We start from the raw sequence: 56295 nt of genomic DNA, 5'->3' as shown, positions 1-56295 counted from the left end.
TTCCTCGAAGCGGATGCGGAGGAACTCCTGCCCGGACCACTCGCCGAGCCCCTCCGGCAACCGGGAGAGCCGCTGGGCGGAGCGCAGGGTGGCGAGGGCGGATTCGACGAGGCCGCGCAGCCGGTCCACGATCGAGTCGCGGTTGCGTTCCAACTGGGCGAGTTCGTCGGTGAGGACGCGCAGCCGGGGCGCGAAGGCGTCCGCCCACTTCTGCGCGTGCTCGGGCAGCGCGGAGGCGGGCAGTTCGCGGATCTGCTGCCGCGCGGGGGTGCGGACCTGTTCGTAGCGCGTGGAGTTGGCGTGCCGGACCAGGATGTCGCTGGCCTCGCGGACGGCGGCGTCGGCGGCGGACAGGTCGGCGGCGCAACTGCGCAGCGAGCGGCGGGTCTCGGCGGCGGACTGCCGGGCCTCCTCCAGGGTGCCGGGGTAGGGCTCGGGGTCCTCCTGGTCCTCCTCGGCGTGCTCGCGCAGCAGGTCGCGGAGCATGGCGGCGATCTCGTCGAAGCCGCCGGCCGCGTCCTCGGCGGCGCGGTGCGCGTCGAGCAGCTCGGCGTGCGCCTCGCGGGCCTGGGCCAACTCCTCGGTGCGGGAGGCGAGTTCGGCGGTGGCGGTGCGCAGCAGCGTCTGCGCGTGCTCGGCGTCGCGCGGGAGGAGGTCCTCGGGCAGCTCGGTGTGGGCCTCGCCGTCCTCGGGGGCGAGCCGCTCGGCCTCGCCGCGCAGCCGGCCGAGTTGCTCGCTGGCGCCGGTCATCCGGGTCTCCAGCACCTGCACCAGTTCCTCGGCGCGGGCGGCGGCGGCCTGCCGGGACGGCCCGTCGGAGCCGTCGGGCGACTGCAGGAGCTGCTCGGCGCGGGTGCGGACCTTGTTGCTGAGCCGGTCCAGCTCGGCGCGGGCGGCGCTCTCGTCGCTCTCCGCGCGGGCCTGCTCGGCCCTCAGGTCGGCGCCGACGCCGACCTTCTCGTACACCTGCGAGGCGGCCCGGTACGCCTCCCGCAGCGCGGGCAGCGACGCGGCGGGCGCCGGTGCGCCGTCCTCCGGTACGTCGTCGGGGGCGCCGGCGATCTCGGAGCGCTCGGCGCGCAGCGCGCGGGCGGTGCGGCGGGCGTCGTCGGCGGCGCGCTGGGCGGCGCGGCGGTCCTCGTCGGCGGATCGGGCCCGCTCCAGGCAGCTCTGGGCGCGGGCCTCGGCCTCGGCGGCCTCGTCGGCCAGCTCCCGCAGTCTGGCCTGCCAGCCGGCCCGTTCGCGCAGCCGGAAGGCGAGTCCGGCGAGGGCGTCGGCGGCGCGGCGGGCCTTCTGCGCGGCCTCCTGGCGTTCGTCGCGGACCCGGACGGCCTCGGCGGCGGCCTCGTCGGCCTCCGCGCGGGCGGTGCGGGCCTCGGTCAGCTCGGCCTCGGACTCCTCGGCGAAGGCGCCCGCCTCCTCGGCGGCGCGGGCCAGTTCGGCGAGCCGGCCGGGCGGGCAGCCGGTGCGCCAGGAGGCGAGGCGGGCGGCCAGCTCGCGGTCCTTGCCGAGCCGGGCGGCGAGGGCGCGGATCTCCTCGTCGCGGGCGGTCGCCCGGGCGCGCAGCGCGTGCCGTTCCTCGTCGGCGGCCCGTTCGTCGTGCATGGCCGGGTTCGGCGGGACGAGGAACACCTCGCCGTCGCCGGTCCCGGCGGCGGGGGCGGGGGCGAGCAGGGCGGCGGCCGTGCCGACGGCGACGGCGGAGCGGGGCAGCAGGGCCGCGTCACCGAGGGCCTCGCGGGCGCGGGCGTGCGAGCCGGGGTCGGTGATGATCACGCCGTCGACCAGTTCGGGCCGGGCGGCCAGCACGCGTGCGTGGTCGGCGGGGTCGACGGCCTGGGCGAGGTAGCGCCAGCCGGGCAGGGCGGGGATGCCGTGCTCGCCGAGGTACTCCACGGTGGCCAGGACGTCGGGGCCGGGCGGCAGCAGCCCGCCGTCGCCGAGGGCGCCGAGGATGCGGGCGTCGTCGGCGGCGGCGGTGCGCAGCTCGAACAACTGGCGTTCGGCGGCGGAGACGGCGTCGTCGAGCAGCTCGCGCAGCTCCTCGGCGAACCGGTCGAGTTCCTCGGCGGTCAGGGCGGCGGGGGCGGTGCCGTCGGTGGCGGGCGCGCCGGTGACGGGGGCGTCGGGCCGGGGGGTGCGGCCGGGGTTCTGCCGGGGGCCGGGGATGCCGGGGCGGCCGTCCGGGGCGGCCAGGCCGAGCAGCTCCGCCAGCCGTTCCTCGGCGGCCAGGGCCTCGGCGGTGCGGCGCTCGGCCTCGTGGGCGCGGGCGGCGGCGGTGGCCGCGTCCGCCGCGCGGGCCGCGGTCAGTTCGGCGCGGCTCTCGGCGGCGGCGGCCTCGCGCGCGTGCTCGGTGGCCCGGCGGGCCGCCTCCCGCGCGGTGTCCCAGGCGGCGACGGCGGTCTTCTCGGCGTCGCTGGCGGCGAGGGCGGCGCGGGCCGGGTCGGCGTCGGGGGCGCTGTCGTCGAGCCAGCCGGCGCGGACGGCCTCGGCGGTCTCCTGCTCGACCTCGGTGAGCCGCTGGCGCAGGTGTCCGGCCTCGCTGCGGGCGCGCTGCGCCTCGGTGGCGGCGGCGGTGGCGTCCCGGTGGGCGGTGTCGCCGGTCTCCTGGAGGACGGCGGACCGCTCCTCCTCCTCGTTGGCCTGGGCCTCGGCCTTCCCGGCCGCCGCGTGCAGGGCGCGGACCAGGTCGACGGCGGCCCTGGCGCGGGCGGCGAGGGCGGGGGCGGCGTCCCGCTCGGCCTCCTGGATCGCGGCGGACACCCGGGCGACCCGGTCGGCGGCGGCGCGGTGGCGCAGTACCGCCTCGGCGGCCTGCCAGGCGGCGTGCAGGGTGCGGGCGTCGGCCAGCTCGCGCTTCTGCGCGGCGGCGGACTTCTCGGCGGCGGCGAGGGCCAGCGAGGCGTGCCGGTAGGCGAGTTCGGCGGCGACCAGCGCGGCGCGCTCCCGGGCCGACCCGGCGTGGGTGACGGCGGACGCGGCGGCGGTGACGCGCTGGGCGAGGTCGGCGGCGCGGACCCGCTCCTGGGCGCCGCGCGCCGAGAGGCGGCGGGCGAGGGTCCTGGTGCGGCGCTCGGCGGCGGTGTGGATCTCCCGCGCGCGGGTGCGGGCGTCGGCGGCCTCCACGATCCGGCCGAGCAGGTCGACGCTGCCCGCGGTGAAGTCCCGTTCGGCGATCAGCTCGGCGCGCCGGCCCAGCTTGTTGCCGAAGCCGCTGACCAGGTCGGCGAGTCCGTCGGTGTCGCGGGTGTCGGTGACGGCGCGCAGCAGCAGATCGGTGAAGTCGGCGTCCTTCTTGACGGCGAAAAGGCCGGCGGCCTCGCCCTCGTCGGCGTTCATCTCCCGCTGGTAGCGGAAGAGTTCGGGATCCAGACCGAGGTCGCCGAGGTGCTCGGTCCAGCGCTCGTGGATCTCCTCCCAGTGCACCTCCAGGTGCGGGGACGCCTTGCCCGCCTCGGTGAGCGCGTCCCGGAAGCCCTTCATGGTGCGCCGCCGGCCCCGCGCCCCGGAGACGCCCTCGACGGGCGGGCGTACGGCGGTGGACTCGGCGACGGGGAGGTTGTCCAGGGAGAGTCCGGGGCCGGGCCGGAAGGAGTACCACGCCTCGGCGAACTTCCGCGGGTCGTTGGAGACCTGGCGGCCGCGCCACTCGCTGACCTTGCCGACGACGACGCACTCGCCGGTCAGCACGTGCTGCCACTCCAGGGCCACGTGCCCGCAGTCGTCGGCGAGCAGGAACTTGCGCAGCACGCCGGAGCTGGCGCCGCCCAGGGTGTTGCGGTGGCCGGGCAGCATCACCGAGAAGATCAGCTTCAGCAGGACGGACTTGCCGCCGCCGTTCTCCAGGAAGAGCACGCCGGCGGGCGCGGGGCGGCGCGGCGGGCCGACCGGCTCCTTCTCGAAGAACTCCGCCTGCGCGGGCGCGGGGTCGGGCACGGGCTCGCCGACGCCCCGCAGGTCAAGCACGGTGTCGGCGTAGCGCGCACCGGCGGGCCCGATGGAGTAGAGGCGGACCCGGGACAGCTCGTACATGGCGGACTCTCGTCAGTCTTTGCGTCGTCGTGGGGGGATGGGGTCAGGCGGAGTGGAACGGCAGGCCGGCGTCGGCCACCAGATCCAGGTCGTCGGTGTCCTCGGGGGGCAGCAGGGTCGGCGTGCCGTCGGTGACCGGGACGACGCCCAGCTCCAGCAGCTCGGCCAGCGCGGCGCTGCCGGCCAGGTCGCGCACCTGGAGCTGGTAGCGGGCCGTCGTGCGGTACGTACCGCCGTGCTCGTCGCCGGTGCGCTGGAGGAAGCCCGAGTCGGTGAGGAAGGCGACGGCCTTGCCGACGATGCCGGTGGTGGAGCCGGGGAGTCTGCGGGCGTCCTTGGTGGCGCCGGCGGCACTGCGCCGGGCCCAGATCCGCCAGGCGGCCTCCAGGCCGGGGGCGTCGCTGACCGGGTCGGTGTTCTCGCCCTGTTCGGCGGCGCGCTCCTCCAGGCGGTGGCATGCCTGGCGGACGAAGGAGTCGACGCCGTTGACGGTGACGCGGCCGATGTAGCCGTCGTCGGCGAGGTCCTCGGGGCGGGGGAACGCCATGGCGGCGACGGCGAGATGGGCCAGTCCGTGCAGGAAGCGGTCGCCGGAGTCGGCGGCGGCGCGGCGCGCGTAGTCGCCCATGCGGACGGCGAACACCGAGTCCTCGGCGGCGGTCACGGCCATGCCCGCGCGGGGGGACACCTCCAGCACGACCAGCCCGAGGCCGGCCGCGACGGCGTCGGCGAGCCGGGCGAACGGGGGGTCCTCGCGGTAGCGGCGGAGCAGGTCGGCGTACTCCTGGTCGCGGGCGGGCAGCAGCTTGGGCTGGAGGCCGAAGGCGACCAGCCGGGCCGCGTCGGCGGCATCGGCGGGCGTGACCGCCGCGGCGGCCGGCGCGGCGCCCGAAGGCTCCGGTTCGCTCCAGTCGGCGGGCTCGGTCACGGTCGGTACTCCTTGCTGCGGGGGTGCTTGTGGGTGTGCGCGGCGCTCACGCCGCCTCCGTCCGGTCGGCGGCCATGCCGGCCGCGTCCAGCAGGGCCGTGCCCACGATGAGGTCGGCGCCGCCGAACTCGGGGTCGTCCAGCTCGGTGCCGTCGTCGACGGCGAAGAGCAGCTTGCGCTCGCCCTGCCGGTAGGCGGTGCCGACCGGCGGGCTGGCCGCGTGGACCGCCAGCAGGGCCACGAGGTAGGCCAGGTCCGGGTCGCCCGTCGCGCGGGCCTCGGCGAGCAGCCCGGAGAGCCGGCGCGGCGCGTCGTGCGGCAGGTCGAGCAGCTCCATGGCGGCGGCGAGCTGCTCCTCGCTGAACCGGCTGTCGTCGGGGGTGGCGATCAGGTCGGGCTCGGGCATCTCGGCGCCCAGGTGCTCCCGCTCGACGGGCGGTGTCAGCAGGATGTCGACGAGGTCGCCGACCCGGACGGAGACCGGCGTACGCAGCCCGGTGCCGTGGGCGAAGAACGCGTCGGTGACCCGCAGCGCGCCCTCCAGGGGCAGCGGCAGCACGGGCGCGAGCAGGTGGCCGTAGAGGTCGATCCCCGAGGCGGCCAGGGGTGTGGCGAACGCCTGCCGGTCCTGCTCGGCGCGGAACAGGGGCCCGGCCTCCAGCAGCCGGGACTGGAGCTGGGTGTGCCGACGGATGCAGTCCTTGACGATGTCGACCAGTTCGGCCGCGCGGCGCTTGTGCTCGGGGTCCTCGGACTCGTCGCGGGCCTTGCGGATGTTGGTGAGGATCGCGTTCTCGTGGCGGTACCGGTCGGCGACGTGGTCGAGGGCCTCGGCGATCATGTCGGGGACGGCGTGGAGCCAGTCCACCGCGCGGACGTTGCGCCGGGTGGCGTCGAGGGCCTTGCGGAGGGTCTCGGAGTACTGCACGGTCCGGTACCGGGCCTGCTCGGCGGCCAACTGGGCGTCGGCGAGCCGGCCCCGGCTGATCAGCACCTCCAGCTTGACCTCGGCGGCGATCTGCGCGCTGGTGACGTCGGTGTCCAGGGCGCCCACCAGGACGTTGACCGCCTCGTCGGTGGTGCGCAGGTAGACGGTGCCGCCGGGGCCGGGGACCTCCTCCAGCAGCTTGAAGTCGTAGTCGCGGCGCACATAGGTGCCGTCGGGGTCGAACGTGCCGTACACCGCGCGGAAGCCGCGGTCGACGCTGCCGACGTTGATCAGGTTCTCCAGGACCCAGCGGGCCACCCGCTCGTGCTCGGCGGCGGGGCGGCGCGGGGCCTGGGCGGCGACGCGCGGGACCAGCCGGGCCACGATCTGGTCGTGGTCGGCGCCGGTGTCGAAGTCCATGTTGAGCGTGACCAGATCGATGGCGGCGAGGGCGATCTCCGCCATGCCGTACACCGAGTACTCACCGGCGAGATTGGCCTTGCGGGCGTCGAGGTCGTGCAGGGGGGCGGTGCAGGCGAGCGCGCGCAGGCGCCGCGCCAGTCCCTCGTCGGCGGCCGGGCCCGTCGCGGGGCGCGGCCCCGCGCTGAGCTGGGGCGGAACGCTGTCCGTCGGTGCAGGCGAAGTCACGGTGCACAGACTAGGTGCTAGGTCTGACAACGACCCAAACGGTACGCACGCCCCCGGCCGCACGGGCGTCCGGGCACCGCGACGACCGCCTCACGGGAGCCCGGCCAGCGCCCCAGCGCCCCCGGGGCCCGCGGCGGACACCCCGTGAGCCCCGAGCCCTCCCGTCCCCCGGCCGGAAGCTCCGCCCCAGCCCCAGCCTTCGCCCCCGCCCCCGCCCTCGCCCCCGCCGGCGTCAGCCGTCCTCGCCCACCCGCCGCCGGTACACCTCCACGAGCCTCTCCTGCGAGTTCGCGAGGTACACCGCGAGCAACCGCTCGGCGCCGTCGCGGTCGCCCGCCCGGAGCGCCTGGAGGATCTCGTGGTTGCGGGCGAGGTACGGCTCGTGCAGGGCCCGCCAGTCGTCCACCACGTGGAAGGCGAGGCGGAGTTCGGCGAAGACGCTGCGCATCACCTCGTCGGTGCGCTCGCTGCCGGCCAGGGCGACCAGTTCCCGGTGGAAGTGGATGTTGGCCGTACCCACCCGTTTCCAGTCACCCTCGCGGGCCCCCCGCCGGCCCTCCTCGACCGACCCGGCCAGCGCGTCCAGCGCGTACGGCGGCTCGCCGAGGCCGCGGACGACGGCGCACTCCACGAGGGTGCGGGTGCGGTAGATGTCCTCGACGTCGTCGACGGTCAGGACCCGGACGAAGACCCCCCGGTTCAGTTCGTGCACCAGCAGCCGCTCGTGGGTGAGCAGCCGGAACGCCTCGCGCAGCGTGTTGCGGGAGACGCCGAGGGCGCCGCCGATGCTGTCCTCCGACAGCCGGGTCCCGGGCGGGAAGAAGCCTTCGGAGATCCGGCTCCTGAGGATGTCCGAGACCCGCTCGGCGGTGCTGGTGCGCCCCAGGAGCGCCCGGTCGTCCGCGAGTTGCGCGAGCTGCTCTGCCATGCCCGGAATTCAACCGCAGACACAGGAACGAAACAACATGGGTATTGAGGGATCGTTGAACGATCCTCTACGGTGCTGGGCACGGCTCATTCCGTACGCACCCTCCGTCCTCCGTTGCGAGGTGCCCATGAGCACGACTCCTCCCCCTCCGACCCTGGTCACGCCCCCCGGTTCCGGTGAACGCGCCGACGACGCGGGCGCGCTGGGCTGGCTGCGCGCCCTCGGCCCGCGCGGGCGCCGCGCCTTCGCGGGCGCGTTCGGCGGCTACGCCCTCGATTCCTACGACTACTTCACGCTGCCGCTGAGCATGGTCGCGCTGGCCGCGTACTTCGGCCTGGACAGCGGCCAGACCGGGCTGTTCACGACCGTCACCCTGGTCACCTCGGCGGTCGGCGGCGCCCTCGCGGGCGTGCTGGCCGACCGGTTCGGCCGGGTCAGGGCGCTGATGCTCACCGTGATCACGTACGCCGCGTTCACGGTGGCCTGCGGTTTCGCGCCCACCTACGAGACGCTGCTGGTCTTCCGGGCGCTGCAGGGCCTCGGGTTCGGCGGCGAGTGGGCGGTCGGCGCGGTCCTGGTCGCCGAGTACGCGAGCGCCCGGCACCGGGGCCGCACCCTGGGCGCGGTCCAGAGTTCCTGGGCGGTCGGCTGGGCGCTGGCCGCGCTCGTCTACACGCTGGTGTTCTCGGTGGCCGGCGACGACCTGGCCTGGCGGATCATGTTCTGGACCGGTGCGCTGCCCGCGCTGCTGGTGGTCTGGGTGCGGCGCAGCGTCACGGACGCGCCCGAGGCGAGCGCCGCGCGGGTGAGCGGTACGGCGAAGGGCTCGTTCCGGGCGGTCTTCGCGCCGGGCTCGGCCGACTCGCCCGGTCTGCTGCGCGTGACGCTCTTCGCCGCCCTGCTGTCTACCGGCGTCCAGGGCGGCTACTACACGCTGGCCACCTGGGTGCCGACGTACCTCAAGGACGAGCGGGGGCTGTCGGTGGTCGGCACCGGCGGCTATCTGACGTTCCTGATCTCGGGCGCCTTCATCGGCTATCTGACCGGCGGCCACCTCACCGACCGGCTGGGCCGCCGGCGCAACATCTGGCTGTTCGCGCTGCTGTCGGCGGTGTGCGTCCTGGCGTACGCGAACATCCCGGCGGGCGCGGACACCCTCCTGTTGGTGCTCGGTTTCCCGCTGGGCTTCTGCATGTCGGCGATCTTCAGCGGCTTCGGCTCCTACCTGGCCGAGCTGTACCCGACGGCGGTGCGCGGCACCGGGCAGGGCTTCACGTACAACACCGGCCGCGCGGTGGGCGCCGTCTTCCCCACCGCGGTCGGCTTCCTGGCGGACAGTTGGGGTGTGGGCGGCGCGCTGGTCTTCGGTGCTCTCGGTTACGGCGTCGCGGCCCTGGCACTGCTCGGACTGCCCGAGACACGCGGGCGGGAACTGGCCTGAACCTCCTGACCGACCCCGGCCCCCGCCTTCGCTCAAGCCACGCCCTTCGGCACCCCGGGGCGCGACCGGCGGGCCGGAGCCGGCGCGTCGTGGGCGGCGAGGAAGGCGGCCACCGCCGTGTCCCAGCCGAAGCACTCCGCACGCGCGCGTGCCGCCGCCCGCCGTTCCCCTTCCCTACGGACCGTCAGCAGCGTCTCCACCGAGTCGGCGAACGCCTCGCCGTGGTCGGCGGCGACGGCCCCGGCGGAGCCGATCACCTCGGACAGCGCGGAGGAGGCGCTGGCCACCACGGGCGTGCCGCAGGCCATCGCCTCCAGCGCGGCCAGCCCGAACGTCTCGGCGGGCCCCGGCGCCAGGCACACGTCGGCGGACGCCTGCAACGCGCCGAGGGCGTCCCGGTCGGCGACGTGCCCGAGGAAGGTGACCGGCAGCCCCCGCTCCCGCGCCCGCTGTGCGAGCCGGGCCCGCAGCGGACCGTCCCCGGCGACCACCAGCACCGCCCGGACACCGCGCCGGCGCAGCGCCTGGAGGGCGTCCAGCGCGGTCCCGGGCCGCTTCTCCACCGACAGCCGGGAGCACATCACCAGCAGCATCTCGTCCCCGCGCGCGTGCCGCGCCCGCAGCCCGGGGTCGCGCAGCGCGGGGTGCCGTGCGGCTAGGTCGACGCCCAGGGGTGCCCGGACGACGTTGCGGGCGCCGATCCGTACGAACTCCCGTTCGGCGAACTCGGTGGTGCACACCACGCGCGCGTAGGCGTGCGCGGTCCGGGTGTTGAGGGCGTCGGCCGCGCGGCGGGCCGCCGCCTCGGGCAGTCCCCAGGTGCGCAGGACGCCGTCGGCGGTCTCGTGGGAGACCATCACCGCGGGGACCCGGGCCCGCCGGGCCCACTTGCCGGTCCAGCGCAGGGTGGTGCGGTCGGACACCTCCAGGCGGTCGGGGGCGAGGTCCGCCAGGAGGGCGGCCAGGCGCCGCCGGTCGGTCAGGACGCGGTAGCCGCCGGTGCCGGGCAGCGGCACCCCGGGCAGGGTGAGGACCCGGCCCTGCTCGGTCTCGCGGTCGCTCGCGCGGTCGCCGGGCACGATCAGGACGGGGTCGTGCCCGGCCGCCCGGTACCCCTTGCCCAGTTCGCGCAGGGCGGTGCGCAGACCGCCGGAGGCGGGGGCGACGAAGTTGGCGAGCCGGACGATCCGCAGGGCGCTCATGCCGCCAGCACCGCCTTCCGCGCGGTGAGCACGTCGGTGTAGTGGCCGATCAGCCGGTCCCCGACGGCGGCCCAGGTGCGGCCCTCCACGGCCGTCCGCCCGGCGCTGCCGCAGGCGGCGCGCAGCGCGGGGTCGGCGGCCAGCGACCGCACCGCGTCCCGTACGGCGGCGGCGTCGCCCGGCGGCACCAGCAGCCCGGTGCGGCCGTGGTCGACCAGGTCGAGGGGGCCACCGGCGGCGGGGGCGACGACCGGCACACCGCTGGCCATGGCCTCCTGCACGGTCTGGCAGAAGGTCTCGAAGGGCCCGGTGTGGGCGAAGACGTCCAGGGAGGCGAAGACCCGGGCGAGGTCGTCGCCGGTACGGCGGCCGAGGAACACGGCACCGGGCAGCGCCTGTTCCAGGCCGGGCCGGGACGGTCCGTCGCCGACCACCACGACCCGTACGCCGTCCAGGGCGCAGACCCCGGCCAGCAGGTCGACCCGCTTCTCGGGGGCGAGCCGTCCGACGTAGCCGACGATCAGCTCGCCGTCCGGGGCGAGTTCGCGGCGCAGTGCCTCGTCGCGCAGGGCGGGCCGGAAGCGGGCGGTGTCGACGCCGCGCGGCCACAGGGCGACCCGGGGCACGCCGTGCGCCCGCAGGTCGTGCAGGGCGGCGCCGGACGGGGCGAGGGTGAGGTCGGCGGCGCGGTGTACGGAGCGGATGCGCCGCCAGGCCGCCGCCTCCCCGGCGCCCAGGTAGGTGCGGGCGTATCCGGCGAGGTCGGTCTGGTAGACGGCGACGGCGGGGACGCCGAGCCGGGCGGCGGCGGCCATGCCGCGCACGCCGAGCACGAACGGGCCGGCCAGGTGGACGACGTCCGCGCGGTGCTCGGCGAGGGTCGCGGCCAAGCGCCTGCTGGGCAGGGCGACGCGGACGTCCGGGTAGCCGGGGAGCGGGAGGGAGGGGACGTGCACGACCGGGCACGGGGCGGGATCGCCGGCCCGCCGGCCGGGCGCCGGGGCGGGTGCGACGACGACGGGGGTGTGACCGCGGTCGGCGAGGTGCCGGGCGGTCTGGAGCGCGCAGTGGGCGACGCCGTTCACATCGGGGGGAAAGGACTCGGTGACGATGGCGACACGCATACCGGTGTTGTCGCCGGACTGGACGTGCCCGCGTCAAAGTGGATCTGTCCGGGCGAGGAACGGCCCATGAGCGTTGCGCTGCGCTCCGCGCAGGTCAGGACGTGTCCACACCCGCCTGGCCCACGGGCCACCCCCGGTTCACACCCGGGGCGCACGCCCCCTCACACTCCGCACGCCTCCTGACATCCCAGGCGCCCCTGACACCCCCGGACGCGCGCCCCACCGACACCCCGCACGCCCCCGACACCCCGGCCCCCGGACGCGCGCCCCTGGCAACCCCGGACGCCCGCCCCCCTCACACCGCAGACGCGTCCGGCCCGATCCGGCTGCGTACCGCGGTCTGCACCTCGGCCTCCTCGGCGGGGTCGGCGGCGAGCCGGCGCAACCGCTCGACCACGCGCTTGTCCCCGGTCGCGGCGTGCCGGGCGGCGACCTCGCGGGTGGACTCCTCGCAGTCCCACAGGCACTCCACGGCGAAGCCCGCGGGGAAGGAGGGGTCGGTGGCGGCCAGGGCGCGGGCGGCCCGGCCGCGCAAGTGGGAGGAGGCCGTCTCACGGTAGATGTGCCGCAGGACGGGGGCGGCGCAGGCGATGCCGAGCCGTCCGGTGCCGTCGACGAGGGTCCACAGCGTGGCGGCGTCGGGGCCTTCGCCGCGTACCGCCTCGCGCAGGGCGGTCAGCACCAGGTCGGAGTCCTTGGGCAGGCCCCGGCAGGCCAGCACGCGGCCGGCGGCGGCGCCGAGGGCGTCCGGCCGGTGGACCCAGCCGCGCGCCCGGTCCACGGCGTACGAGCCGCGCATCCGTTCGAAGGCGTCGACCGCGGCGTCCACGACGGCCGTCGTGCCGGTGCCCACCGCGCCCTCGATCAGGTCGAGGGCCTGGGGATCGTCGCTGTCGGCGAGATAGCGCAGGGCGGTGCAGCGGGCGCCGTCGTCGCCGGACCGGGCGGCCTCGACGATCTCGGCCCGGTCCTCGGGACCGGCGACGGCCGCGAGGCAGCGGGCGGCCGGCACATGCAGGGCGGCGCCGCGCTCCAGGCCCTCCTGGGCCCAGGCGAGGACGGCGCCGACGCTCCAGTCCGGGCGGGGTCCGGCGGGCCGCATCTGCCGCTGCCAGCGGTCGAAGCAGCCGGTCTCCTGGGCGGCACGCACGCGCGTGGCGACCGCCGGGCGCGGATCGTCCGCCCACAGCCGCCAGGGGCGCGGTTCGAAGGCGTCGCGGACGGCGGCGGCCAGTTCGGCCTCGCCCTCGGCGCCCTCGGGGAAGCGGGCCAGCACGGGTTCGGCGAGGGCGCGCAGCCCGGCGTCGTCGTCGCGCAGCGCCAGTTCGTCCAGGGCCCAGGCCCAGTTGGCGCCGGTGGCCGCGTACCGGCGCAGCAGGCCGAGGGCGCCCGGCCGCCCGTAGGAGGCGAGGTGGCCGAGGACCGCGAGGGCGAGGCCGGTGCGGGACTCGTCGGTGTCCAGCAGGTCCTCGGCGTCGAAGAGGTGGGCCTCGATGGCGTCCAGGTCGCCGCCCAGATCGAGGAAGAGACGGGCGTAGTAGAGGGAGCGGTTCTCCACCTGCCAGTCGTGGCGGGGGTCCCGCACCACACAGTGGTTGAGCGCGGCGAGCGCCTCGGGGCGGGGGGCGGTCAGCGCGTGCAGCGTGCCGTCGCCGCGTCCCCGCTGGAGCAGGCCGAGCAGCGTACCGCTGGGCGCTATGAACGGATCGAACATGGGAAACAGCCTCATATCAAGCGTCGGCGCAACCGGGGAACACGCGTTACCTGGCCGCGTGACCACACGTCGGGACGCCCGCCGTCTCATGCTTGTCGAAGACCATTTTCCTCTGCCTCTCGTCGGTGGCCCTTGCGGACCGGATCACGGGCCGCGCGGTGCGGCAAGACCTGCCCAGCCATCACGTCCGTGAACCACGTCGTCATGATGACCCGGCGCTTCGGTCGACCGCGACCGAAATTTCGGCGGCCCTCTACCGCCTCCCCCGTTTTCGTTGTTTTCCCTGGTCAGAAGGTTGAGTACGGTGGGGCGTCAGTGCGCGCCGAACAGCTCCAGTACCTCCGTACGAGCGAACATGCGGGCCGTGTCGACGGCCGAGGGGGTGCCCGCGGCCGGGTCCGCGCCGCCCTCCAGGAGGGCCTTGACGACGTCCGTCTCGCCCTTGAAGACGGCCCCGGCGAGCGGGGTCTGACCCCGGTCGTTGATCCGGTCGGCCTCGGCGCCGCGGGCCAGCAGGGCGCGGACCGCGTCGGCGTGGCCGTGGTAGGCGGCGAGCATCACGAGGGAGTCGCCGCGGTCGTTGGTGAGGTTGACGGGGACGCCCGCGTCGACGTACGCGACGAGTTCGTCGGTCCGCCCCTGCCGGGCCAGATCGAAGATCTTGGTCGCCAGCTCCACGACCTCGGGGTCGGGGGCTTCGCTCATCGGCCGGACCGCCTCTCAACTCGGACGCCGCAACGTCGGGGGGATCGGGTGCGTACGGCCGCGAGCGGCGCGGCCGTACGAGTGAATCGCCAGGGTACTGGCTCGTGGCGCACATGGCCGGATGCGCCCGAGGCAAAGATCACACAGCGTTCACGGATCGCGCGGGCCACCGCCCGGCGGCCGGGGAGCCGCTCGACCAGGCGAGGTAACTTGCCCGTTTTTCACCCGCTTGCACCTTTTATCGTATAGACACATGCTGTGATCCTGGAAGTACTCATGGCGACTGTCCCCGCGAACCAGGAGAACTCACATGATCCTCTCGATCTCAGGCGTGGTCCTGCTCGGCGTCGTCCTGTTCATCTTCTTCCGCAAGGACGGCCTGAAGGCGTCGCACATGGTGGTCGCCATGCTGTTCGGCTTCTACCTGGCGAGCACCGCCATCGCCCCCAGCATCAAGGCGGGCGGCGAGAGCCTCGCCGGGCTCCTCGGCGGCATCAAGTTCTGACCGCCCCCCCGCCCGCACCGCCCCCACCCCGTACGCACGCCCAGGAGGCAGCAGTGGCCCGGCGCCCCCTCCCCCGCATTCTGAGCAACGGCGGCGCGCAGCTCGCCCGGAGCCGGGAGCTGGCACGGACGGCGGCCGACAGCGCCGCCGACGTCCTCCAGCCGCTGATCACCATCGCCCGCGGCCTGGGCCGGCTCGCGTCGGCCGCGCGGCGCAGATGGGCCGAGACCCCCAAGGACCGGCGCGGCGCGCTGCTGTTCCTGGTGGCGTCGGTGCTCCTGATCGTGGCGCTGATGCCGTACGGACCGCTGCTCGCCGCCATCGCGCTGATGGCGGCGGCGGCCTGGCAGGGCCGGGACCGCACCCCGCCCGCCCCCGAGGGACCGGACGACTCCGGCGCCCAGCGCCTGGCCTCGCTCTACGAGGCCCTGGTGCCCTACTTCTCGCTCGCCGAGGACCCCGAGCCGCTGTACGCGCACGGCGGCTCCTGGGAGAAGGCGTTCCCGGCGTACGAGTTCGACGCCGACGGCCGGTTCGCGCACCTGGTGATCCGCTACCCGGCGTACTTCACCGACGGGGAGGCCGCCGCCCGCGCCCGGATCGAGCACCTGCTCACCGCCAAGGCCGGCCGGAGCCGCGAGTACCGCTTCGACTGGGACGAGGAGGCCAACCACCTCACCCTCACCGTCCTCGCGCCGCTGCCCACCGACATCGCCGCCCAGCGCTTCGTGACGGCCCCCGGCGAGACGGTCCTGGGCTTCACCGACCCCACCGAGGTGCACCGCACCCTGCCGCTCACCCAGGGCGAGGAGCGGCGGGACGTGCCGCCGGTCGTCTGGCGCACGGGCCCGCGCTCCACCGAGCCGCATCTGCTCGCCCTGGGCCAGCCGGGCTCCGGCACCTCCACGCTGCTGCGCTCGGTCGCGCTCCAGGCGCTCCAGCACGGCGGCGACCTGGTGATCGTCGACGGCGGCGGCACCGGCGAGTACGCCTGCCTGACCGGGCGCGACGGCGTGCTGGCCGTCGAGTGCGGCCTCACCGGGGCGCTGGCCGGCCTGGAGTGGGCCGCCCAGGAGACGGAACGCCGGCTGATCGCCGTCAACCGCGCCCGCCAGGAGGGCCGGCCGCCGCCGGACGACACCCGGCGGCCGCTGTGGATCCTGCTGGACCGCCCCGGCGCCTTCGCGCACCTCGCCTCCGCGGACGGCCGCCGGGACCCGCAGTCCCTGCTCCAGGTGCCCCTGCGGCACGGCCGCGCGGCCCAGGTGACGGTGGTCGTCGCCGAGCAACTGGACGCCTACGACACCCTGAGCGACGCCGTACGGCAGCACACACGCGCGCGGGTGGTGCTCGGCCCGGCCGACGCCGGTCTGCTGGCGTCCGTGCTCGGCGCGCCGCCGCCCACCACGCCGGTCGCGCGGATCGTGCCCGGCCGCGGCTACGCCCAACTGGGCGCCGGCCCGGTCCACCGCCTCCAGGTGCCGGCCACGCCGGACCCGTACGACGACGCCGCCGGCCGGGCCCACCGGGAGGCGGTCCTGGAGCTGCTGCCGCCGCGCACCACCCCGGCGGACGGCGAGCACGTCCCGGAGGTGCCCGGCGGTGAGCAGGACCTGACCGCCCCCGCGGACCAGGACCCGCGGGAGCCCGGGACCCGCCCGGCGCCGGACGACACGGTGCCGGAACCGGCCACCGGCGCCGAGCCCGCCCCAGCCGGCCCCGTCCCGGTCCTGACCGAGGCGGAGCCGGAGCGGCCCCGCACGGTCCCGACGCTCGGCAAGCCCGAGGAACCCAAGAAGAAGAGGTCGGTCCCGACCCTGATCAAGCCGTAGCGGCCGCCGACCCGCCCGGCGTCCGGCACACGGCTCACACGGCTCACCCGGCCCCGGACCGGCTCAGGCCACGAACGTCCGCGGCGCCTCCCCCGCGCTCCCCGCGCCGCCCCTCTCCACCAGCCGGGCCGCCGCCGCCAGCCGGGAGGCCGCCTCGTCGGCCAGCGCGCCGCCGACGGTGAACGGCAGCCGGACGTACCCCTCGAACGCGCCGTCGACGCCGAACCGGGGCCCCGACGGCACCCGCACGCCGACCCGCTCCCCCGCCTCCGCCAGCTTGGAGCCGGACAGCCCGCCGGCCCGCACCCACAGGGTGAGACCGCCGCGCGGCACCTCGAACTCCCACTCGGGCAGCTCCCGCCGTACCGCCGCCACCAGGGCGTCCCGGTTCTCCCGGGCCTGCTCGCGCCGGACCTCGACGGCCTGTTCCCAGTTGCCGGTGCCGAACAGCCAGTTCACCGCCAACTGCTCCAGTACGGGCGTGCCCAGGTCGGCGTAGGCCCGCGCGGCGACCAGGCTGCGGACCACGTCCGGCGCCGCCCGCACCCAGCCGATGCGCATCCCGGCCCAGAACGCCTTGCTGGCCGACCCGACGGTGATGACGGTCGAGCCGGCCGGGTCGAAGGCGCAGACGGGGCGCGGCATCCGCACGTCCTCGTCCAGCTTCAGCTCGCTCATCGTCTCGTCGGCGACCAGCACCGTGCCCGCCGACCGGGCCGCGTCGACCAGGGCCCGGCGCCGGTCGTCGTCGGCGAGCGCGCCGGTGGGGTTGTGGAAGTCGGCGACGACGTAGGCGAGGCGGGGCGCGGCCTCGCGCAGCACCTGGCGCCAGCGGTCCAGGTCCCAGCCGGTCAGCCCCTCGGCCATCGCCACGGGCACCAGCCGGGCCCCGGCCTCGCGCATCAACTGCAGGATGTTGGCGTACGACGGCGACTCCACCGCAATCCGTTCGCCGCGGCCGCCGAAGAGGTGACAGATGGCGTCGATGGCGCCCATCGCCCCGGTGGTGACCATGATCTGCTCGGGCATGGTGGGGATGCCGCGCGCGGTGTACCGGTCGGCGATGGTGGCGCGCAGCGCGGGCAGCCCGGCCGGGTAGTCGCCGTGCGTGTGGGCGTACGGGGGCAGTTCCTCCAGGGCGCCCCGGACGGCCCGGGTGAGCCAGGGCTCGGGCGCGGGGAGCGCCGCGCAGCCGAGGTCGATCATGGAGCCGAGCGCCTCGGGCGGCAGCGGTTCCAGGCCCCGGGCGGGCAGCGGGTTGCCGGCCGGGACGGCGGTCCAGCTTCCCGCGCCGCGCCGGGACTCCAGGAAGCCCTCGCCGCGCAGCGCCTCGTAGGCGGCGGCGACCGTGGTGCGGCTGACGGACAGGGCGAGGGCCAGCTCGCGTTCGGCGGGGAGCCGGGCGGCGACCGGCACGCGGCCCTCCAGGACGAGCAGCCGGATGCCGTCGGCCAGCGCCCGGTAGGCGGGCGGGCGGCGGGTGCCGGGGCCGGCCGGGCGGTCCTGCTGGGAGCGGAGCAGCCGGGCGAGCTGGGCCGCCCCCACCGCCGAGGTCCACTGCGCCATGTGAATCAGTCCACCTTCCCCGGATTGGCCATGGTCGACTTCGGTTTCCAGGCCACAGAGTGTCATGCGTCGGTCCATTACCACCACAGGGGGGCACCTCTTGTTCGCGCGGCAGCCCAGGCAGGGACATCTCACCCGGCGGCTCGTCCAGCTCTACGGCGGTCTGGCGCTGTACGGCGCCAGTTCGGCCCTGCTGGTCCGCTCCGGTCTCGGTCTGGAACCGTGGAACGTGCTGCACCAGGGCCTGGCGGAGCGGACCGGCCTGTCGATGGGCGTGGTCCTGACGGTCGTCGGCGCCCTGGTGCTGCTGCTCTGGATCCCGCTGCGCCAGCGTCCGGGCCTGGGCACGGTCTCCAACGTCCTGGTGATCGGCGCCGCGATGGACGCGACGCTGGCCGTGCTGCCGGACGCCCACGGATGGGCGCCGCGCGTGGCCGCGCTGGCCGGGGGCATCGTCCTGAACGGCGCGGCGACCGGCCTCTACATCGCGGCCCGGTTCGGGCCGGGCCCGCGCGACGGATTGATGACGGGGCTGAACCGGCGTACGGGGGTGTCGGTGCGCCTGGTGCGTACCGCCCTGGAGGTCACGGTCGTGGCGACCGGCTTCGCCCTCGGCGGCACCGTCGGGATCGGCACCCTGCTGTACGCGGTGACGATCGGCCCGCTCGCCCAGGTGTTCCTGCGCGTGTTCGCCGTCCCGTCGGCATCCGGCGGCAGCACGGTGGTTGCCGCCGGTCAACCCCGTGCGGCGATACTGCGACGGTGACCTCGCCGATACACCACCCCTACCTGGACCATCCCGGCCCGATCGCCTTCGCCCACCGGGGCGGTGCCGCCGACGGCCTCGAGAACACGCTCCGCCAGTTCCGGCGGGCGGTCGAGTCGGGCTACCGGTACATCGAGACCGATGTGCACGCCACGCGCGACGGCCGGCTCGTCGCCTTCCACGACGCGACGCTGGACCGGGTGACCGACGGGGCGGGCCGGATCGCCGACCTGCCGTGGGCGGAGGTACGGCACGCGCGCGTGGCGGGCACCGAGCCGGTGCCGCTCTTCGAGGAGCTGCTGGAGACCTTCCCCGAGGTCCGCTGGAACGTCGACGTGAAGGCGGAGCCGGCCCTGCTGCCCTTCCTGAACCTGGTCGGGCGCACGGCCGCCTGGGACCGGGTCTGCCTGGGCTCGTTCTCCGAGGCCCGGGTGGCGCGCGCCCGGCGGCTGGCCGGGCCGCGCCTGGCCACCTCCTACGGCGTCCGGGGCGTGCTCGGGCTGCGGCTGCGCTCCTGGGGCCTGCCCGTCGCGCCGCGCTCCTCGGCGGTGGCCGCGCAGGTGCCGGAGAGCCAGGGCGGCGTCCCGGTCGTCGACCGCCGCTTCCTGCGCGCCGCCCACGCGCGCGGGCTCCAGGTGCACGTGTGGACGGTGAACGACCCCGACCGGATGCACCGGCTCCTGGACCTGGGCGTGGATGGCATCATGACCGATCACATCGACACACTGCGCAAGGTCATGGCGGACCGCGGCGTCTGGGTCTGACGCCCCGCGCCCGGCGGCCGACGCGGCGTCGCGCGTTCACGGGGAGGCGAGGGCACGGGTGGGCACCGACACCGTGCGCACGGACGCGGCCGGCGGGGCCGCCGAACGGCGGCGCGAGCAACGCGGCTGGTACTTCTACGACTGGGCGTGCTCCGTCTACTCGACGAGCGTGCTCACCGTCTTCCTGGGCCCCTATCTGACGTCGGTCGCCGAGTCGGCGGCGGATGAAAGCGGTTACGTCCATCCGCTGGGCCTACCGGTGCGCTCCGGGTCGTTCTTCGCCTACGCGGTCTCCCTGTCGGTGATCGTGGCGGTGCTGGTGATGCCCCTGGCGGGCGCCGCGGCCGACCGCACGGGCCGCAAGAAGCCGCTGCTGGCCGCCGCCGCGTACACCGGGGCGGCGGCGACGGCCGGCATGTTCTTCCTGGACGGCGACCGCTATCTGCTGGGCGGCGTCCTGCTGGTGGTCGCCAACGCGGCGCAGTCGGTGGCGATGATGCTCTACAACTCCTACCTGCCGCAGATCGCCCCGCCCGAGGAACGCGACGCGGTCTCCTCGCGCGGCTGGGCCTTCGGCTACGCGGCCGGGGCCCTGGTGCTGGTCGTCAACCTGGTGCTCTACTCCGGGCACGACTCCTTCGGCCTGTCGGAGAGCATGGCGGTGCGGGTCTGCCTGGCCTCGGCCGGCCTGTGGTGGGGCGCCTTCGCCCTGATCCCGCTGCGCAGGCTGCGCGACCGGCGCACCGCCGCGCGGGAGGCGGCCGTCCCGGGCCTGCGCCAGTTGGCGGCGACCGTGCGCGACATGCGGCGCCATCCGCTGACCCTCGCCTTCCTGCTGGCGTACCTGGTCTACAACGACGGCATCCAGACGGTGATCTCCCAGGCGTCCGTCTACGGCAGCGAGGAACTGGATCTGGGCCAGTCCACGCTCATCGTCGCCGTGCTGCTCGTCCAGGTGCTCGCGGTGGCCGGCGCCCTGCTCCTCGGCCGCCTGGCCCGCAGGTACGGCGCCAAGCGCACGATCCTCGGCTCACTGGTCGCCTGGACGGTCACCCTGGCCGCCGGGTACTTCCTGCCCGCCGGGGCGCCCGGGTGGTTCTTCGTGCTGGCCGCCGGGATCGGGCTGGTCCTCGGCGGCAGCCAGGCCCTGTCCCGGTCCCTCTTCTCCCACCTGGTCCCGCCGGGCAAGGAGGCCGAGTACTTCTCGGCGTACGAGATCAGCGACCGCGGCATGAGCTGGCTGGGCCCGCTGCTGTTCGGCCTCACCTACCAGCTCACCGGCAGTTTCCGGGACGCGATCCTCTCCCTGGTGGCGTTCTTCGTGCTCGGCTTCCTGCTGCTCGCGCGGGTCCCGGTGCGGCGTGCGATCGGCGACGCGGGGAACCCCGTGCCCGAAAGGATTTAGCACTCAGAGCGAAAGGGCGGTAGTGTACGCGTTTGGCCTGCCAGGCGTACCGTTACTGCGCGTCAAAGGTGTCAAGACGCTGGGTGACATCTCCTAGCAGATGTGACAAACCGGACGCCGGTGGGTACTGCACGGTTGACAAGGCTGCGGCTACGACGGCGACGCATGGCCCCGGAACGGGACTCGGGACGGGAATCTTTACCGCCGACCGGACGTTGACCGGATGACGACGACAGCGACACCTGTCCTGTGGGCGACAAGCCCGGGAGGCACGATTCATGAGTGAGCGAGCTCTTCGCGGCACGCGCCTCGTGGTGACCAGCTACGAGACGGACCGCGGCATCGACCTGGCCCCGCGCCAGGCCGTGGAGTACGCATGCGAGAAGGGGCACCGCTTCGAGATGCCCTTCTCGGTCGAGGCGGAGATCCCGCCGGAGTGGGAGTGCAAGGTCTGCGGGGCCCAGGCACTCCTGGTGGACGGCGACGGCCCTGAGGAGAAGAAGGCCAAGCCCGCGCGTACGCACTGGGACATGCTGATGGAGCGACGCACCCGCGAGGAACTCGAAGAGGTCCTCGAGGAGCGGCTGGCCGTTCTGCGCTCCGGCGCGATGAACATCGCGGTTCATCCGCGGGACAGCCGCAAGAGTGCGTAGTCCCTGCGGGGCTTGAGGGATATCAGCGCAGGTTCATGACCGTGGGCGCCGTACGTGGTTGGTGCGGCGCCCACGGTCATTGTCATGCCCGGACGCCCGGTCCGGCCTCCACGCCGGACGACCGGTCCCCGGCTCCGTGCCCGGACGCCGGGCCGCTCGGCGGACGCCGGGCCGCCCCGGCGGGACGACACGACGCGGCTGAGCGGGACGGCACGACGCGGCTGAGCGGGACGGCCCCACCCGGCTGAGCGAGACAGCCCAAGGCGAGCAAGGCAGCCCGACCCGGCAAAGCGGGACGGTGCGACCCCGCTGGGCGGGGAGGCGGCCCGGTCGGTGGGGCCAGGTGGCTTCAGTGGGTCAGGGGCGGGCGCGGGGTGTCGCTCGGGCGGTCGTCGTCGCGGATGACCTCGCCCTGGATGACCTTGCCGTCGGGGCGGTGGATGCGGGACTGCCGGAAGGCGTCGCCGAGGGTGCCGGGGGCGGCCTCGCGGAGCTTGCGCTCGACCGTGCGCTCCGCGGTGCGGCCGACCGCCTTCTGCACCGGCGGCAGCAGCAGGAGCAGGCCCAGGGCGTCCGATATCAGCCCCGGGATGATCAGCAGCAGGCCGCCCAGCATCATCAGGCCGTTGCCCTCGCTGTTCGGACGGGCGGCGGGCGCCGTGCCGCTCTGCTGCTGTTGCAGCGTCTCCGCCAGGTTGCGGAAGGCGCGGCGGCCCGCTCGCTTGATGACCAGGGAGCCGAGGACGACGCCGGCCACCAGCAGCAGGAAGACCACCAGGCCGCTCGACGCGCCCGCGACCACCGTCAGCAGCCAGATCTCCAGCACCAGCCAGGCGGCCACGCCGAGCGGCAGGACGGTGCGGAGCCGGGAGCGCCGGGGCCGGGTCGGGTGGCTGGGGGTCTGAGCGCCAGTCGTCATACCTCCAGTGTGCCCGGCCCCGGCTCAGCGCGGCGTAAGCGGCCCGGCCGGGCCGGACGGCGCCCGGGTCAGGGCTGACGCGTGCGCGACCTGGTCTCCTTGGCGCGGTCGGTGAGCTTGGTGACCCGCTCCCCCACGCCCCAGGCGGTGACCCGCCAGAGGGCCTCCACCAGGATGTCCCGGCTCATCTTGGAGTCGCCCAGCTCGCGCTCGACGAAGGTGATCGGCACCTCGACCACGTGGTACCCGGCCTTGACCGCCCGGCGGGCCAGGTCGACCTGGAAGCAGTAGCCCTGCGAGTCGACGTCGGTGAGGCCGAGGCCCTCCAGGGTCTCTCGCCGGAAGGCCCGGTAGCCGCCGGTGATGTCGCGCAGCGGGAGGTCCAGGGCGAGCCGGGAGTACAGGCTGCCGCCGCGGGAGATGAACTCGCGGGACTTCGGCCAGTTGACCACCCGCCCGCCGGGCACCCACCGGGAGCCCAGCACCAGGTCGGCGCCCTTGAGGGCGGTCAGCAGCCGGGGCAGTTCCTCCGGCTGGTGGGAGCCGTCGGCGTCCATCTCGACCAGCACGCCGTAGTCGTGCTCCAGGCCCCAGCGGAAGCCCGCGAGGTAGGCGGCGCCCAGCCCTTCCTTGCCCTTGCGGTGCAGGACGTGCACCTGGTCGTCGACGGCGGCCAGTTCGTCGGCGAGCTTGCCGGTGCCGTCGGGGCTGTTGTCGTCGGCGACCAGGACGTGCGCCTCGGGGACCGCCGCGCGGACCCGGCCGACGATCGCCTTGATGTTCTCGGCCTCGTTGTAGGTCGGGATGATCACCAGGGCGGTGCCGAGAGGACCGAACCGTCTCTCCTGGCCCGCTGCCGCGCGGGTCCCGTCACCGTCGTTCACTACTGCCCCTTCACGTCGTACGCAGGGGACCACCATAGTGGCCACGGCCTGCGCCGACGCGACAGGACGTACGGATGGTGGTGTCGTTTCCCGGCGGCCCGGGCGGAGACGGGGCCGGCGCCCTGCGGATGGGGGCCCGGTGCCCTTCGGGCCGGCCTGGGACCCGCTGGCTGCGGGCCGACCGAGAGCCGTTGTCTACTGAGCCTCCGGGCCCCATCCGGGTCGCACCTCCCGACCGGCCGGAACGTTCCCTCGCCGCGGCGCTGACGCTGAGCCTGGCTCCCAGTGGCGGTGCCCCGGTGCGGCACACCGTCCCTGACCCAGCGGCGCCGCGCCGTGCGCGCGGAAGATTCCCCGGTAGGGCGTCCGGTGGTGGACCCGCTGAACCTACCCGCCCCCGGCCGTCGCCTGTCAACAGCCGTGCCACCTGCGGGTCTGCCGCAGGTGGCCTGGTCAGCGGCGCGTGGGCGCGGGCGAGCGGGCCCCGTCCCGGGCGGAGACCGTCGCCCCGTCGGCGGCGCGCGTCACTCGCCCGGCCGTACGAAGACCGTCCGTCCGCCGACCACCGTGCGCAGACAGACGGGCAGGTCACGGCCGGGGGTGAGGTCCGGCAGACCGGGGGTGCCGGAGCGCGGGTCGGTGGACCAGCGGGCGACCCGGTCGTCGGGGGCCTGGACGATCAGCTCGCCGGTGCGCCACACGGCGTAGTCCGCGGGCGCGCCCGGCACCAGGACGCCCGCGTCGTCCCGGCCGACCGCGCGCCAGCCGCCGCGCGTGTGCGCGGTGAACGCGGCCCGCACCGAGACACGGTGCTCGGGGGTGCGGTGGAAGGCGGCGGCCCGCACGGTGCCCCACGGGTCGAGGGGGGTGACCGGGCTGTCGGAGCCGAACGCCAGCGGAACGCCGGCCCGCAGCAGGGCGGCGTAGGGGTTGAGGGTGCGGGCCCGGTCGGCGCCCAGGCGGCGGGCGTACATGCCGTCGTCGCCGCCCCACAGGGCGTCGAAGGCGGGCTGGACGGAGGCGGTCAGGCCGAGTTCGGCGAAGGCCGCGATGGTCTCGGGGGTGAGCATCTCGGCGTGTTCGACGCGGTGCCGGGCGGCGCGGACGCGGGCCGGGCCCAGCTTCTCGGCGGCCGCGCGGACGCCCTCGACGACGGTGCCGACGGCGGCGTCGCCGATGGCGTGGAAGCCCGCCTGGAGACCGGCCTCGGTGCAGGCGACGACGTGCGCGGCGACGTCGCCGGCGTCCAGGTGGGCGGTGCCGGTGTGGCCGGCGTCGGCGTACGGCCGGCTCAGGCAGGCGGTGTGGGAGCCGAGGGCGCCGTCCACGAAGAGGTCGCCCGCGGCGCCGGCCGCGCCGAGTGCGCGGGCGCGGTCGACGTCCCGTTCCGCCCAGTAGCCGACCACCCGGGGGCCGGGCTCCTCGGCGGCGAGCCGCAACAGGGCGGTCAGGTCGTCCTCGGAGGAGATCTCCGGCCCGGCGCACTCGTGGACGGTGCCGATGCCGAGGGAGGCGGCGTGCGCGAGCGCGGCCCGCTGGGCGTCGGCGCGCTGGGCCGGGGTGACGGCACCGAGGGCGGTGGCGCGTACGGCGTGGTGGGCGTCGCCGGTGAGCGGGCCGTCGGCGTCCGCCGGGGCGCCGGGGGCGAGGTCGAGCAGGGCGGTGGTGACGACCGCGGAGTGGACGTCGATCCGGCTGAGGTAGAGCGGGCGGCCGCCGGTGGCCGCGTCGAGTTCGGCGCGGGTCGGCGGGCGGCCCTCGGGCCAGGCGGAGGCGTCCCAGCCGTGGCCGAGCAGCACCCGGTCCGCGGGGCGGGCGGCGGCGAACTCCCGTACCCGGGCGAGGGCCGCCGCCAGGGTGGGCGCGTCGGACAGGTCGAGGCCGGTGAGGGCGAGGCCGGTCGCGGTGGTGTGCACATGGGCGTCGGTGAACGCGGGGGTCACCAGGGCGCCGTCCAGGTCGATCACCCGGTCCACGCCGTCCGCGAAGGCGTCCGCGGCGCCCTCCGAGCCCACCCAGGCGACCTGGCCGCGTTCGACCACCATGGCCGTGGCGAAGGGATCGGCGGGACTGTGGACCTCGCCGCGGCGCAGCAGGACGGTCTCGGTCGGGGCGCTGGACTCACTCATGGGCACCAGTTTCGCCCCTCGTCCCGCGCGCCCCGCGGGCAGGCCCGTCAGACGCGCGGCGGCCGGGCCTCGTACGGCGTGGAGAGCACCACCGTCGTCCGGGTGGACACCCCGGCCAGCGAGCGGACCCGGGCGAGGAGTTCCTCCAGTTCGTGGGGGGTGGCCACGCGCACCTTGAGGATGTAGTTCTCGTCGCCGGCCACGCTGTGGCACGCCTCGATCTCGGGGACGCCGGCCAGCCGGTCCGCGATGTCGTCGGGGGCGCTGGGATCGAACGGTTTGACGGAGATGAACGCGGTCATCGGCAGCCCGACGGCCTCGGGGTCGACCACGGCCGCGTAGCCGCGGATGACCCCGCGCTGTTCGAGCCGGCGCACGCGCTGGTGCACGGCCGACGTGGACAGGCCGGTGGCCTTGCCCAGGTCGGTGTAGCTCATCCGCCCGTCCTTGACGAGCAGGCGCACGATCTGTCGGTCCAGCTCCTCCATGGCGCAAGAACCTACAGGGCGTTTGATCTCCTCCGATACCTCAGCGGCCCAGGTCACCCCCGGTTCGTGATGTGCCGGGGTCCGGCCGGCCGGCCGGCGGGGACAAACGGGCCGCTCCGGACAGTCCGGACCGGCATGTGACGAACGCCACATCGTCCGGACGGTCTCCGTGATGTTCCCGTGATTACCCCCGAGGGGGGACGGGAAGTGCTTGCTGTGGTCGAGGCCGCAGTGCCTTCACGGCCCAGCCCGAGGGGGAGAATCCCATGCAGAGTCTTAAGCGCCCTGGTCGTACCGCGCCCAAGCGGCAGCAGCCGGTCGTCGAGTCCACGCCGGAGGGTGTCGAACCCGACGCCTACGACGAGGACGAGCTCGACGCCTACGACACCTTCGAGATGTACCGGGTGATCTGCCCGGACTGCGCGCAGCCCATCGCGCTGCTGGCGGACGAGGAGGTCCTGCCGGAGCACGCGCTGTGCGCCTCCCCGTGGAACCCGTTCGGGCTCACGGTCTGCGCCGGCACCGGCCGCCGCGCCTCGGACGCCCGTCCGGCGGACGAGTCCTTCGCGGTCCAGGAGCAGGACACCGCGCTGCTGCTGACGCTGCCGCAGGGCCTGGACTGGCGGACCCAGCCGTTCTCCCACGTCGGCGGGCCGGGCTCGCGCCCGATGCGGGTGCCGACGATGCGCCGGCAGGCCGCCTGACGGCACGGCCGTCCGGGCGGCACCCGCTGAACTGACGCGCGATTGCGTACGGCGGTGACCTGCCCGCGGCGTGGCGCGTTGCCCGGGTATGACCCCCACGTTCACGGTGACCGGGCAGCGGCGACGCCTGTTCGTCCCGGTGGTCGCGGGGCCGGTCCCGCCGGCACCGCCCCCTCCGGACCCGCCGATCTACCGCGAGTTGATGCGGATCTGGGCCGACCGCGGCCGCACCCTGCCGGGGCGCCACGACCCGGAGTGGGTGAGGCTCGCGGCGCCCCCGCGCGGACCGGGCGCGGTCAGCGTCCCTCGGGTCCCACCAGGTGACGGGCGATGACCATGCGCTGGATCTGATTGGTGCCCTCGACGATCTGCAGCACCTTGGCCTCGCGCATGTAGCGCTCGGCCGGGAAGTCGGCGGTGTAGCCGTAGCCGCCGAGGATCTGCACGGCGTCGGTGGTGACCCGCATCGCGGTGTCGGTGCAGTGCAGCTTGGCCATGGCGGCCTGCCGGGCGAACGGCCGCCCGGCGTCGCGCAGCCTGGCCGCCGACAGGTACAGCGCGCGCCCGGCCTCGATCTGGGTGGCCATGTCGGCGAGCATGAAGCGCAGTCCCTGGAAGTCGGCGATGGCCCGGCCGAACTGCCGCCGCTGGCGCGCGTAGCCCACCGCCTCGTCCAGGGCGGCCTGTGCGACGCCGATGGCGCAGGCGGCGATGCCCAGCCGGCCCGAGTCCAGCGCGGACAGGGCGATGGCGAAACCCTGCCCCTCCTCGCCGATGCGCCGGCTGTCGGGGACGCGGACGCCGTCGAGGTGGAGCTGGGCGGTGGGCGAGCCCTTCAGTCCCATCTTCTTCTCCGGCGCGGCGGCGCTCAGCCCCTCGGCGTCGGCGGGGACCAGGAAGGCGGTGATGCCGCGCGGCCCCTCCTCGCCGGTGCGGGCCATCACGGTGTAGAAGTCGGCGACGCCGCCGTGGGTGATCCACGCCTTGGTGCCGTTGATCACCCAGTCGCCGCCGTCGCGGACCGCCCGGGTGCGCAGCGAGGCGGCGTCGGAGCCGGAGGACGGCTCGGACAGGGCGTAGGCGCCGAGCAGTCCGCCGCCGAGGATCGCGGGCAGGTGCTCGACCTGCTGCTGCTTGGTGCCGTGGGCGGCGAGCGCGTAGGAGGCGAGGGTGTGCACGCTGAGGCCGAGGCCGACGGTGAGCCGGGCCGCGGCCAGTTCCTCCAGGACCTGGAGGTAGACCTCGTAGGGCTGGTCGCCGCCGCCGTACTCGGCGTCGTACGGGAGGCCGAGCAGGCCGGAGGCGGAGAGCAGGGTGAAGACCTCGCGGGGGAAGCGGCCGGTGTCCTCCTCTTCGGCCGCCCGGGGGACGATCTCCTGGCGCGCGATGTCGCGGACCAGTGCGATCAGGTCCCGTGCCTCGTCGGTGGGCAGTTGGCGGTCCACCAACTGCGGGGCGCGGTCGTGCATGGCGACGCTCTCCTCCCTGTCGGGCACATCGGCGGACGTGCGCCCTGGGTGGAGGCGGCTCCGCCTGGTCGTTCCAGCCCGGCCGGCGCTCGCGCCCTCCGGGTTGCGGAAAGCGGCTGACCAGCGGCTGTGCGCTGAGTATGCCCGATCGGAGGGGCCGAGTCACCAGTTAACGACCGCTTACTTCGGGAATTGTGCGGGGCGGCTCCCCGGGCCCGCGACCGCGGGCGCCCGCGCGGCAGGCACGGGGCGCCGGCCCTCGCGCCGGCCCTCTCGGCGACCTGCCGTGCCACCCTCGCCACGGCCCGCGCGCCGGTCACATCAGACCGAGCCGCACCACCAGCATCGCGATCACGGCGACCAGGATCCAGCCCAGGACGTGTTCCAGGATCTCCGGGCCGTCGTCCCGGGGGCCGCCGGTGCGGGCGCGGGCGGCGGTGGCGGTCTGTGCGGTCATGGCTTCTCGCAGGTCTCGGCGTACTGGACGGAACCCCCCGGCCGGTCCCCCGCCGGTGCGTCCACCTTGCCACCGAAATGCCCCGCCGCGGCCGAGATGTCCGTCACAGGGGACGGCCCCCGGCGGGTGCCGGGGGCCGTCCGGGCCGGTCGCGGAAGCCGGATTCAGCGCACGCCGACCGCCGCGAGCGCCTTGCGCTGGCGCGGGGTGGGGTGAGCCGGGAAGTACAGGTAGCAGACGCCGCCGGTGCCGGAGGCGACCTTGCCGGAGGCGTTGTACCGCTTGGTCCGCAGCCAGATGTTCTCGAACTCGCGCCGCTGGTAGACGCGGCGGACCTGCTCGTTGCTGTCCGAGGCCGGGTCGTTGGCGATCACGTCCCCGGTGGCGGTGAAGCCGATCACCGTCATCAGATGGCCCGAGGTGCCGTACCCGGCCCCGGTCAGCTCGGAGGCGAGGAAGGACTGGGACGTTATGGCCGGGATGCCGGCCGCGATCAGCGTCTCCAGGTCGGTGAGCGAGCGGAGCCGGGTGACCACGCCCTGGAGGCCGTCGAAGGTGGCCGCGTAGGCGGCGTTGAACGGCCAGTTGCCGCAGCCGCCGTACTGGTAGTCGTAGGTGGAGCGGGCCGCGTGGCAGACCTGCGGGTCGGCGTAGGACGGGTCGACCCAGGCGAGCTGCTCCTCGGTGAGCCGGCCGCCCCAGTACTCGATGATCATCTGCGAGGAGGTGGGGCTGCACCACGCCTCGCCGCCGTTGTCGTACTCCGGGTACTGGCCCTTGTGGATCTCCTGCGAGTAGCGCGGGACGGTCAGCTCCTGGGCGAGGCCGGGGGTGGAGGCCGGGACCGTGAAGCGGTCGGGGATGTCGGAGCCCATCGCGCCGAGCCGCCACACGGTCGGGGTGACGTCCGCGCCGGGCCGGCGGTAGAGGGTCAGCCGCAGCCGGTAGGAGGTCAGGCGCAGCCCGGTGGAGGCGTCGTCGATCGCGAAGGTGTCCGTCCAGACGCTGCTCCTGCCGTCGCCCTGGTCGTCGACCGAGGTGCGGCGGATGTCCTGGTCGCCGGCGGCCCAGCGGCCCATCACGTACCAGGGTGTGGCGGTGCCGTCGGAGTAGGTGCCCTTCAGCTCGACCTGGATCCAGGTGCCGCCGGGTGTGCGGGCGTTCCAGGAGGCGATCACCTCCGTCGCGGGCACGGCGAGCCGGTGGACGGGCGAGGTCCAGCGCGCGTACTCCCAGGCGGCGGTGGTGCCGGTGTGCGGATCGGTGTACTGGGTGGTCCCGGCGGGGGCGCCGATCACGACGCCGGGACGGGCGCCCGCGACCGCCCGGGTGCCGTCGGCGGCACCGCCGCGCCAGTCGCGGTACGTGGTCCAGGACCGGTAGTCGACCTGGCGGCCGGGGTCGCGGTCGGCGTCCGCGGCGCCGGTGCCGCCCTCGGCCGCGGGGCCGGCGGCGGTGGCACTGCCGGCGGCGGCCGGGACGGTGCCGCCGGCCACCGCGGCGGCCACCGCAGCGGCCAGGACTGTTCTGCGGGACGGCTGTTCGGCTCTGCTCATGGGCGGAAGACCCCCAGGTGTCCGAGTCGGGGCAGGTCCGGTTGCACGGTTGTGGGCCAACTATGGCCGCAGCCGCCCGCCGCTGCCAGCCATTTCGCCGTGCCGCGCCGGGAAAACGACGCCGCGGGGCAGCGGGTGCGGGGCCGGGCCCGGCCGCCGTTAGAGTGCTGGGCGACCGCACCTCCGTACCGCGCCCGCCCAGGAACCGTCATGCACGCTCTCGCCGCCCGGCTCCGCGCCCTGCCCCCGTCCTGCGGCCCGGTCCGTCTGATCGGGGTCGACGGGCACGCGGGCTCGGGCAAGTCGACGTTCGCCGGGAGGCTGGCGGAGGCGCTCGGCGGCGCTCCGGTGCTGCACCTGGACGACATCGCCAGCCATGCGGAGCTGTTCGACTGGACGGACCGGCTGCTGGCACAGGTGATCGAGCCGTTCGCCCGGGGCGGGGACGCCCGCTACCGCCCGTACGACTGGCGGGCCCGCCGCTTCGGCCCGCCCCGCCCGCTGCCGTGCGCTCCCCTGGTGCTGCTGGAGGGGGTCGGCGCCGGTCGCCGGGAGCTGCGGCCGCTGCTGGCCGCGCTGCTGTGGATGGAGATGCCCGCGGAACGGGCGTGGGCCCGGGGGCGGGCGCGCGACGGTGAGGAACAGCGGGAGTTCTGGGACGGGTGGATCCCGGCCGAGCGCGAGCACTTCGCCGATGACCCCACGCGCCCCCATGCACACCTGCTGGTGCGCCGGCGACCGGAGGGGTACGAGGTGCTGGACGGGCCCCCCGGGACGGGCCAGGACGGGCCTGTTCTTCACGGAGAGTGACGGACCGTCCGCGTTGTGGTGAACCCGTGAAGATCGCTGTTCGAGTGCGCCCCGCAGTGCCCCAACTCCGCTTGACCCGACGGCGGTACAGGTCTTACGTTCTCAATGTGCGGTTCCTCCGGAGCCGCCCGCAGACGCGAAGCCCCCGGTTGTTCCCCCGTGACCGGGGGCTTCGTTCTGCCCGCGGCCCGTTTCCGGGCGCCGCGTGCCGCCGGGCGCTCACCCACGGTCACCGCGCCCCCCGTGCTCCGTCCGCTCCCACCTCGTGAAACGTCCCTCACGGCACCCTTCGGAGGGCCGACCGGCGCGGGTACGATGCCTTCGGTGCGACCTTCCGACGACTGGTTCGCGCACCTGCAACTCCGGGCCGTGGCACAGCGGTTCAGCGGTCGGACCGACAGGCCGGCGGGCGACGGCCCGCCGGCGTACCGACGGGGGCGCGGCTTGTGGGGGACGTGATGGACTTCGGCACGCAGAGCCCGCCGGCCCCGGCCGACCTCGCCTGGCTGCGCGGCGTGGACGCCTACACGATGGGCGCCTACCCCCAGGCCGAGGAGGAGTTCCGCAGGGCGGTGCGCATCGACCCCGGCATGGCCGACGGCTGGCTCGGGCTGCACGCGCTGCGCGTCGACACCACGACCGCGCTGCTGCGGATGTTCCGGCACCGGGACCGCTTCGGCGAGCAGCGCGCCCGGCACCACCGCACCCTGAACTCCTGGTACTGGCTGGGCTGGTGGGTGCAGCCGGTGCTGGAGAGCCCCCGCGACCTGCTGCTCGCGCACGCCTCGCACTGGCTGGACGGCCGGCACGTCCCGGAGCTGGACCGGGCGCTGGCCTCCCTGCCGCCGGTGGACGCCGACCCCCAGGTGCGGTTCCTGCACGCCTGCCGCGCCTATCTCGTCAAGGACTGGGAGCAGTTGGTCCGGCACACCGACCCGCTGCTCGGCGATCCGCTGCTGGGCATCGAGGCGGGGCTCTTCGGCGGCATGGCCCGGGTCCGGCTGGAGATGTACGGGCAGGCCGAGCCGCTGCTGTCGGCGGCGCTGATGCGGTGCCGCAGCGAGCAGCCGCAGCGCAAGGAGCTGCGCTACTGGCTGGCCCGGGCGCACGAGGGCACCGGCCGCAGCGCCGCCGCCCTGCCGCTGTACCGGGCCGTGCACCGGGTCGACCCGGCGTTCATGGACACCGCGGCCCGCCTCGCGGCGATCGCCGAGGGCGACGGCTACGAGGACGCCGGCGACCTGGCCGCGTTCGCCCCGGCGGGCGGCGGGCAGGACGCGCCGGACGCCCCGGACGGGGGCCTGGACCCGCTGTTCGGCACCCCCGAGCGGGACCTGAAGCTGTCCGACCCCGAGCCGCCGGCCGCGCCCCTGGCCCCGGTCGCCGGCCGGCCGGTGCGGCAGCGGACGGCGGCGGCGGACCCGTCCCTGCCGGCCGGGCCCACCGACCCGGACCTGCTGGCCGAGGCGCTCGCCGAGCTGGAGCGGATGGTCGGCCTGGAGCCGGTCAAGCGCCAGGTCAAGGCGTTGTCGGCGCAGCTCAACATGGCGCGGCTGCGGGCCGGGCAGGGCCTGCCGGTCCAGCCGCCCAAGCGGCACTTCGTCTTCTCCGGCCCCTCCGGCACCGGCAAGACCACGGTGGCCCGCATCCTCGGCCGGGTCTTCTACGCCCTCGGGCTGCTCGGCGGCGACCACCTGGTGGAGGCCCAGCGCGCCGACCTGGTCGGCGAGTACCTGGGGCAGACCGCGGTGAAGGCCAACGAGCTGATCGACTCCGCGCTCGGCGGCGTCCTCTTCGTCGACGAGGCGTACGCGCTGTCCAACTCCGGCTACGGCAAGGGCGACGCGTACGGCGACGAGGCGCTCCAGGTGCTGCTGAAGCGGGCGGAGGACAACCGGGACCACCTGGTGGTGATCCTGGCCGGCTACCCGGAGGGCATGGACCGGCTGCTGGCCGCCAACCCGGGGCTCTCCTCCCGCTTCACCACCCGCGTGGACTTCCCCTCGTACCGCCCCCAGGAGCTGACCTCGATCGGCGAGGTGCTCGCCGCGGAGAACGGGGACGGGTGGGACGCGGAGGCCCTGGAGGAGCTGCGCTCCATCGCCGGGCACGTGGTCGAGCAGGGCTGGATCGACGAGCTGGGCAACGGGCGGTTCCTGCGGACGCTGTACGAGAAGAGCTGCGCGTACCGGGATCTGCGGCTGTCCACCTACCCCGGCACGCTGACCCGCGACGACCTGGCGACCCTGCGGCTGCCGGACCTGATGCAGGCGTACGGGGAGGTCCTGTCCGGGCGGGGGCCCCAGGACCCGCCCGGACTGTGAGGCCCGCGGGGCGGTCCGGCACTCCCGGGCCGGCGACCGGCTGATCCGGGCGGCCCGGACTAGAGGTCGATGACGACCTTGCCGCGGACGTGCCGGGCGGCCTGGAGTTCGACGGCCGCGCGGATGTCCTCGACGGGGTAGGCCGCCGCGATGGGCACCCGCAGGCGGCCCGACGCGACCAGGCGCGCGATGTCGTCGAGGGCGTCGGGCGCGGCACTGGCGCCGGTGGCAGCGGGCACGCCGTCGACCCGGCCCGCGATGGTGCAGATGCGGCCGTCCGGGACCCCCAGCTCACGGGCGGCGTCCACGGTGTCCGTGCCGTACAGGTCCAGGGCCGCGGTGACGGGGCCCCCACCGAGGCCGCGGACCCGGTCGGCCAGGCCCTCGCCGTACGCGACCGGTTCGGCGTCGAGGCTTCGCAGGTGCTCCGCCGACGACGGCGAACCGGTGCCGATGACGCGGGCGCCCGCGATCCGTGCCAGTTGGACGGCGAAGACGCCGACTCCGCCGCCCGCGCCGCCGATCAGTACCGTGTCGCCGGGACCGAGGCCGAGGACGTCGAGGGCGGCGGACGCGGTACTGCCCGCGATCGAGAGGGTGGCGGCGGTGCGGTCGTCGACGCCGTCCGGGGTGTGGTGCGCGACGCCGCCGGTGATGTCGCCGTCCGCTTCGATGACGACGTGGTCGGCGACCGCCCGGGACAGCGCCGTCCCGAACACGCGGTCACCGACCGCGTAGCCGCTCGCACCGGCGCCGACCTGGTCGACGACTCCGGCGTAGTCGGTGCCGAATCCGCAGGGCAGGCTCAGACCGAACCGTGCCGCGGTCCCGGCGTCGGAGGTCATGAACCAGTCCATCGGGTTCAGCCCGGCCGCCGACACCCGGACGCGGATCTGCCCGTCGCCCGCCCGGGGCGCGGGTACGTCCTTGAGTGCCAGGACCTCCGGGCCGCCGAACGAGTCGAGCAGGACAGCCCTGCTCCTGCCGTCCCGGGTCGCGTCGCCGTGCTGCCGCATGTCTTACCCGCTTCCTCGTGGTGGGTGGAGCCACCTGAAACGGACTACGCTCCACTTATGGCATCCAGCATAACCGGAGCGTGATCCGTTTGACGAACCCGAAGCCGAAGCCGAAGCCGCGGGCGACGCGGGCCGACGCCACCCGCAACCGCGATCAGCTCCTGGAGGTCGCCACCCGCGTGCTCGCCTCGCCCGGCGCCGAGACGTCCCTGCGTGCCATCGCCCGCGAAGCCGGCGTCGGCATCGCAACGCTCTACCGTCACTTCCCGACGCGGGAGTCCCTGGTGGAGGCCGTCTACCGGGACCAGGTCGTCCGCCTCACGCAGGGCGCCCGGGACCTGCTCGCCCACGAGGCCCCCGCCGTCGCGATGCGGCGCTGGATGGACCTCTTCGGCAACTGGATCGCGACGAAGAACGGCATGCTCGACACCCTGCTGGCCCTGATCGAGTCCGGCGCGGTCGGCCACGCCCGGACCAGGGACGAGCTGCTGAACGCCATTTCGACGATCCTCGACGCGGGCCGCGCGGCCGGAGACCTCCGGTCCGACGTCACCGCCGAAGAGGTCGCGGCCGCTCTGATCGGGATCTTCACCGTCGCGCACCAGCCCGGCCACGCGGTCACAGCCGACCGGCTCCTGGACCTCCTCCTCGACGGCCTCCGGCCCCAGGGGGTGCGACGGAAGCCCGACGCGTCGTGAGCCGCGTTGATACAGATCGTCAACTGATTGATTCTCACGGGTCTGGTCGCCGTCCCGGTCCTGCGCGAGGGTTCCCGGAGGACGACAGGCACACCCGCGAGAGAAGGAAACCCGCCCCTATGCGCGCCCTAGTGGTCGATCACAGTGAGGCCGGACCCGTCCGGTTCGCCGATGTAGAGGAGCCCGTGCCGTCCACCGGTGAGGCGCTGGTGGAGGTACGGCACATCAGTCTCAACTTCGGTGAGCTGAATTACGTGGAGCAGTGGCCGGCCGGCGCCGTGCACGGTCACGACGCGTCCGGCGTCGTGGTGCGCGCCGCGTCCGACGGCTCGGGGCCGCCCGAAGGCACCCGCGTCGCGGTGGGCATGGCTCCCCACGCGTGGGCGGAGCGGGTGGCGGTCGGCACCGCCTCGCTCGGCACCGTCCCCGAGGGCGTGGAGCTGGCCGACGCCGCCGCGCTGGGGATCGCCGGGGCCACCGCGCTCCGGGTGCTGCGCACGCGTTCCCTGCTGGCGCGCGATGTGCTGATCACCGGCGCCAGCGGGGGCGTGGGGCACTTCGCCGTCCAGTTGGCGGCGCTGGCGGGCGCCCGGGTGACGGCACTCGTCGGTTCGCCGGAGCGGGCCGCCGGGCTGCGTGAACTGGGCGCCGACCGGGTCCTGACCGGCTTGGCCGGGACCGAGGAACGGTTCGATCTCGTGCTGGACACGGTCGGCGGCCCGGTGGTGGCGCAGGCGTGGAGCCGTCTCGCCGAGGGCGGCACCGTGCACCTGGTCGGTCACTCCTCGGGGGAGGAGACCACGTTCCCGCCAGGGGACTTGTTCGGCTTCGGTGAGCCCCGGACCATCGCCACCTACGGCGACATGACGCCGACCGGCGGGGAGTTGACGGACCTGCTGGGCCTCATGGCCGCCGGGCGGCTCTCGGCACCGGTCGGGCTGCGCGGCGACTGGCGGGACGTGGGCGACGCCGTCCGGGCCCTGTTCGCGCGGACGGTGCACGGGAAGATCGTGCTCGACGTGGGCTGAAGCCGTGCACGAGGACACCTGGGTCGCCGACCGCCGGCGGCGGTTCGCGGCGGTGGACGAGGATGGCCCCATGGATGTGCTCGCGGAGGTCTTGAAGGTCTCGGGTGCGCGGGGGGCGCTCGGGGTGCGGCTGGAGGCCGGCGGAAGCTGGGGCCTGTGGCTGGACTCCTTTCCAGGGGCGGCACTGCACGTGGTGTCCCGCGGCGCCATGTGGCTCCATGTCACGGGCGAGAAACCCCTTCAGGTGCGGGCCGGAGACGCCGTCCTGGTGTCGCCGGGCACCGCACACGGGATCGCCGGCGGTGCCGACGTGACGATGGGCTCCTGCGACCGGGAGGCGGCGGCCCGGGCCATGGGCGAGGGCCGGGCCCTGCGTCTGGGCTCGGCGCCGGGGCGGACGGAAGTGATCGTCCTGCACTATGAGCAGGACCCGGAGGTGCGCACCCCGGTGCTCACCTCCCTCACCCGGCCGCTGCACGTCACGGCCCGGGAGAACGCGCAGCTCGGCAGGACGGTCGAACTGCTCGCCGCCGAGCTCGCCGAGCCGCAGATCGGCACCACCGCCGCCATCAACAGCGTCGTCGACCTGCTGCTCGTCCAGTTCGTACGCGCCTGGCTGGCCCGCCACCCGCAGGAGCGGTCCGGCTCATGGCTGGGAGCGATGCGTGATCCGGTCGTGCGCGACGCTCTGGCCCGCGTCCACGCCCGACCGGAACACCCCTGGACCACGGAGACCCTGGCCGCCGCGACGAGCGTCTCCCGGGCGACGCTGTCCCGGCGCTTCCGGTCCGCCCTCGGACAGACGCCGGGCGCGTACCTGACGCGGTGGCGCATCGACCTGGCGTCCGTCCGGCTCCGCGACACCGATGAGCCGGTCGAGTCGATCTCCGGCGCGGTCGGATACGGCTCTCCGCACGCGTTCAGCCGGGCCTTCCGACGGGCCCGGGGCACTGCCCCGGGCGAGTACCGTTCCCGGCTTCGCAGGTCGGCCGAGGGCACACCCGGACCGGCGGTCGGCGGCGCGCCCGGACCGGCGACCGGCTGAGCCGCACGAGGGGGCCTAGGCCAGCACCTCCTCGGGCTCGCTGCCGGTCCGCGGCGCGCCGACCGCCGGCTCGCGGTGGGCCGGGTCGCGGACCTCGCCGACCAGCAGCTCCAGGACGTCCTCCAGGGCGACCAGGCCTAGGACCCGGCCGCCCGCGTCGGTGACCTGGGCGAGGTGGGTGGCGGCGCGGCGCATCACGGTGAGGGCGTCGTCCAGCGGGAGTTCGGGGCGCAGGGTGGTCATGGGCCGCCATATCTGCTGGGGCACCGCCCGCTCCGACTCCTCCAGGTCGAGGACGTCCTTGACGTGGAGGTAACCCATGAAGGGACCGTTGTCGGCGGCGATCGGGAACCGGGAGTAGCCGGTACGGGCGGTCAGCTCGACGATCTGGCCGGGGGTGACCGACGGGGGGACCGTCACCCATGCCTCGCGCTCGACGAGGACGTCGGTCACCGGGCGGGAGCCCAGCTCCAGCGCGTCCTCCAGGCGCTCCTGCTCCTCGGGGTCGAGGAGCCCGGCCTGGCCGGCGTCCTCGACCAGCCGGTTGAGCTGGGCGCGGGTGAAGACGGCCTCCACCTCGTCCTTGGGCTCGACCCGGAACAGCTTGAGGATGCCCTGGGCGCAGGCGCCGAGGGCGGCCGTGACCGGCTTGCACAGACGGGCGAAGGCGACCAGGCCGGGGCCCAGCCAGAGGGCGGCCTTCTCGGGGGCGGCCATGGCGAGGTTCTTCGGGACCATCTCGCCGATCACCAGGTGGCAGAAGACCACCACGGCCAGCGCGATGACGTAGCCGAGCGGGTGGATCATGCCGTGCGGCAGGTGGACCCAGGCGAAGACCGGCTCCAGCAGGTGGGCGACGGTCGGTTCGGCGACCGCGCCGAGGGTCAGCGAGCAGACGGTGATGCCGAACTGGGCGGCGGCCATCATCTGCGGCAGATGCTCCAGGCCGTGCAGGACCTGGCGGGCGCGGGCGGTGCGCAGCGGTTCGATCTGGCTGCGGCGGACCGACACCAGCGCGAACTCGGCGCCGACGAAGAAGCCGTTGGCGAGCACCAGCAGGGCGGCCAGCAGCAGTTGCAGCACGCTCATCGGACGGCCTCCGGTACGGGCACGGGCGCCGTGCGGACCACCCGGACCCGCTCGGCGCGGTAGTGGCCGACCCGGCGCACCGTCAGCTTCCAGCCGGGCAGCTCGGCGCGGTCGCCGACGGCGGGGATGCGGCCGAGCAGGTCGGCGACGAGCCCGGCGACGGTCTCGTAGGGGCCCTCGGGGACCTCCAGGCCGATGCGGCGCAGGACGTCGACGCGGCAACTGCCGTCGGCGTCCCAGGCCGGGCGGCCGTCCTCGGGCGGGACGGCGGCCAGCTCGGGGAGGTCCTGACCGTCGTGCTCGTCGCGGACCTCGCCGACGATCTCCTCGACGATGTCCTCCAGGGTGACGACGCCGGCGGTGCCGCCGTACTCGTCGACGACGACGGCTATCGGCTGCTCGCTGCGGAGCCGGGTCAGCAGGGGCCGCACCGGCAGGGTCTCGGGGACCAGCAGGGCCGGGCGGGCGATGCGGCCGACGGGGGTGCGCAGCCGGTCGTGGACCGGGACGGCGAGGGCGTCCTTGAGGTGGACCATGCCGGTCACCTCGTCGATCTTCTCCCGGTAGACGGGGAAGCGGGACAGGCCGGTGGCGCGGGTCAGGTTGACCACGTCCTCGGCGGTGGCCGACGACTGCAGGGCGCTGACCTTCACCCGGGGGGTCATCACGTGCTGCGCGGTCAGTTCGCCCAGGGAGAGGGTGCGCACGAAGAGGTCGGCGGTGTCCTGCTCCAGGGCGCCGGCCTGGGCGGAGTGCCGGGCGAGGGAGACCAGCTCGCCCGGGGTGCGGGCGGAGGCCAGTTCCTCGGCCGGTTCCACGCCGAGGGCGCGGACGAGCCGGTTGGCCACGGTGTTCAGCGCGGCGATCACCGGGCGGAAGGTACGGGCGAACAGGTGCTGCGGGCCGGCCACGAACCGGGCGACCTGCAGCGGGCGGGAGACCGCCCAGTTCTTCGGGACCAGCTCGCCGATCACCATCTGCACGGCCGAGGCCAGCAGCATGCCGACGACGACCGCGACGCCGGAGACCGCGCCGTCGGGGACGCCGACGGCGGCGAACGGGCCGGCCAGCAGCCCGGCGAGCGCCGGTTCGGCGAGCATGCCGACGACGAGGGAGGTGATGGTGATGCCGAGCTGGGTGCCGGAGAGCTGGAAGGACAGCTCCCGCAGGGACGCGACGACCCGCCGGGCGCGCCGGTCGCCGCGGGCGGCGGCCTCCTCGGCGTCCGGGCGCTCGACGGTCACCAGGCCGAACTCGGCCGCCACGAAGAAACCGTTGGCGAGGATCAGCAGGAACGCGGCTGCCAGGAGCAGCAGGGGGGTGGTCATGATGCCGCCGCCTGTGTCGTGTCACGACCGGGGGCGGCGCAGGTACTGCAGGACGATCCGTCCATCGCCGGAGGGAGTCACTCCTCGGGTAGCTGGAACCCCTGTGCACCGGGCGGAGCGACAGGAGCGGAGGCGCACTCGGCGCGCCTCCGCCCACCAGGTTAATCACCCGCGGGCCGGGAGCGGCAGGGTGGACGACCCCGAACGGGCCCCGAAGAGCCCCCGAGGTGCCCCGGGGCGTACGCCGGGAGCGCGGCGTCAGGGGCGGAGCGGCCCGACGCCGGGGGCGGAGCGGGCCTCGGCGAGCGCCCGCAGCGCCCGCGCGTCGGCCAGGGCCCGCTGCCGGGCGATGCCGGGCTGGATGCCGAGCGCGGGCAGGCTGGTGCCGTCGCTGAGGTCGAGGAAGACCCAGGGGTCGCCGGGGCGGAGGTTGACCCGGAGGATCTCCGCCCACTCCAGGCGGCGCCGCCGGGTGAGGTTCACCACGGTGACCCCGGACTCCTCGGCGACCACCTTGGGGCGGGCCAGCAGGAGCAGCACGCCGGCCAGGAGGAGCGCCGTCAGCACGAAGCTCGCGCGCTCTCCGGGGCCGAGCCGCTCCATCAGGAACGCGACCGCCGTGATGACCGCGAAGACGGCGACGGCGGCGCCCACCAGGACGGCGCGGGTGCGGCCCGGCCGGAAGGTGACGGGCAGGGCGGGCGGCTCCGGTCGGGCTTGCGGGGTGGCGTCCGGCATGGTGTGCTCCGGGAGGTGCGGATGTGCGTCAGAGGCGGCAGGCGTGGATGGCCGTGGTGAGGATGGCGCGGGCGCCGATCTCGTACAGGTCGTCCATGATCCGCTGCGCCTCCCTGGCGGGGACCATGGCGCGCACGGCGACCCAGCCCTCGTTGTGCAGCGGGGAGACGGTCGGGGACTCCAGGCCGGGGGTGAGCGCGACGGCCTTCTCCAACTGCTCCACGCGGCAGTCGTAGTCCATCATCACGTACGTCCGGGCCACCAGGACGCCCTGGAGGCGGCGCAGGAACTGCTGGACCTTCGGTTCGTCCGGGTCGGCGCCGGTGCGGCGGATCACCACGGCCTCGGACTTCATGATCGGCTCGCCGATGATCTCCAGTCCGGCGTTGCGCAGCGAGGTGCCGGTCTCCACGACGTCGGCGATGACCTCGGCGACGCCCAGTTCGATGGCGGTCTCCACGGCGCCGTCGAGGTGGACGACGGAGGCGTCGACGCCGTGGTCGGCGAGGTGCTTGGCGACGATCCCCTCGTAGGAGGTGGCGACGGTCATGCCCCGGAGGTCCGCGACGCCGCCGGCCGTGCCCGGCTTGGTGGCGTAGCGGAAGGTGGAGCGGGCGAAGCCGAGGGGGAGGATCTCCTCGGCGTCGGCGCCGGAGTCGATCAGCAGGTCGCGGCCGGTGATGCCGATGTCGAGGCGGCCGGAGGAGACGTAGATGGCGATGTCGCGGGGGCGCAGGTAGAAGAACTCGACCTCGTTGACCGGGTCGACGATGCGCAGTTCCTTGGACTCGCGGCGCTGCTGGTAGCCGGCCTCATGCAGCATGTCCGCCGCAGGGCCGGAGAGTGAACCCTTGTTGGGGACGGCGATGCGCAGCATGAGGTCGGCTTCCTTCGCGTTGAAGAGGGGGAGGTGGTGAACTCGGTTTACAGGTGGGCGTAGACGTCGTCCAGGGAGATGCCGCGGGCGACCATCATCACCTGGACGTGGTACAGGAGCTGCGAGATCTCCTCGGCGGCCGCTTCCTTGCCCTCGTACTCGGCGGCCATCCAGACCTCCGCGGCCTCCTCGACGACCTTCTTGCCGATGGCGTGGACGCCCTTGTCGACCAGCTCGGCGGTGCGGGAGGTGGCGGGGTCGCCGTGGGCGGCCTTCTGCTGGAGCTCGGTGAACAGCTCCTCGAACGTCTTCTTGGACATGGTGGCGCCCACTCTACGGGTTGTGCGGACCGCCCTGGCGCCAGGGTTCGGATACGGAACGCAGCGTCGCCGCCGTCGCCACCGCCGCGGTCACCGCCTCGTGGCCCTTGTCCTCGCTGGAGCCGGCCAGTCCGGCGCGGTCCAGGGCCTGTTCCTCGGTGTCGCAGGTGAGGACGCCGAAGCCGACGGGGACGCCGGTGTCGACGGAGACCTGGGTGAGGCCCTGGGCGACGCCCTGGCAGACGTACTCGAAGTGGGGGGTGCCGCCGCGGATGACGACGCCGAGGGCGACGACCGCGTCGTAGCCGCGGCCGGCGAGGGCCTTGGCGACGACGGGCAGTTCCCAGCTTCCGGGGACCCGCAGCAGGGTCGGCTCGCTGATGCCCAGGTCGTGCAGGGCCCGCAGGGCGCCGTCCACCAGGCCGTCCATCACCTTCTCGTGCCACTGTGCCGCGACGACGGCGATCCGCAGGTCACCCACGTTGCGTACGGACAGTTCCGGTGCACCCTTGCCGCTCACGTTGCTCCTCGGCTCTCGGAGTTCTTTCGCTTACTGGTTGCCGCAGGTGGACACCGGGGCGGTGTCCAGCCAGGGCAGGTCGTGGCCCATCCGGTCCCGCTTGGTGCGCAGGTAGCGGAGGTTGTGCTCGCCGGCCTGGACGGGCATCGGTTCGCGGCCGGTGACCTCGATGCCGTGCCGTTCCAGGGCGGCGGACTTGTCGGGGTTGTTGGTCAGCAGGCGGACGCCGCGGACGCCGAGGTCCTTGAGGATCTGGGCGCCGGCGCCGTAGTCCCGGGCGTCGGCGGGCAGGCCGAGTTCCAGGTTGGCGTCCAGGGTGTCGCGGCCGCGCTCCTGGAGTTCGTAGGCGCGCAGCTTGGACATCAGGCCGATGCCGCGCCCCTCGTGGCCGCGCAGGTAGACCACCACTCCCCTGCCCTCGGCCTGGATGCGGGCCAGCGAGGCGTCCAGTTGGGGTCCGCAGTCGCAGCGCTGGGAGCCGAAGACGTCGCCGGTGAGGCACTCGGAGTGGACGCGCACCAGCACGTCCCGGCCGTCGCCGAGGTCGCCGTGGACCAGGGCGACGTGCTCGACGCCGTCGACGGTGGAGCGGTAGCCGTACGCGGTGAAGGGGCCGTGGGCGGTGGGCAGGTCGACCTCGGCCTCGCGGCGGACGGTGGGTTCGGCGCTGCGGCGGTAGGCGATCAGGTCCTCGATGGAGATGATCGTCAGGCCGTGCTTGCGGGCGAACGGGATCAGCTCGGGCAGCCGCAGCATCCGGCCGTCCTCGCCGGCGATCTCGACGATGGCGCCGGCCGGGCGCAGTCCGGCGAGCCGGGCGAGGTCGACGGCGGCCTCGGTGTGACCGTTCCGGGCGAGGACGCCGCCGGGGCGGGCGCGCAGCGGGAAGACATGGCCGGGGCGGACGAAGTCGGCGGGCCCGGCGGTGCCGCCGGCCAGCAGGCGCAGGGTGGCGGCCCGGTCGGCGGCCGAGATGCCGGTGCTCACGCCGTGCGCCGGGCCGGCGTCCACGGAGACCGTGAACGCGGTCTTCATCGACTCGGTGTTGTCCTCGACCATCTGCGGGAGCCGGAGCCGGTCGAGTTCCGCGCCCTCCATGGGGGCGCAGATCAGACCGCGGCACTCGCTCATCATGAAGGCGACGATCTCCTCGGTCGCCTTCTCGGCGGCGATCACGAGGTCGCCCTCGTTCTCCCGGTCGGCGTCGTCGACGACCACGACCGGGCGGCCGGCGGCGATGTCGGAGACGGCCTGCTCGACGGGGTCGAGGACGAGGTCCCCGGGGCCGTCGGCGCTGTACAGGATGGGTGCCGCGGTCACGCGGGCGCTCCTTCCATGACGGGCCGCTGCCCCCGGCGGGAGCGCAGCCACCAGTCGCGCATGCCCCACAGGACGAGCGCGCCGTAGACGACGTAGACGAAGCCGGAGAAGGCGAAGCCGTTGGCGAAGTTCAGCGGCACGCCGACCAGGTCGACCAGCAGCCAGGCGAACCAGAACTCGACCATGCCGCGGGCCTGGGCGTACATCGCGACGACGGTGCCGACGAAGATGTACGCGTCCGGCCAGGGGTCCCAGGACAGGCTGGGTACGGCGGTGAACAGGCCACCGACCGCGAGGGTGCCGAGCGCGGCGCCGCCGAGCAGGACGGCGCGCTCGCGCCAACTGGCGAAGCGGACGGCGATGGTGCCGTCCTGGCTCTGCCGCCGGCCCCGGTTCCACTGCCAGTAGCCCCACGCGGCGACGACCATGACCACGATCTGCTTGCCGGCGCTGCCGGAGAGGTGGGCGGTGGCGAAGGCCGCGAAGAGGATCAGCCCGGAGAGGAACTGCACCGGCCAGCTCCAGATCGAGCGGCGCCAGCCGAGCGCGAGACCGAGCAGACCGATCACGTTGCCGATCATGTCGGACCACTTGATGTGCTGGTCGAAGAGGACGAACGCCTCGGAATTGAGCCAGTTCACTGGGTGCCCCCCTGGGCGACGAGCAGGCGCTCGACGTACTTGGCGATGACGTCCACTTCAAGGTTGACCGGGTCGCCGGGCTGTTTGCGGCCGAGCGTGGTCAGGGCGAGGGTGGTCGGAATGAGGCTGACCGTGAAGGAGTCGGGGCCGGCCTCGACGACGGTGAGGCTGATGCCGTCGACGGTGATGGAGCCCTTCTCGACGACGTAGCGGGCGAGGTCCGCGGGCAGCGAGATCCGGACGATCTCCCAGTGCTCGGACGGCTCGCGGGCGAGGATCTCGCCGGTGCCGTCGACGTGGCCCTGCACGATGTGGCCGCCGAGGCGGGCGCCGACGGCGGTGGGGCGCTCCAGGTTGACCCGGGAGCCCACGGTGAGGGCGCCGAGGCTGGAGCGGTTCAGGGTCTCGGCCATCACGTCGGCGGTGAACTCGTCGCCCTCGTGGTCGACGACGGTGAGGCAGACGCCGTTGACGGCGATGGAGTCGCCGTGGCGTGCGCCTTCGGTGACCACGGGGCCGCGCAGCCGGAAGCGACACGCGTCGCCGAGGGTCTCGACGGCGGTGACCTCGCCCAGCTCTTCGACGATTCCGGTGAACACTTCCCGGGTCCTCCCTGCCTCTTCGGGCACGGACTCCGGGGCTCTGCCGATGACGACAGAATGCACGGGCGACGGCATCCGGTGCGTCGCCCCTGATCGCGGAGCCGTCCCTGTGGACAGATCCGTAAACAGTCGGCGGCACGTGGGTATGCCCGCCCGCCGCGCACTGCCTCCCATCCGGACTTTAACCGTCGGTCCAGGAATTTCACCTGGTCAACCGGTCGCTGGAGGCGACCGGGTCGCGGACTGTAACCGCCGGTTCGGACTTTCACCGACCCCGGAGTGCGCTGCTTCTGGTACAGGGCCAGTCTGCCACGCCTGATCGTCACCCATGCGGACGGGTGCTGTGGGGTGGCTCACAGGGTCACCCCACAGCACCGCGGCACGCCGCCGTGCCGCCGCCGCACCGCGTCAGGCCCGGCCAAGTGGTCCATACCTATTGACGCTTTGGTCTAGTCCTCTTTACTGTCTGCGGGTCCGCGCATCCTCCCCGCGAGACCGGTCCGGCGGCGGTGACGAAGGCCCTTGCCCGCCGCCGGGCCACCCACGGCCGCCGTACGGGGACCGGCGCTAGCGCTGGGCGAAGAGGTCCTCCTGCGCCCGGTCCCGGGCGGTCAGCAGGGCGCCGCGCAGTACGGCCTCGCCGCCCAGCAGGGTGGGGCGCACCTCGGTGGGCAGCGGTGACAGCCGGGCGAGCCGCTCCCGGACCCGGGCCGCGAGGTCGTCGCCGCCGGCCCGGCCGATCTCCCCGGCCAGCACCACACAGCCGGGGTCCAGCACGGAGACGGCGGCCGCCGCCCCGAGGGCGATCCGCTCGGCGAGGTCGGCGAGGAACCGCCGGGCGGCGGGCTCGGCATCCTGCCGCCGCACGGCCTCCCGCACGGGCGCCGCGGGGTCGGCGGCCGCGCCGCCCGCCTCCGCCTCACGCATCGGGCCCGCGCCCAGCCCGTACCCCGCCGCCAGCTCCGCCACCGCCGCCGCGCCCGCCAGGGAGTGGAAGCCGCCGTCGCAGTCCGTGGCCGACGGCAGGCCCGGGGTGCCCGGCACCGGCAGGAAGCCGATCTCGCCGGCGCCGCCGGAGGCTCCCCGGCGCAGGGTGCCGTCCAGGACGAGGGCGGCGCCGACGCCGAGGCCGAGCCAGAGCAGGACGAACGTGTCCCGATCCCGGGCCGCCCCGTCGCGCTGTTCGGCGAGGGCGGCGAGGTTGGTCTCGTTCTCGACGCTGACCCGGGACTCCGGGAACCGTTCCTGGAGGGCGGCGACCAGCCGCCGGTGCCAGACGGGCAGGCCGGTGGAGGGCCGCAGCTCACCCGTGCCGGGGTCGATCAGGCCGGGGGCGCCGATGCCGACCGTGTGCAGCCGCTCGGCCCCGGCCTCCTTGGCGGCCCGCTCGACGAGGGCGACCGCCTGCTCCAGCGCGGGTCCGGTCCCCATGGCGCCGTCGATCGGCACGGACGCCTCGGCGAGCACCCGGCCGACCAGGTCGGAGACGAGCACGGAGACGCCCTCGGTACGGACGTCGAGCGCGGCGAGGTGGGCGCGGTCGGCGACGATGCCGTACAGCTTGGCGTTGGGGCCCCGGCGCTGCTCGCCGGACTCGCCGACGACGGCGATGAGGCCGGCGGCGGTGAGGCGCTCGACGAGGTCGGCGACGGTGGGCCGGGACAGTCCCGTCAGATGCTTGAGCTGGGCGGCCGTCAACGCGCCCTCCTGCTGGAGCAGACGCAGGGCGAGCCGGTCGTTGATGGCCCGGGCGGTGCTCGGGGAAGCGGGCATGGCCGGGATCCTTCCAGATCGGCGGAGGCGGGGCCCGCGATCCGATACTCCCTATCTATCAGGCAGGCTCCCTGATAGTTTACGCGGCGCAGGTGGAACTGAGGACGCGGCGGGAGGGTCCGGCGGAGATGAGTGCAGTGGTCTACTCGGCGGTCGAGGTCAGGCGGGCGCGGTTCGCCGTGGCGGCGGTGTTCGCGGTGCACGGCGCGGTCACCGGCTCCTTCGCGACCCGCGTGCCCTGGATTCAGGATCACGCCGGGGTGAGCGCCGGTCAGTTGGGGCTCGCGCTGGCGTTCCCCGCGCTCGGCGCGTCGGTCGCCATGCCGCTGGCCGGCGGGATCAGCCACCGCTTCGGCGCCCGTGCCGCCCTGCGCGGGCTGCTGGCGCTGTGGACGCTGGCGCTGACCCTGCCGTCGATCGCCCCGAACCTGCTCACCCTCTGCCTCGCGCTGTTCGTCTACGGCGCCTCGGCGGGCATGTCGGACGTGGCGATGAACGCGCTCGGCGTCGAGGTGGAGAATCGTCTCGGCAAGTCGATCATGTCGGGGCTGCACGGCATGTGGAGCGCCGGGGCCCTGATCGGTTCGGCGGCCGGCACGCTCGCCGCCCACCTCGGCTCGGACGCCCGGCTGCACCACGCGCTGGCCGCCGCGGTGCTGACCGCGGCGGGCCTGGTGGCGTGCGCGTGGGTGCTGGACCTCCAGCCCGCCGAGGACGAGGACCCGCCGCCGCGGTTCGCGCTGCCGCCCCGCTCGGCGCTGCTGATCGGCGCCATCGGGTTCTGCGCGGTGTTCGCCGAGGGCGCGAGCCTGGACTGGTCGGCGGTCTACCTCAAGGACGAGCTGGAGACCTCGGCCGGACTCGCGGCGGCCTGCACCACCGGTTTCACGCTCACCATGGCGCTGGCCCGGCTGGCGGGCGACAAGGTGGTGGACCGCTTCGGCTCGGTGCGCACGGTCCGGGTCAGCGGCGCGCTGGCCACCCTGGGCGGGGTGCTCATCGTCGTCGGCGGCAGTCCGGTGGTGGCGATGAGCGGGTTCGCCCTGATGGGGCTGGGCATCGCCGTGGTGGTACCGCTGTGCTTCGCGGCGGCGGGCCGCAGCGGCGCCAATCCGTCCCTGGCGATCGCGGGCGTGGCGACCATCACGTACACCTCGGGACTGGTGGCGCCCAGTGCCATCGGCACGCTGGCGCAGGCGACCAGTCTGGTGGTGTCCTTCGGGCTGGTGACGGTGCTGTCCTGCGGGCTGGCGGCGTTCGCCGGGGTGCTGCGCGCCGGGGACCGGGACCGCCCGAAGATCAGCAAGCCGGACGCGGCGGTCCCCGACCGACGGCCCTGAACGCCCCGTTCGGCGGCGCCGGGCCGGGGCGCCGGCGGTCATGAGCGGTGCGCCGGGAACGTACGAGGCGATGGCCGCCCACCACGACCGGCGGGGCGTCCGCGCACCGAGCGGGGGCCGGACGGGCGGACCCGCACCACGACCGGCGGCGCGTCCGCGTCCCGCGCGGGGGCCGGGGGGGCGGAGCCGCCCGACGTGGTCGCCTTCGAGCCGAACCAGCGCTTCCGCCACGACCGGCGGCGCGTCCGCGCACCGAGCGAGGGCCGGACGGGCGGACCCGCACCACGACCGGCGGCGCGTCCGCGCACCGAGCGGGGACCGGGGCGGGCGGAGCCGCCCGACGTGGTCGCCTTCGGGTCGAACCAGCCCTTCCGCCACGACCGGCGGCGCCTCCCGCGTCCCGAGCAGACGCCGGACGGGAGGTCCGGACGCCGCCGGCCGGACGCCCGCCGGTGCGGAGCACGGCCGGTCAGCGCCGACAATGGTCCGGACACGCTGCACGAACGACGAAAGCGACACCCCCATGGATCTCGGCGTCCGCTGGAAGCTGCACGGTGACGGGCGGACGCCCGCTCCCGGAGCGGTGGTCCGCCCCGACGAACGGCTCTCCTGGCCCCGCACGGCCGGGCTCGGCGCCCAGCACGTGGTGGCCATGTTCGGGGCGTCGTTCGTGGCCCCGGTGCTGATGGGCCTCGACCCCAACCTGGCGATCATGATGTCGGGCGTCTCGACCGCGATCTTCCTGCTGGCCACCCGCGGCCGGGTGCCGAGCTACCTCGGCTGCTCGCTCTCCTTCGTCGGTGTCGCCGCGGTGATCCGGGCGCAGGGCGGCACCAGCGCCACGGTGACCGGCGCGGTGCTGGTGGTGGGCGTGGCGCTGTTCCTGGTGGGGCTCGCGGTGCAGCGGTTCGGGGCGCGGATCATCCACGCCGCGATGCCCCCGGTCGTCACCGGCGCGGTGGTGATGCTGATCGGCTTCAACCTGGCCCCGGTCACCGCCTCCACCTACTGGCCGCAGGACCAGTGGACGGCCCTGCTGGTGATGCTGTTCACCGGGCTGGCCGTGGTCTGCCTGCGCGGTTTCTGGTCCCGGATCGCGATCTTCCTGGGCCTGGTCTTCGGATACGTCCTCTCGTTCCTCCTCGACCGGGTCTTCGGGCGGATCCACTCGGCGGACGGCAGCGGCAAGGTCACCGACCACTGGCGGCTGGACTTCTCCGCCGTCGGCCGGGCCGACTGGATCGGCCTGCCCTCCTTCCACGGGCCGACCTTCCAGTGGTCGGCGATCCTGGTCGCCCTCCCGGTCGTCATCGCGCTGGTCGCCGAGAACGCCGGGCACGTCAAGGCGGTCGGCGAGATGACCGGCGACCCGCTCGACGACAAGCTGGGCACCGCGATCTCCGCCGACGGCGTCGGCTCCATCCTGTCCACCGCGGTCGGCGGCCCGCCCAACACCACGTACTCCGAGAACATCGGCGTGATGGCCGCGACCCGCGTCTACTCGACCGCCGCCTACTGGGCCGCCGCCTGCTTCGCGCTGCTGTTCGGCCTCTGCCCCAAGTTCGGCGCGGTGGTGGCCGCCATCCCGGGCGGGGTGCTCGGCGGCATCACCGTCATCCTCTACGGCATGATCGGCCTGCTCGGCGCGCAGATCTGGCTCAACGCCAAGGTCGACCTGCGCAACCCGCTGAACCTCGTCCCGGCCGCCGCGGGCATCATCATCGGCGTCGGCAACGTCAGCATGAAGTTCACCGACACCTTCTCGCTCAGCGGCATCGCGCTCGGCACGCTGGTCGTCATCACCGGCTACCACGCGCTGCGCGCCTTCGCCCCGGCCCACCTCAAGACGCAGCGGCCGCTGCTCGACGAGGGCACGTCGTCCTACGACGAGAGCGCGCGGTAGGCGGGGCGGCGCGGCGGGGCCGTTCGCCCGAACCGGGGAAGGATCGCTCCGGCCCCTGTCCCCGGCGCCGGAGGAGCTGCGACGCTGCCTGCATGGCGCACCCCGCACACCTCGCCCCCGCCGCCGAGCCGGTGGACACCCCCGTCGTCGCCCGGCTGCGCGCCCTCGGCACCGCGCTGCCGGCCCGGGACGGGATCGCGGTCTTCCACCGGGTCTATCTGGCGGTCACCGAGAGCGCCGACCGGGAGCCCGGCGCCGGGCCGGGCGCGGACGCGGGGGCCGGGTCCGCGCTGGGGACGCGGTGCGCCGAGCGGTACCTGGCGGCCCTGGCCGCGGCCGGCCGGGACGACCGGCCGCCCGCCTGCTGGCGGCCCCTGTTCCAGTTCCGCCGCCACCCCCAGGTACGTCCGGCGCAGTTCGCCCTGGCCGGCGTCAACGCGCACCTCGGCCACGACCTCGCGCTGGCCGTCGTGGACACCTGCCGTGCGCTGGACTGCGAACCGGCCGACCTGGAGGAGGAGTTCGAGCGGGTCGGCGACCTCCTGGCGGCGCTGGAGGAACGCGTCCGGGAGGAGCTGGTGCCGGGCCCCGACCTGCTCCGGATCGCCGACCCGCTGACCCATCTGCTGGGCTCGTGGAGCCTGGACCGGGCCCGCGAGGCGGCCTGGGCCGCGGCCCGCGCCCTGTGGGCGCTGCGCCAACTGCCGGAGCTGGCCGGGGAGTTCGCCGACCGCCTCGACGCGGCGGTCGGCTTCGCGGGCCGGATGCTGCTGACTCCCCTGCCGTCCTGATCCCCGAGGAGCGCGTCCTCCGGGAGTGCCGTCCTAGTCCTCGGGCAGTTCCACGGGCGCGATCTCGTCGTACAGGTCGCCGGGCCCGGGGTTGGTCGGGTCGGTGGTCCCGCCGAAGTGGTGCATGACGCCCCACACCGCGTTCAGCGCGGTCTGCACGGCGCCCTCGGCCCAGCCCGCCGTCCAGGAGATGTCGTCCCCGGCCAGGAAGATACCCCGCTTGTCCTCGGGCAGCCGGTCCTGCATGAAGTGGGTGAACAGGCGCCGCTGGTAGCGGTAGTGGCCGGGCAGGTTGGCCTTGAACGCGCCCATGAAGTACGGCTCGTTCTCCCAGGAGACGGTCACCGGGTTGCCGATGATGTGCTTCCTGATGTCGACCTTGGGATAGATTTCGCCGAGCGACTTCAGCATCACCTCCATCCGCTCGTGCGCGGACAGCGGCAGCCACTTCAGGCTGTCGTCGCACCAGGTGTACGACAGGCAGATCACGGCGGGCTTGTCCGGGCCGTCGTCCAGCAGGTACGTGCCCCGGGTCATCCGGTCGGTGAGCGTCATCGACATGACGTCCCGGCCGGTCTCCTCGTCCTTGTCCCGCCAGAACGGCCGGTCCACCGGCACGAACAGCTTGCTGGACTCCATGTAGTGGGTGCGCTCGATGGCGGTCCAGTGGTCGATCGGGAAGAGCGCGTCGTCGCACTCGATCTTCGACAGCAGCATCCAGGACTGGGCGGTGAAGATCGCCGCCCGGTAGGTGCGGATGTCGCCGCGGGCGTCCGTCACCGTGATCCGGTTGCCGGCCGTGCGGTGCAGCCGGGTCACGGCCGGGCGGGGCGCGCCGCCCTCGTGCAGGCTCGCCAGCGAGGTGCCGTACGGCCAGTGCACGATCTTCTCCGGTTCGCGCTCCCACAGGCGCAGCGGCAACTGCTGGGAGCCGCCGACGATGCCCCGGTGGTGGTCGTCGGCCTCGGTGTAGACGACGCGCAGGATCTCCAGGATGGAGTTGGGGAAGTCGGTGTCCCAGCCGCCGGTGCCGAAGCCGACCTGGCCGAAGATCTCCCGGTGCCGGAAGGACGTGAACGCCTCCGAGTCGCACAGGAAGCCGTAGAAGGTCTGGTTGTCGAGCTTCTCCACCAGCCGGGACCAGATCTCGCGGATGCGGGGGACGTCCCGCTCGCGCAGGGCGCGGTTCATGTCGGAGAAGTCGGCGCCCTCCTCCAGGCACCTGCCCCAGGCGTCGGCGACGTCGCGGTAGACCTGCGGGAGGTCGTCGAGGGTCTGGGCGTAGTGCGACTCGCCCTTGAGGTCGACGACGGTGGACGGGGTGGCCTCCGCCAGCGGGTTGGGGAACGGCCGGGTCTTCAGGCCCACCAGGTCGATGTAGTGCTGGAGGGCGGTGGAGGAGGGCGGGAAGCGCATCGCGCCCATCTCGGCGGTCAGCCCCTCGGTGCCCGCGCCCTCGAAACCGACCGTCCGCAGCCGGCCGCCGATCCGGTCGGCCTCGTACACGACGGGCTTGAGGCCCATCTTCATCAGTTCGTAGGCGGCGACGATGCCGGACAGGCCGCCGCCGATGACGGCGACCTCGGTGCCGTGCTCGGTGGCGGGTATCTGGCCGAGGCCCGCCGGATGGGCGAGGTAGTCGTCGTAGGCGTACGGGAAGTCCGGGCCGAACATGGTGATCGGCGGCTGCTGCTCGTCGGTGTGCTCGACGGCGTTGGGCACCGTGGACGTCATGGGGTGCGGACTCCTTGCACAGGCGTTGCGGGGGGCGGGGTCAGACGAGGGACCCGTAGAGGCCGGGGCGGCGGTCCCCCAGGTACGGGTTGGCCGCGCGGGAGGCGGCGAGGAGGGCCGGGTCGGCGTCGGCGAGGAGGAGTTCCTCGGCGCGGCCGGCCCGGACGCGGGCGACGCCGTCCGGTCCGGCCAGGGTGGAGAGCCCGACGAACTCGAACTCGCCCTCCCGGCCGACCCGGTTGACGTACGCCACGTACATCTGGTTCTCGAACGCCCGCACCGGGACGACCGACTCGGCGACGAACTGGAACGGGTGCATCTGCGCGGTCGGCACCAGCAGCAGGTCGGTCCCGGCCAGCGCGTGCGCCCGGACGTTCTCCGGGAACTCCACGTCGTAGCAGATCATCAGGCCGACCGTCAGTCCGTTCAGCTCGGCCTGGACGACGGGCCGCTCGCCCGGGGTGAAGTGCTCGCGTTCGAAGCAGCCGAAGAGGTGGGTCTTGCGGTAGTTGGCCGACCGGGCACCGTCGGCGGAGATCAACTGGACGGAGTTGTAGACCGCGTCGCCGTCCCGCTCGGGGTAGCCGTAGGCGACGGCGAGCCCGTGCCGGCCGGCGATCTCCGCGACCGCGTCGGCGGCCTCGCCGTCGGCGGTTTCGGCCAGGCGGCCGACGGCGTCGCCGATCGCGTACCCGGTCAGGAACAGCTCCGAGGTCACCAGCAGCCCCGCGCCCGCGGCGGCGGCCCGGCCCGCGGCGGCGTCGAGCGCCGTCAGGTTCTCGGCGGGCGATCCGGGCCGGCCGGAGCTCTGGAGCAGGGCGGTGCGCATGGGTGTTCCTCACCGGGGAGCGGAGGGGGTCGGGGGCCAGATAGACGGTACGGTCGCCGGTCCGCCCGCAACAAGCGGCGGCCGTTGCGCGCGGACGGGCGGTTCATTGCGTTCTCGCGCCGCTCTTCGGCGATTCGTTGCGCCCCCGGCCGCGCCGGGCGCCGGACCGGCCCCCGGCGGCCTTGAGGAGCGCCGCCGTCACCGCGTACGGCACCGCCGCCCACGCGAACGCGGTGGCGTGACCGGCGCCGGTGGCGAGGGTGGCGTAGCCGCCGTACACCGCGAGGGTGCCGAGTTCCGAGCCGAGGCCGGCGACCGAGGTGAGGGTCGCCCGGCCGGTGGCGTCGATGCGTTCCTGCAGGCGGGCGTCGGCGAGCACGGTGGCCAGTTGGAAGCCGCCGAAGGCGAGGCCGACCAGGACCAGCCCGGCGGGCGTGCCCAGCAGGGCGCCGGTGGCGAGGGCCAGGGCCGCGCCGGTGAGCAGCGCGGCGAACCCGCCCGTGCCCAGGCGTCCGGCGGGCCCGGCCAGCAGGCCGCCGGCGGTGGCCCCGCCCCAGACCACCAGCAGCAGCCAGGGCACGGTCCCGGCGGCCACGCCGGTGTCCCGGACCAGCAGCGGGGCGTACTCGTCCAGCGCGCTCCACACCGCGGACACCGCCGGGACCAGCAGCAGCGCCCCGGCCACCGACCGGTCGGCGCGGGCCTCGGCGAGCCCGGCGCGCAGACCGCCCGCCCGGCCCCCGCCCGCCGCGCGGGGTGCGCGGTGTTCGGGGAACCGGGTGGCCACGCCCGCCGCCAGCAGACAGACCAGCACACTGGCCGCGCCCACGGCCAGGTAGCCGCCCCGGTCGAACACCGGCCCGGCGGCGCCCGTCGCCGCCATCGTGGCCACCAGCCCGGCCGCGCGGGCCCGGCCCATGACCTCGGCGTAGCGGCCGGCCGCGCCCAGCCGGTCCAGTTCGTCGTGGACCAGCGCCTCCAGCGCGCCGGACCCGAGCGCCCCGCCGGCGCCCCACAGCACGAAGCCGAGCGCGAACGCCGGGTACGACGGCACCAGCACCCACAGCGCGAAACCGGCCGCGGTGAGCAGCGGGCCGAGCCACAGCAGCAGGCGCCGGGAGACGGCGTCGGCCCAGACGCCGGAGGGCACCTCCAGGACGAGGCCGGTCAGGGACCACAGGCCGAACAGGGTGGAGATCTGCCGCACGGACAGCCCGGTGTCGGCGAACAGCAGCGCGTACACCGGGTAGAGCAGGACGAACTCGTCGCAGAACGCGTACGTGTAGAGCGTGCTCGTCAGACGCCGCGGGCCGGTGGTGACGGGCCCGCGCGCGGATGGAAGAGTCATGGTGCCTTCCCGCCGGGACGGATCGGATGCCGGAGGTACGGCGTCCGGGGCGGCCCTCGGGAGGCGGCGCTGGTGGATCAATGTCGCCAGGTCATGGCGCCGATGCTAGCCCGGGGGCGGGCGGCCGGTGCCGGTTATTCCGCGGGAGCGGGCCGACGGGGAGGGACCCATGGACATCACGGCACTGCCGTACGTCGACGAGCACGGCACGGAGGTCGAGGCGCCGCCGGAGGCGGTGTGGCGGGCGCTCGGCGAGGCTCTGGACGGCGCCTTCTCGGGCGCGGGGGCCACCGCGTACGCGCAACTGGTGGGCTGCGCCGACCGCTCGGCGTCCGGGCCGAGGCCGCCGGCCCCGGGGTCGGCGTTCCCCGGCTTCCGGGTGGCCGTCGCCGACCCGGGCCGGGAGCTGGTGCTGATCGGACGGCACCGCTTCTCGACGTACGCCCTGGTCTTCCGGCTGGACCCGGTGGGCCCGCGGACCCGGGTGCGGGCCGAGACGCGGGGGCGGTTCCCCGGTCCGCTGGGCGCGCTCTACCGGCTGCTGGTCATCGGCAGCGGCGGGCACGCGGTCGGCGTGCCCCGGCTGCTCGCGGGCGTCCGCCGCCGCGCCGAGCGGGACGGCTCAGGCCGGCGAGCCTGAGGAGAAGCGGCGCAGCAGCGGGGAGAGCACCAGGACGGACTTGGTGCGCTCGACGAACGGCTCCCCGGCGATCCGCTCCAGGACCCGTTCGAAGTGCCGCATGTCGGAGGCGAAGACCTGGGCGATGGCGTCCGCGTCCCCGGTGACGGTGGACGCGGCCACCACCTCCTGGTAGCGCTCCAGGCCCCGCTGGATGGTCTCCGGCGAGGTGTTGCTGCGGCAGTGGATCTCGACGAAGCCCTCGGTCTGCCAGCCCAGGGCGAGGGGGTCGACCCGGACGGTGAAGCCGGTGATGGCGCCGGTCGCGCGCAGCTTGTCCACGCGCCGCTTCACGGCGGGCGCGGAGAGGCCGACCTCCTGCCCGATGTCGGCGTAGGAGCGGCGGGCGTCCTCGGCGAGGGCGTGCACGATGCGTTCGTCGAGATCGTTCAGCACTGCGGGTGGTTCACTTCGCTTCTGAGAGGGCCAGTCGGGAGCGGCGGTAGCCGTAGAGGAAGTAGAACACGAGCCCGACGGCCATCCAGACACCGAAGACCACCCAGGTCACCGTGGACAGGCTGCCCATCATCCAGACGCAGAAGGCGAAGCCCAGCGCGGGCAGCACCGGCGACAGCGGCACCCGGAAGGTGCGCGGCATCTCCGGCCGGGTCCGGCGCAGCACCACGACGGCGACGTTGACCAGGGCGAACGCGAACAGGGTGCCGATGCTGGTGGCGTCGGCCAACTGCCCGAGCGGGATCGCGGCCGCGAGCACCCCGCAGAACAGGGAGACGATCACGGTGTTGGCGCGGGGCGCCCCGGTCCGGGGGTGGACGCGGGAGAACACCTTGGGCACCAGCCCGTCCCGGGACATGGCGAACAGCACCCGGGTCTGGCCGTAGAGCACGGTCAGGACGACGCTGGCGATGGCGACCACCGCGCAGAACGCCAGCAGCGTGCCCCAGAACTCCTGGCCGGTGACGTCCCGCATGATCCGGGCGAGGGACGCCTCGGAGTCGGTGAAGGTCCGCCAGGGCCGGGCGCCCACGGCGACGGCCGCGACCAGGACGTACAGCGCGGTGACGATGACCAGCGACAGCATGATCGCGCGGGGCAGGTCGCGCTGGGCGTCCTTCGCCTCCTCCCCGGCGGTGGAGGCGGCGTCGAAGCCGATGTACGAGAAGAAGAGGGTCGCCCCGGCGGCGCTGACCCCGGCCATGCCCAGCGGCATGAAGTGCGCGTAGTTGCCGGAGCGGAAGCCCTGCACGCCGATGGCGCAGAACAGCACCAGCGCGGCGATCTTGACGGCGACCATGACGGTGTTGGCGCGGGCCGACTCCCGGGCGCCGCCCAGCAGGAACACCATGGCGAGCACGACCACGAGCAGCGCGGGCAGGTTGAACACGCCGCCGTCGCCGGGCGGGGCGGACAGCGCGGCCGGGATGGTCACGCCGATCGTGCCGTCGAGGAGTTCGTTGAGGTACTCGCCCCAGCCGACCGCGACGGCGGCGACCGACACGCCGTACTCCAGGACCAGGCACCAGCCGCAGATCCAGGCGATGAGTTCGCCCATCGTCGCGTACGCGTACGAGTAGGAGGAGCCGGCCACCGGGATGGTGCCGGCCAGTTCGGCGTAGGACAGGGCGGAGAAGAGGGCCGTCAGTCCGGCGATGACGAAGGAGAGGGTGACCGCGGGTCCGGCCTTGGGGACGGCCTCGCCGAGGACGACGAAGATGCCGGTGCCGAGGGTGGCGCCGATGCTGATCATGGTGAGCTGCCACAGCCCCAGCGAGCGGCGCAGCGACCCGCCCTCGCCCTGGCCGCCCTCCGCGACCAGGCGTTCCACGGGCTTGCG

At 74.6% G+C, this 56295-nt stretch carries 50 protein-coding genes and 1 riboswitch (2 of these 51 cut by a window edge); of the genes, 18 read left to right on the top strand and 32 right to left on the bottom strand.

Going from position 1 to position 56295, the window contains the following annotated elements; all coding sequences use genetic code 11:
* The 4 genes from IE316_RS23940 to IE316_RS23925 all read right to left on the bottom strand — a co-directional run.
* Window positions 1-4032, bottom strand: the 5' portion of a protein-coding gene (locus IE316_RS23940; RefSeq protein WP_190206502.1) for a hypothetical protein. 627 nt of this gene lie to the left of the window's left edge; the window shows 4032 of its 4659 coding nt (coding positions 1-4032); it begins with the start codon at window positions 4030-4032; the stop codon falls past the left edge of the window.
* Window positions 4033-4075: 43 nt separating this feature from the next.
* On the bottom strand, window positions 4076-4960 hold the full coding sequence (locus IE316_RS23935; RefSeq protein ID WP_190206501.1) for a hypothetical protein: 885 nt from the start codon (window positions 4958-4960) through the stop codon (window positions 4076-4078).
* Window positions 4961-5006: 46 nt separating this feature from the next.
* Entirely contained in the window at window positions 5007-6536 is a 1530-nt protein-coding gene (locus IE316_RS23930; protein ID WP_190206500.1) for a hypothetical protein, read from the bottom strand.
* Window positions 6537-6768: 232 nt separating this feature from the next.
* The gene (locus IE316_RS23925; protein ID WP_190206499.1) at window positions 6769-7464 is read right to left on the bottom strand and encodes a GntR family transcriptional regulator; all 696 of its coding nucleotides are present in this window, start codon (window positions 7462-7464) and stop codon (window positions 6769-6771) included.
* 127 nt (window positions 7465-7591) lie between these two features.
* Between IE316_RS23925 and IE316_RS23920 the strand changes: the two genes are divergently transcribed.
* The gene (locus IE316_RS23920; RefSeq protein ID WP_190206498.1) at window positions 7592-8905 is read left to right on the top strand and encodes an MFS transporter; all 1314 of its coding nucleotides are present in this window, start codon (window positions 7592-7594) and stop codon (window positions 8903-8905) included.
* Between the two features lie 32 nt (window positions 8906-8937).
* On the opposite strand, the gene IE316_RS23915 is transcribed toward IE316_RS23920, so the two are convergent.
* From IE316_RS23915 to IE316_RS23900, 4 genes are all read right to left on the bottom strand, one after another.
* Entirely contained in the window at window positions 8938-10107 is a 1170-nt protein-coding gene (locus IE316_RS23915) for a glycosyltransferase (RefSeq protein WP_190206497.1), read from the bottom strand.
* Window positions 10104-11231 carry a glycosyltransferase family 4 protein gene (locus IE316_RS23910; RefSeq protein ID WP_190206496.1) on the bottom strand — a complete coding sequence of 376 codons (1128 nt, stop codon included), beginning with the start codon at window positions 11229-11231 and terminating at the stop codon, window positions 10104-10106. Before IE316_RS23910 ends, IE316_RS23915 begins: the two co-directional genes overlap by 4 nt.
* Before the next feature lie 295 nt (window positions 11232-11526).
* Window positions 11527-12945 carry a HEAT repeat domain-containing protein gene (locus tag IE316_RS23905; RefSeq protein WP_190206495.1) on the bottom strand — a complete coding sequence of 473 codons (1419 nt, stop codon included), beginning with the start codon at window positions 12943-12945 and terminating at the stop codon, window positions 11527-11529.
* Between the two features lie 312 nt (window positions 12946-13257).
* Window positions 13258-13650: an ankyrin repeat domain-containing protein gene (locus IE316_RS23900; RefSeq protein ID WP_190206494.1), complete on the bottom strand. Its 393-nt coding sequence runs from the start codon at window positions 13648-13650 to the stop codon at window positions 13258-13260.
* 310 nt (window positions 13651-13960) lie between these two features.
* Between IE316_RS23900 and IE316_RS23895 the strand changes: the two genes are divergently transcribed.
* Together IE316_RS23895 and IE316_RS23890 are read left to right on the top strand one after the other, a co-directional pair.
* Complete coding sequence (locus tag IE316_RS23895; protein ID WP_190206493.1) at window positions 13961-14155, top strand: hypothetical protein; 195 nt, start codon at window positions 13961-13963, stop codon at window positions 14153-14155.
* A 53-nt stretch (window positions 14156-14208) separates the two neighbouring features.
* Complete coding sequence (locus tag IE316_RS23890; RefSeq protein WP_229910531.1) at window positions 14209-15987, top strand: P-loop NTPase family protein; 1779 nt, start codon at window positions 14209-14211, stop codon at window positions 15985-15987.
* Between the two features lie 63 nt (window positions 15988-16050).
* Here the strand turns inward: IE316_RS23890 and IE316_RS23885 are convergent, their stop codons facing one another.
* A complete protein-coding gene (locus IE316_RS23885) occupies window positions 16051-17553 on the bottom strand; it encodes an SCO1417 family PLP biosynthesis transcription factor (protein ID WP_190206492.1) in 1503 nt (500 codons plus the stop codon).
* Between the two features lie 64 nt (window positions 17554-17617).
* Between IE316_RS23885 and yczE the strand changes: the two genes are divergently transcribed.
* The 4 genes from yczE to IE316_RS23865 all read left to right on the top strand — a co-directional run bounded on the left by yczE (window position 17618) and on the right by IE316_RS23865 (window position 21141).
* The gene (gene yczE / locus IE316_RS23880) at window positions 17618-18319 is read left to right on the top strand and encodes a membrane protein YczE (RefSeq protein WP_190206491.1); all 702 of its coding nucleotides are present in this window, start codon (window positions 17618-17620) and stop codon (window positions 18317-18319) included.
* On the top strand, window positions 18316-19083 hold the full coding sequence (locus IE316_RS23875; RefSeq protein WP_190206490.1) for a glycerophosphodiester phosphodiesterase family protein: 768 nt from the start codon (window positions 18316-18318) through the stop codon (window positions 19081-19083). The genes yczE and IE316_RS23875 overlap by 4 nt, the downstream gene beginning before the upstream one ends.
* 58 nt (window positions 19084-19141) lie before the next feature.
* Window positions 19142-20488: an MFS transporter gene (locus IE316_RS23870; RefSeq protein WP_190206489.1), complete on the top strand. Its 1347-nt coding sequence runs from the start codon at window positions 19142-19144 to the stop codon at window positions 20486-20488.
* Window positions 20489-20766: 278 nt separating this feature from the next.
* Window positions 20767-21141, top strand: a complete 375-nt coding sequence (locus IE316_RS23865) for an RNA polymerase-binding protein RbpA (protein WP_003977404.1) — start codon at window positions 20767-20769, stop codon at window positions 21139-21141.
* 349 nt (window positions 21142-21490) lie between these two features.
* On the opposite strand, the gene fxsA is transcribed toward IE316_RS23865, so the two are convergent.
* The 4 genes from fxsA to IE316_RS23845 form a co-directional block, all read right to left on the bottom strand.
* Window positions 21491-22060 carry an FxsA family membrane protein gene (gene fxsA / locus IE316_RS23860; protein WP_190206488.1) on the bottom strand — a complete coding sequence of 190 codons (570 nt, stop codon included), beginning with the start codon at window positions 22058-22060 and terminating at the stop codon, window positions 21491-21493.
* Window positions 22061-22128: 68 nt separating this feature from the next.
* Window positions 22129-22944, bottom strand: coding sequence for a polyprenol monophosphomannose synthase (locus IE316_RS23855; RefSeq protein ID WP_190206487.1), 816 nt, complete (start codon window positions 22942-22944; stop codon window positions 22129-22131).
* A gap of 524 nt (window positions 22945-23468) precedes the next feature.
* Window positions 23469-25073 (bottom strand): amidohydrolase, encoded by a 1605-nt coding sequence (locus tag IE316_RS23850; RefSeq protein WP_190206486.1) that lies wholly within the window; start codon window positions 25071-25073, stop codon window positions 23469-23471.
* 47 nt (window positions 25074-25120) lie between these two features.
* Window positions 25121-25561 (bottom strand): Lrp/AsnC family transcriptional regulator, encoded by a 441-nt coding sequence (locus tag IE316_RS23845; protein ID WP_190206485.1) that lies wholly within the window; start codon window positions 25559-25561, stop codon window positions 25121-25123.
* Window positions 25562-25827: 266 nt separating this feature from the next.
* Between IE316_RS23845 and IE316_RS23840 the strand changes: the two genes are divergently transcribed.
* Both IE316_RS23840 and IE316_RS36290 read left to right on the top strand, forming a co-directional pair.
* Window positions 25828-26265 (top strand): hypothetical protein, encoded by a 438-nt coding sequence (locus IE316_RS23840; protein WP_190206484.1) that lies wholly within the window; start codon window positions 25828-25830, stop codon window positions 26263-26265.
* Window positions 26266-26353: 88 nt separating this feature from the next.
* Window positions 26354-26599 (top strand): hypothetical protein, encoded by a 246-nt coding sequence (locus IE316_RS36290; protein ID WP_373311274.1) that lies wholly within the window; start codon window positions 26354-26356, stop codon window positions 26597-26599.
* Here IE316_RS36290 and IE316_RS23835 read toward each other — a convergent pair.
* The 3 genes from IE316_RS23835 to IE316_RS23825 all read right to left on the bottom strand — a co-directional run bounded on the left by IE316_RS23835 (window position 26562) and on the right by IE316_RS23825 (window position 29747).
* Window positions 26562-27734 (bottom strand): acyl-CoA dehydrogenase family protein, encoded by a 1173-nt coding sequence (locus IE316_RS23835; RefSeq protein WP_190206483.1) that lies wholly within the window; start codon window positions 27732-27734, stop codon window positions 26562-26564. The genes IE316_RS36290 and IE316_RS23835 overlap by 38 nt on opposite strands.
* A gap of 316 nt (window positions 27735-28050) precedes the next feature.
* On the bottom strand, window positions 28051-28191 hold the full coding sequence (locus IE316_RS23830; protein ID WP_190206482.1) for an SCO1431 family membrane protein: 141 nt from the start codon (window positions 28189-28191) through the stop codon (window positions 28051-28053).
* A gap of 164 nt (window positions 28192-28355) precedes the next feature.
* Window positions 28356-29747 (bottom strand): C39 family peptidase, encoded by a 1392-nt coding sequence (locus IE316_RS23825; RefSeq protein ID WP_190206481.1) that lies wholly within the window; start codon window positions 29745-29747, stop codon window positions 28356-28358.
* A 210-nt stretch (window positions 29748-29957) separates the two neighbouring features.
* Here IE316_RS23825 and IE316_RS23820 point away from each other — a divergent pair, with 210 nt between their 5' ends.
* Both IE316_RS23820 and IE316_RS23815 read left to right on the top strand, forming a co-directional pair.
* Window positions 29958-30557 carry a uridine kinase family protein gene (locus IE316_RS23820; protein ID WP_190206480.1) on the top strand — a complete coding sequence of 200 codons (600 nt, stop codon included), beginning with the start codon at window positions 29958-29960 and terminating at the stop codon, window positions 30555-30557.
* Between the two features lie 458 nt (window positions 30558-31015).
* Window positions 31016-32881: an AAA family ATPase gene (locus IE316_RS23815; protein WP_190206479.1), complete on the top strand. Its 1866-nt coding sequence runs from the start codon at window positions 31016-31018 to the stop codon at window positions 32879-32881.
* Between the two features lie 59 nt (window positions 32882-32940).
* Here the strand turns inward: IE316_RS23815 and IE316_RS23810 are convergent, their stop codons facing one another.
* Window positions 32941-33897 carry an NADP-dependent oxidoreductase gene (locus IE316_RS23810; protein WP_190206478.1) on the bottom strand — a complete coding sequence of 319 codons (957 nt, stop codon included), beginning with the start codon at window positions 33895-33897 and terminating at the stop codon, window positions 32941-32943.
* Between the two features lie 80 nt (window positions 33898-33977).
* On the opposite strand from IE316_RS23810, the gene IE316_RS23805 reads away from it, so the two are divergent.
* The 3 genes from IE316_RS23805 to IE316_RS23795 all read left to right on the top strand — a co-directional run bounded on the left by IE316_RS23805 (window position 33978) and on the right by IE316_RS23795 (window position 36668).
* The gene (locus IE316_RS23805; RefSeq protein WP_229910530.1) at window positions 33978-34595 is read left to right on the top strand and encodes a TetR/AcrR family transcriptional regulator; all 618 of its coding nucleotides are present in this window, start codon (window positions 33978-33980) and stop codon (window positions 34593-34595) included.
* A gap of 119 nt (window positions 34596-34714) precedes the next feature.
* Window positions 34715-35623, top strand: coding sequence for a zinc-binding dehydrogenase (locus IE316_RS23800; RefSeq protein WP_190206477.1), 909 nt, complete (start codon window positions 34715-34717; stop codon window positions 35621-35623).
* Between the two features lie 70 nt (window positions 35624-35693).
* Entirely contained in the window at window positions 35694-36668 is a 975-nt protein-coding gene (locus IE316_RS23795) for an AraC family transcriptional regulator (protein WP_190206535.1), read from the top strand.
* A 15-nt stretch (window positions 36669-36683) separates the two neighbouring features.
* Here the strand turns inward: IE316_RS23795 and IE316_RS23790 are convergent, their stop codons facing one another.
* From IE316_RS23790 to IE316_RS23745, 10 genes are all read right to left on the bottom strand, one after another.
* A complete protein-coding gene (locus IE316_RS23790) occupies window positions 36684-37757 on the bottom strand; it encodes a hemolysin family protein (protein WP_190206476.1) in 1074 nt (357 codons plus the stop codon).
* Window positions 37754-39085: a hemolysin family protein gene (locus tag IE316_RS23785; RefSeq protein ID WP_190206475.1), complete on the bottom strand. Its 1332-nt coding sequence runs from the start codon at window positions 39083-39085 to the stop codon at window positions 37754-37756. The genes IE316_RS23790 and IE316_RS23785 overlap by 4 nt, the downstream gene beginning before the upstream one ends.
* A gap of 258 nt (window positions 39086-39343) precedes the next feature.
* Window positions 39344-39823, bottom strand: coding sequence for a PH domain-containing protein (locus IE316_RS23780; RefSeq protein ID WP_190206474.1), 480 nt, complete (start codon window positions 39821-39823; stop codon window positions 39344-39346).
* Window positions 39824-39851: 28 nt separating this feature from the next.
* Window positions 39852-40700 carry an ATP phosphoribosyltransferase gene (gene hisG, locus IE316_RS23775; RefSeq protein WP_190206473.1) on the bottom strand — a complete coding sequence of 283 codons (849 nt, stop codon included), beginning with the start codon at window positions 40698-40700 and terminating at the stop codon, window positions 39852-39854.
* A 47-nt stretch (window positions 40701-40747) separates the two neighbouring features.
* A complete protein-coding gene (locus IE316_RS23770; protein WP_029383007.1) occupies window positions 40748-41020 on the bottom strand; it encodes a phosphoribosyl-ATP diphosphatase in 273 nt (90 codons plus the stop codon).
* Between the two features lie 13 nt (window positions 41021-41033).
* Window positions 41034-41540 (bottom strand): 6,7-dimethyl-8-ribityllumazine synthase, encoded by a 507-nt coding sequence (ribH, locus tag IE316_RS23765; RefSeq protein WP_190206472.1) that lies wholly within the window; start codon window positions 41538-41540, stop codon window positions 41034-41036.
* A 30-nt stretch (window positions 41541-41570) separates the two neighbouring features.
* Window positions 41571-42860 carry a bifunctional 3,4-dihydroxy-2-butanone-4-phosphate synthase/GTP cyclohydrolase II gene (locus IE316_RS23760; RefSeq protein ID WP_190206471.1) on the bottom strand — a complete coding sequence of 430 codons (1290 nt, stop codon included), beginning with the start codon at window positions 42858-42860 and terminating at the stop codon, window positions 41571-41573.
* Window positions 42857-43501, bottom strand: a complete 645-nt coding sequence (locus IE316_RS23755; RefSeq protein ID WP_190206470.1) for a nicotinamide mononucleotide transporter family protein — start codon at window positions 43499-43501, stop codon at window positions 42857-42859. Before IE316_RS23755 ends, IE316_RS23760 begins: the two co-directional genes overlap by 4 nt.
* The gene (locus tag IE316_RS23750) at window positions 43498-44100 is read right to left on the bottom strand and encodes a riboflavin synthase (RefSeq protein WP_190206469.1); all 603 of its coding nucleotides are present in this window, start codon (window positions 44098-44100) and stop codon (window positions 43498-43500) included. Before IE316_RS23750 ends, IE316_RS23755 begins: the two co-directional genes overlap by 4 nt.
* 159 nt (window positions 44101-44259) lie before the next feature.
* A riboswitch (FMN riboswitch) is annotated at window positions 44260-44390 on the bottom strand.
* A 280-nt stretch (window positions 44391-44670) separates the two neighbouring features.
* On the bottom strand, window positions 44671-45876 hold the full coding sequence (locus tag IE316_RS23745; protein WP_190206468.1) for an ROK family transcriptional regulator: 1206 nt from the start codon (window positions 45874-45876) through the stop codon (window positions 44671-44673).
* A gap of 128 nt (window positions 45877-46004) precedes the next feature.
* On the opposite strand from IE316_RS23745, the gene IE316_RS23740 reads away from it, so the two are divergent.
* From IE316_RS23740 to IE316_RS23730, 3 genes are all read left to right on the top strand, one after another.
* On the top strand, window positions 46005-47216 hold the full coding sequence (locus IE316_RS23740; RefSeq protein WP_190206467.1) for an MFS transporter: 1212 nt from the start codon (window positions 46005-46007) through the stop codon (window positions 47214-47216).
* A 523-nt stretch (window positions 47217-47739) separates the two neighbouring features.
* Window positions 47740-49119, top strand: coding sequence for a uracil-xanthine permease family protein (locus tag IE316_RS23735; RefSeq protein ID WP_190206466.1), 1380 nt, complete (start codon window positions 47740-47742; stop codon window positions 49117-49119).
* 92 nt (window positions 49120-49211) lie between these two features.
* Window positions 49212-49910 carry a DUF5995 family protein gene (locus IE316_RS23730; RefSeq protein ID WP_190206465.1) on the top strand — a complete coding sequence of 233 codons (699 nt, stop codon included), beginning with the start codon at window positions 49212-49214 and terminating at the stop codon, window positions 49908-49910.
* A gap of 33 nt (window positions 49911-49943) precedes the next feature.
* On the opposite strand, the gene IE316_RS23725 is transcribed toward IE316_RS23730, so the two are convergent.
* From IE316_RS23725 to IE316_RS23715, 3 genes are all read right to left on the bottom strand, one after another.
* Complete coding sequence (locus IE316_RS23725; RefSeq protein ID WP_190206464.1) at window positions 49944-51644, bottom strand: flavin monoamine oxidase family protein; 1701 nt, start codon at window positions 51642-51644, stop codon at window positions 49944-49946.
* Window positions 51645-51684: 40 nt separating this feature from the next.
* Entirely contained in the window at window positions 51685-52473 is a 789-nt protein-coding gene (locus IE316_RS23720; protein WP_190206463.1) for a carbon-nitrogen hydrolase family protein, read from the bottom strand.
* A gap of 103 nt (window positions 52474-52576) precedes the next feature.
* The gene (locus IE316_RS23715; RefSeq protein ID WP_190206462.1) at window positions 52577-53821 is read right to left on the bottom strand and encodes an MFS transporter; all 1245 of its coding nucleotides are present in this window, start codon (window positions 53819-53821) and stop codon (window positions 52577-52579) included.
* A gap of 169 nt (window positions 53822-53990) precedes the next feature.
* Here IE316_RS23715 and IE316_RS23710 point away from each other — a divergent pair, with 169 nt between their 5' ends.
* Window positions 53991-54461 (top strand): SRPBCC family protein, encoded by a 471-nt coding sequence (locus IE316_RS23710; RefSeq protein WP_190206461.1) that lies wholly within the window; start codon window positions 53991-53993, stop codon window positions 54459-54461.
* Here the strand turns inward: IE316_RS23710 and IE316_RS23705 are convergent.
* Window positions 54444-54896 carry an Lrp/AsnC family transcriptional regulator gene (locus IE316_RS23705; protein WP_190206460.1) on the bottom strand — a complete coding sequence of 151 codons (453 nt, stop codon included), beginning with the start codon at window positions 54894-54896 and terminating at the stop codon, window positions 54444-54446. The genes IE316_RS23710 and IE316_RS23705 overlap by 18 nt on opposite strands.
* Window positions 54897-54906: 10 nt before the next feature.
* A protein-coding gene (locus IE316_RS23700) for an amino acid permease (protein ID WP_190206459.1) crosses the window boundary here: on the bottom strand, window positions 54907-56295 show its 3' portion. The gene runs 81 nt beyond the window's last position; only the last 1389 of its 1470 coding nucleotides appear in the window; the start codon falls outside the window, past its right edge — the gene reads right to left on this strand; its stop codon occupies window positions 54907-54909.

The sequence above is a fragment of the Streptomyces fumanus genome, assembly GCF_014655295.1.
GTDB lineage: Bacteria > Actinomycetota > Actinomycetes > Streptomycetales > Streptomycetaceae > Streptomyces > Streptomyces fumanus.
This window is presented reverse-complemented; position numbering and strand designations above follow the sequence as displayed.

Coding starts and splice junctions, on each gene's coding strand:
- IE316_RS23720 (WP_190206463.1), bottom strand. CDS start 52,473: ATGCGCACCGCCCTGCTCCAGAGCTCCGGCCGGCCCGGATCGCCCGCC.
- IE316_RS23915 (WP_190206497.1), bottom strand. CDS start 10,107: ATGAGCGCCCTGCGGATCGTCCGGCTCGCCAACTTCGTCGCCCCCGCC.
- IE316_RS23715 (WP_190206462.1), bottom strand. CDS start 53,821: ATGACTCTTCCATCCGCGCGCGGGCCCGTCACCACCGGCCCGCGGCGT.
- IE316_RS23920 (WP_190206498.1), top strand. CDS start 7,592: ATGAGCACGACTCCTCCCCCTCCGACCCTGGTCACGCCCCCCGGTTCC.
- IE316_RS23795 (WP_190206535.1), top strand. CDS start 35,694: ATGGATGTGCTCGCGGAGGTCTTGAAGGTCTCGGGTGCGCGGGGGGCG.
- IE316_RS23925 (WP_190206499.1), bottom strand. CDS start 7,464: ATGGCAGAGCAGCTCGCGCAACTCGCGGACGACCGGGCGCTCCTGGGG.
- IE316_RS23800 (WP_190206477.1), top strand. CDS start 34,715: ATGCGCGCCCTAGTGGTCGATCACAGTGAGGCCGGACCCGTCCGGTTC.
- IE316_RS23780 (WP_190206474.1), bottom strand. CDS start 39,823: ATGCCGGACGCCACCCCGCAAGCCCGACCGGAGCCGCCCGCCCTGCCC.
- IE316_RS23745 (WP_190206468.1), bottom strand. CDS start 45,876: ATGCCCGCTTCCCCGAGCACCGCCCGGGCCATCAACGACCGGCTCGCC.
- IE316_RS23740 (WP_190206467.1), top strand. CDS start 46,005: ATGAGTGCAGTGGTCTACTCGGCGGTCGAGGTCAGGCGGGCGCGGTTC.
- IE316_RS23730 (WP_190206465.1), top strand. CDS start 49,212: ATGGCGCACCCCGCACACCTCGCCCCCGCCGCCGAGCCGGTGGACACC.
- IE316_RS23710 (WP_190206461.1), top strand. CDS start 53,991: ATGGACATCACGGCACTGCCGTACGTCGACGAGCACGGCACGGAGGTC.
- IE316_RS23735 (WP_190206466.1), top strand. CDS start 47,740: ATGGATCTCGGCGTCCGCTGGAAGCTGCACGGTGACGGGCGGACGCCC.
- IE316_RS23790 (WP_190206476.1), bottom strand. CDS start 37,757: ATGAGCGTGCTGCAACTGCTGCTGGCCGCCCTGCTGGTGCTCGCCAAC.
- IE316_RS23725 (WP_190206464.1), bottom strand. CDS start 51,644: ATGACGTCCACGGTGCCCAACGCCGTCGAGCACACCGACGAGCAGCAG.
- IE316_RS23830 (WP_190206482.1), bottom strand. CDS start 28,191: ATGACCGCACAGACCGCCACCGCCGCCCGCGCCCGCACCGGCGGCCCC.
- yczE (WP_190206491.1), top strand. CDS start 17,618: ATGCGTCGGTCCATTACCACCACAGGGGGGCACCTCTTGTTCGCGCGG.
- IE316_RS36290 (WP_373311274.1), top strand. CDS start 26,354: ATGACCCCCACGTTCACGGTGACCGGGCAGCGGCGACGCCTGTTCGTC.
- IE316_RS23900 (WP_190206494.1), bottom strand. CDS start 13,650: ATGAGCGAAGCCCCCGACCCCGAGGTCGTGGAGCTGGCGACCAAGATC.
- IE316_RS23905 (WP_190206495.1), bottom strand. CDS start 12,945: ATGTTCGATCCGTTCATAGCGCCCAGCGGTACGCTGCTCGGCCTGCTC.
- hisG (WP_190206473.1), bottom strand. CDS start 40,700: ATGCTGCGCATCGCCGTCCCCAACAAGGGTTCACTCTCCGGCCCTGCG.
- fxsA (WP_190206488.1), bottom strand. CDS start 22,060: ATGACGACTGGCGCTCAGACCCCCAGCCACCCGACCCGGCCCCGGCGC.
- IE316_RS23785 (WP_190206475.1), bottom strand. CDS start 39,085: ATGACCACCCCCCTGCTGCTCCTGGCAGCCGCGTTCCTGCTGATCCTC.
- IE316_RS23885 (WP_190206492.1), bottom strand. CDS start 17,553: ATGGCGCAGTGGACCTCGGCGGTGGGGGCGGCCCAGCTCGCCCGGCTG.
- IE316_RS23865 (WP_003977404.1), top strand. CDS start 20,767: ATGAGTGAGCGAGCTCTTCGCGGCACGCGCCTCGTGGTGACCAGCTAC.
- IE316_RS23910 (WP_190206496.1), bottom strand. CDS start 11,231: ATGCGTGTCGCCATCGTCACCGAGTCCTTTCCCCCCGATGTGAACGGC.
- IE316_RS23810 (WP_190206478.1), bottom strand. CDS start 33,897: ATGCGGCAGCACGGCGACGCGACCCGGGACGGCAGGAGCAGGGCTGTC.
- IE316_RS23815 (WP_190206479.1), top strand. CDS start 31,016: ATGGACTTCGGCACGCAGAGCCCGCCGGCCCCGGCCGACCTCGCCTGG.
- IE316_RS23895 (WP_190206493.1), top strand. CDS start 13,961: ATGATCCTCTCGATCTCAGGCGTGGTCCTGCTCGGCGTCGTCCTGTTC.
- IE316_RS23845 (WP_190206485.1), bottom strand. CDS start 25,561: ATGGAGGAGCTGGACCGACAGATCGTGCGCCTGCTCGTCAAGGACGGG.
- IE316_RS23820 (WP_190206480.1), top strand. CDS start 29,958: ATGCACGCTCTCGCCGCCCGGCTCCGCGCCCTGCCCCCGTCCTGCGGC.
- IE316_RS23825 (WP_190206481.1), bottom strand. CDS start 29,747: ATGAGCAGAGCCGAACAGCCGTCCCGCAGAACAGTCCTGGCCGCTGCG.
- IE316_RS23835 (WP_190206483.1), bottom strand. CDS start 27,734: ATGCACGACCGCGCCCCGCAGTTGGTGGACCGCCAACTGCCCACCGAC.
- IE316_RS23840 (WP_190206484.1), top strand. CDS start 25,828: ATGCAGAGTCTTAAGCGCCCTGGTCGTACCGCGCCCAAGCGGCAGCAG.
- IE316_RS23850 (WP_190206486.1), bottom strand. CDS start 25,073: ATGAGTGAGTCCAGCGCCCCGACCGAGACCGTCCTGCTGCGCCGCGGC.
- IE316_RS23770 (WP_029383007.1), bottom strand. CDS start 41,020: ATGTCCAAGAAGACGTTCGAGGAGCTGTTCACCGAGCTCCAGCAGAAG.